The organism is Azospirillum picis (genome assembly GCF_017876115.1).
Classification (GTDB): Bacteria; Pseudomonadota; Alphaproteobacteria; order Azospirillales; family Azospirillaceae; genus Azospirillum; species Azospirillum picis.
In genome coordinates, this window is the sequence record NZ_JAGINO010000013.1 from 115,344 (window position 1) to 173,014 (window position 57,671).

37 protein-coding genes (2 of these 37 cut by a window edge) are annotated in these 57,671 nt (G+C 68.1%); 18 read left to right on the forward strand and 19 right to left on the reverse strand.

Features of this window, described 5'->3' with window-relative positions; genetic code table 11:
* Positions 1-13,006, reverse strand: partial view of a beta strand repeat-containing protein gene (locus J2850_RS17910; protein WP_209984079.1) — the 5' portion only. Its footprint begins 3,173 nt before the window's first position; only the first 13,006 of its 16,179 coding nucleotides appear in the window; the start codon lies at positions 13,004-13,006; the stop codon falls past the left edge of the window.
* A 276-nt stretch (positions 13,007-13,282) separates the two neighbouring features.
* On the opposite strand from J2850_RS17910, the gene J2850_RS17915 reads away from it, so the two are divergent.
* Together J2850_RS17915 and J2850_RS17920 are read left to right on the forward strand one after the other, a co-directional pair.
* Entirely contained in the window at positions 13,283-13,915 is a 633-nt protein-coding gene (locus tag J2850_RS17915; RefSeq protein WP_209984082.1) for a hypothetical protein, read from the forward strand.
* 168 nt (positions 13,916-14,083) lie between these two features.
* Positions 14,084-15,004, forward strand: coding sequence for a calcium-binding protein (locus J2850_RS17920; protein WP_209984084.1), 921 nt, complete (start codon positions 14,084-14,086; stop codon positions 15,002-15,004).
* Between the two features lie 376 nt (positions 15,005-15,380).
* On the opposite strand, the gene J2850_RS17925 is transcribed toward J2850_RS17920, so the two are convergent.
* The 11 genes from J2850_RS17925 to J2850_RS17975 form a co-directional block, all read right to left on the reverse strand.
* Complete coding sequence (locus J2850_RS17925) at positions 15,381-18,221, reverse strand: glycosyltransferase (RefSeq protein ID WP_209984086.1); 2,841 nt, start codon at positions 18,219-18,221, stop codon at positions 15,381-15,383.
* A gap of 221 nt (positions 18,222-18,442) precedes the next feature.
* A complete protein-coding gene (locus tag J2850_RS17930) occupies positions 18,443-21,124 on the reverse strand; it encodes a DUF6212 domain-containing protein (RefSeq protein WP_209984088.1) in 2,682 nt (893 codons plus the stop codon).
* Positions 21,125-21,279: 155 nt separating this feature from the next.
* The gene (locus J2850_RS17935) at positions 21,280-22,500 is read right to left on the reverse strand and encodes a hypothetical protein (RefSeq protein WP_209984090.1); all 1,221 of its coding nucleotides are present in this window, start codon (positions 22,498-22,500) and stop codon (positions 21,280-21,282) included.
* A gap of 373 nt (positions 22,501-22,873) precedes the next feature.
* Positions 22,874-23,659, reverse strand: a complete 786-nt coding sequence (locus J2850_RS17940) for a class I SAM-dependent methyltransferase (protein WP_209984092.1) — start codon at positions 23,657-23,659, stop codon at positions 22,874-22,876.
* Positions 23,656-25,053, reverse strand: a complete 1,398-nt coding sequence (locus J2850_RS17945) for a glycosyltransferase family 4 protein (RefSeq protein WP_209984094.1) — start codon at positions 25,051-25,053, stop codon at positions 23,656-23,658. The genes J2850_RS17940 and J2850_RS17945 overlap by 4 nt, the downstream gene beginning before the upstream one ends.
* Before the next feature lie 13 nt (positions 25,054-25,066).
* Complete coding sequence (locus tag J2850_RS17950) at positions 25,067-26,011, reverse strand: hypothetical protein (RefSeq protein ID WP_209984096.1); 945 nt, start codon at positions 26,009-26,011, stop codon at positions 25,067-25,069.
* Between the two features lie 2 nt (positions 26,012-26,013).
* Positions 26,014-27,369 carry an HlyD family type I secretion periplasmic adaptor subunit gene (locus J2850_RS17955; protein ID WP_209984099.1) on the reverse strand — a complete coding sequence of 452 codons (1,356 nt, stop codon included), beginning with the start codon at positions 27,367-27,369 and terminating at the stop codon, positions 26,014-26,016.
* Positions 27,366-29,183: a type I secretion system permease/ATPase gene (locus J2850_RS17960; protein ID WP_209984101.1), complete on the reverse strand. Its 1,818-nt coding sequence runs from the start codon at positions 29,181-29,183 to the stop codon at positions 27,366-27,368. The genes J2850_RS17955 and J2850_RS17960 overlap by 4 nt, the downstream gene beginning before the upstream one ends.
* Positions 29,180-31,069: a glycosyltransferase gene (locus J2850_RS17965; protein ID WP_209984103.1), complete on the reverse strand. Its 1,890-nt coding sequence runs from the start codon at positions 31,067-31,069 to the stop codon at positions 29,180-29,182. The genes J2850_RS17960 and J2850_RS17965 overlap by 4 nt, the downstream gene beginning before the upstream one ends.
* 79 nt (positions 31,070-31,148) lie before the next feature.
* Complete coding sequence (locus J2850_RS17970; RefSeq protein ID WP_209984106.1) at positions 31,149-32,210, reverse strand: calcium-binding protein; 1,062 nt, start codon at positions 32,208-32,210, stop codon at positions 31,149-31,151.
* Positions 32,211-32,253: 43 nt separating this feature from the next.
* Positions 32,254-32,679 (reverse strand): hypothetical protein, encoded by a 426-nt coding sequence (locus J2850_RS17975; protein ID WP_209984109.1) that lies wholly within the window; start codon positions 32,677-32,679, stop codon positions 32,254-32,256.
* A gap of 1,365 nt (positions 32,680-34,044) precedes the next feature.
* Here J2850_RS17975 and J2850_RS17980 point away from each other — a divergent pair.
* The 14 genes from J2850_RS17980 (at position 34,045) to J2850_RS18045 (ending at position 47,202) form a co-directional block, all read left to right on the forward strand.
* Positions 34,045-34,326 carry a TrbC/VirB2 family protein gene (locus tag J2850_RS17980; RefSeq protein ID WP_209984113.1) on the forward strand — a complete coding sequence of 94 codons (282 nt, stop codon included), beginning with the start codon at positions 34,045-34,047 and terminating at the stop codon, positions 34,324-34,326.
* Between the two features lie 18 nt (positions 34,327-34,344).
* Positions 34,345-34,668, forward strand: a complete 324-nt coding sequence (locus J2850_RS17985) for a VirB3 family type IV secretion system protein (RefSeq protein ID WP_209984116.1) — start codon at positions 34,345-34,347, stop codon at positions 34,666-34,668.
* Entirely contained in the window at positions 34,661-37,036 is a 2,376-nt protein-coding gene (locus tag J2850_RS17990) for a VirB4 family type IV secretion/conjugal transfer ATPase (protein WP_209984121.1), read from the forward strand. Before J2850_RS17985 ends, J2850_RS17990 begins: the two co-directional genes overlap by 8 nt.
* A gap of 17 nt (positions 37,037-37,053) precedes the next feature.
* The gene (locus tag J2850_RS17995) at positions 37,054-37,770 is read left to right on the forward strand and encodes a type IV secretion system protein (protein ID WP_209984122.1); all 717 of its coding nucleotides are present in this window, start codon (positions 37,054-37,056) and stop codon (positions 37,768-37,770) included.
* Between the two features lie 4 nt (positions 37,771-37,774).
* Entirely contained in the window at positions 37,775-38,170 is a 396-nt protein-coding gene (locus tag J2850_RS18000) for an EexN family lipoprotein (protein WP_209984125.1), read from the forward strand.
* Between the two features lie 6 nt (positions 38,171-38,176).
* Positions 38,177-39,226: a TrbL/VirB6 family protein gene (locus J2850_RS18005; protein WP_209984127.1), complete on the forward strand. Its 1,050-nt coding sequence runs from the start codon at positions 38,177-38,179 to the stop codon at positions 39,224-39,226.
* A gap of 43 nt (positions 39,227-39,269) precedes the next feature.
* Positions 39,270-39,431 carry a hypothetical protein gene (locus J2850_RS18010; protein WP_209984130.1) on the forward strand — a complete coding sequence of 54 codons (162 nt, stop codon included), beginning with the start codon at positions 39,270-39,272 and terminating at the stop codon, positions 39,429-39,431.
* On the forward strand, positions 39,428-40,150 hold the full coding sequence (locus J2850_RS18015; RefSeq protein ID WP_209984133.1) for a VirB8 family type IV secretion system protein: 723 nt from the start codon (positions 39,428-39,430) through the stop codon (positions 40,148-40,150). Before J2850_RS18010 ends, J2850_RS18015 begins: the two co-directional genes overlap by 4 nt.
* Positions 40,147-41,040, forward strand: coding sequence for a TrbG/VirB9 family P-type conjugative transfer protein (locus J2850_RS18020; protein ID WP_209984137.1), 894 nt, complete (start codon positions 40,147-40,149; stop codon positions 41,038-41,040). Before J2850_RS18015 ends, J2850_RS18020 begins: the two co-directional genes overlap by 4 nt.
* Positions 41,037-42,233, forward strand: coding sequence for a type IV secretion system protein VirB10 (virB10, locus tag J2850_RS18025; protein ID WP_209984139.1), 1,197 nt, complete (start codon positions 41,037-41,039; stop codon positions 42,231-42,233). Before J2850_RS18020 ends, virB10 begins: the two co-directional genes overlap by 4 nt.
* Positions 42,230-43,264 carry a P-type DNA transfer ATPase VirB11 gene (gene virB11 / locus J2850_RS18030; RefSeq protein WP_209984142.1) on the forward strand — a complete coding sequence of 345 codons (1,035 nt, stop codon included), beginning with the start codon at positions 42,230-42,232 and terminating at the stop codon, positions 43,262-43,264. The genes virB10 and virB11 overlap by 4 nt, the downstream gene beginning before the upstream one ends.
* The gene (locus J2850_RS18035; RefSeq protein ID WP_209984145.1) at positions 43,261-45,330 is read left to right on the forward strand and encodes a type IV secretory system conjugative DNA transfer family protein; all 2,070 of its coding nucleotides are present in this window, start codon (positions 43,261-43,263) and stop codon (positions 45,328-45,330) included. Before virB11 ends, J2850_RS18035 begins: the two co-directional genes overlap by 4 nt.
* Before the next feature lie 64 nt (positions 45,331-45,394).
* On the forward strand, positions 45,395-46,027 hold the full coding sequence (locus J2850_RS18040) for a hypothetical protein (protein WP_209984148.1): 633 nt from the start codon (positions 45,395-45,397) through the stop codon (positions 46,025-46,027).
* A 164-nt stretch (positions 46,028-46,191) separates the two neighbouring features.
* Positions 46,192-47,202, forward strand: coding sequence for a relaxase/mobilization nuclease domain-containing protein (locus tag J2850_RS18045; RefSeq protein WP_209984151.1), 1,011 nt, complete (start codon positions 46,192-46,194; stop codon positions 47,200-47,202).
* A gap of 28 nt (positions 47,203-47,230) precedes the next feature.
* Here J2850_RS18045 and J2850_RS18050 read toward each other — a convergent pair whose 3' ends face one another.
* Positions 47,231-47,812 (reverse strand): hypothetical protein, encoded by a 582-nt coding sequence (locus J2850_RS18050; RefSeq protein ID WP_209984155.1) that lies wholly within the window; start codon positions 47,810-47,812, stop codon positions 47,231-47,233.
* A gap of 698 nt (positions 47,813-48,510) precedes the next feature.
* Between J2850_RS18050 and J2850_RS18055 the strand changes: the two genes are divergently transcribed.
* Together J2850_RS18055 and J2850_RS18060 are read left to right on the forward strand one after the other, a co-directional pair.
* Complete coding sequence (locus tag J2850_RS18055; RefSeq protein WP_209984160.1) at positions 48,511-48,681, forward strand: hypothetical protein; 171 nt, start codon at positions 48,511-48,513, stop codon at positions 48,679-48,681.
* 364 nt (positions 48,682-49,045) lie between these two features.
* Positions 49,046-49,249, forward strand: coding sequence for a PIN domain-containing protein (locus J2850_RS18060; protein ID WP_209984162.1), 204 nt, complete (start codon positions 49,046-49,048; stop codon positions 49,247-49,249).
* A gap of 138 nt (positions 49,250-49,387) precedes the next feature.
* Here the strand turns inward: J2850_RS18060 and J2850_RS18065 are convergent, their stop codons facing one another.
* From J2850_RS18065 to J2850_RS18090, 6 genes are all read right to left on the reverse strand, one after another.
* Positions 49,388-51,190 (reverse strand): PQQ-dependent sugar dehydrogenase, encoded by a 1,803-nt coding sequence (locus J2850_RS18065; protein ID WP_209984164.1) that lies wholly within the window; start codon positions 51,188-51,190, stop codon positions 49,388-49,390.
* Positions 51,191-51,613: 423 nt separating this feature from the next.
* Positions 51,614-52,525 carry a ParB/RepB/Spo0J family partition protein gene (locus J2850_RS18070; RefSeq protein WP_209984167.1) on the reverse strand — a complete coding sequence of 304 codons (912 nt, stop codon included), beginning with the start codon at positions 52,523-52,525 and terminating at the stop codon, positions 51,614-51,616.
* Positions 52,522-53,265: a ParA family protein gene (locus J2850_RS18075; protein ID WP_209984172.1), complete on the reverse strand. Its 744-nt coding sequence runs from the start codon at positions 53,263-53,265 to the stop codon at positions 52,522-52,524. Before J2850_RS18075 ends, J2850_RS18070 begins: the two co-directional genes overlap by 4 nt.
* Positions 53,266-53,544: 279 nt before the next feature.
* Entirely contained in the window at positions 53,545-54,645 is a 1,101-nt protein-coding gene (locus tag J2850_RS18080; protein WP_209984175.1) for an SLOG family protein, read from the reverse strand.
* Positions 54,646-55,139: 494 nt separating this feature from the next.
* Positions 55,140-56,030 carry a DUF932 domain-containing protein gene (locus tag J2850_RS18085; RefSeq protein ID WP_209984179.1) on the reverse strand — a complete coding sequence of 297 codons (891 nt, stop codon included), beginning with the start codon at positions 56,028-56,030 and terminating at the stop codon, positions 55,140-55,142.
* Positions 56,031-56,102: 72 nt separating this feature from the next.
* On the reverse strand, positions 56,103-57,671 hold the 3' portion of the coding sequence (locus J2850_RS18090; protein ID WP_209984181.1) for a ParB/RepB/Spo0J family partition protein. 225 nt of this gene lie beyond the right edge of the window; 1,569 of the gene's 1,794 nt are visible here — the last part of the coding sequence; the start codon falls outside the window, past its right edge; the stop codon is at positions 56,103-56,105.

The window sequence follows — 57,671 nt, forward strand, 5'->3', positions numbered from 1 at the left end:
CCGCGGCGGTGACGGTGACCGCAAGGCCGACCGCATCGCTGGTGGCCGTGTTGCCGTTGCTGCGCTCGATCGAGGTGGCGCGCACGCTGAGCATCATGTCATGCGCGTCGTCGGGCGGCGGCAGCAGCTTCAGGCCGGCGATGTCGGCGGCGCTGACCCGCCAACTGTGCGTGTTGCTGGCGGGATCGGTGATCCCCAGATCGACGCCATGGTTCAGCAGGGCGCCGTCCGGCACCTTGTCGATGGTGATGTAGCCGATGCTCTCCGAGCCGTCGGCGTCGGTGACCGCCGGGGTGATCTTCAGCTCGATCCAGCCATCCTCCATACCGGAGGCCGCGGCGGCGCTCACCGTGGGCTTGTCGGCCACCGCATCGATGTTGACCGCGAAGCTGGTCGTCACCACCGGCGAATAGACCCGCTGGCCGCTGACCGGGTCCAGCTCGCTGCTGCGGGCCGCAACGGTGACGGTGAAGCTGGCGGCGCTGTCGTGCGGCGCGCTGACGGTGAGGTTGGCGAGCTGCGCGGGGGTCAGCGTCCAGGTGACGCCGTCGGCCGCGAGGGTGCCGGCGCTGAGCGTATAGGCGCTCGACGGCAAGGTGATGGTCCAGGCGTCGATCATGTCATTGCCGCGGCTCGGCACCATGCCGGAGATGTCGAGCGCGATCGGGCTGTCCTCGGTGCCCCGCGCCATGTGGACGAAGATCTGCGGCGCGTCGGCCGCCGCCGCCACCGCGATGGTGAGGGGGGCGGTGGTGGCGACCATGCCGCCGTCGACCGGGTCGCCCTTGCCGCGCTCCCACGTATAGGCGGTGACCGACAGGGTGAGCGTGCCGTTGTAGTCCTGCGGCGCCAGGAACTTCAGGTCGCCCACGTCGGCGGCCGAGAACTTCCAGCTATAGGTCGTCCCGGAGGCATCGAGGCCGTTGTTGGCGCCATGGTTGAACACCGCGCCGGCCGGCACGCCGGTGATGACCACCGACATCGCCTGCGAGCCGTCGGTATCGTCCAAGCTGGCCGTCAGATGCCGGATGGTGGCGTCGTTCAGCGTGATCCACTGATCCTCGCGGCCGCTCGCCTTGCTGGTGTCCAGCGTCACGGGATCGGTGACGCCGGCCACGCCGACCGTGATGGTTTTGTCGATGGTCACAGGGGCGGCCAGATGATCGCGGGCGGTGACCTCCACATGCAAGGTCAGGCTGCCACTGTAATCGCTCCAATTGGCGGGCGGCAGCAGCTTCAGCCCGGCGGCGGTTGCCACCGACATGGTGTAATGGCCGGTCACGGGGTCGGCGGCCAGCACCGCACCGTTTGCATCGATCAGTTTGGCTCCAGGGGGAACATCGCTGATGACGACGCTCTCCACGGTCTCCCCCGCTGCTCCCGCTGCGACGGCGAGGTTCAGCGCGATGGGGTGATCTTCCTTGCCCTGGCCACCGCCCGACAGCGTGGGGCTATCGGTGACCGCATCGACCAGAACCGTCATTGGCAGCGCGGCGATGCTTGTGCCACCCGTTGCCGGATCGGTCAGCACGACATGGCCAAGCAACGTGATGGAGCCGTTTTGCTCGCTGTTCCAATTGGCAGGCGGAGTGATGGAGAGATCAGCGATCTCGCTTTCACCCACGGTCCAGACATTGTGCACCGGGTCATAGATGCCGGCCGACAGTTTGGCACCGGCGGGCAGAGAGGCAGCGTCGATCACCAGCGTTGCCGTCTGGCCGCTGTGCCCTCCAATCTTGATGGACAGCGCAATCGTGCCATCCTCTGCGCCTTTCGCCCCGATCACGCCATTGGGCTGCAATTGGCCATAGCCAAGGGACGGCATTGTCGGGTCAATGGGGACGAGCTCCCCTGTGCCCGCCCCACCAGCATGCCCATGGTTGCCGTTGTTTTGGTTCCCATTGCCATTCCCGGTGCTGCCGGTGCTGTTCTCCGCGTTGTTGTTGGGACCGGAATTGCCGGGCGCGGTTTGATCTCCGTTGCCCCACCCGTTGTTCGCGTGGCTGCCACCGCCATGGCTGGCGCCGTTTTCAGCAAAGCTGATGGAGAAGTGGGTGGGTGAACCCTGGCCAACACTTCCCGTGTCACGCTCGACGCTCAGGGGTGTGATGGTGATGGTGGCGGAGGTGAGTGCCGTGCCGCTGCTGTCGCGCAGCCCCACAGGCACCCGAAGGTTCAGCCCGCCTCCACCGGTGGCAGTGTCCCACTGTGCGGGGGTCAACAGCCATCGGCCATGTCCTTCATTCAGCCCAACCAGATGGCCGGCGCCATCGACCAGAATGGCACCGTCGGGAAGACCGTCCACCGCCATCCACAGCCGTTCCGAGCTGTCCTTGTCTCCCAAATTCAGGCGATCAGCCACCGGCAGAGCCGCGAACAAGCCCGAGTTCATGGTCAGATCGCTGAAGCTGCCCGAGACGGTCGGCGCATCGGCCACGCCCGAGACCGCAAGCGTGAGGGTCTTGGTGGTGGTCAGGCTGGCGGCACCATGGTCGTGGCTGACCACGCTGACCCCGATGCTGATCGGATTGCCGTGGTTGGTGTAGTCGCTGTAGTTCTGCGGCGGCTTCACCGCGAACTTCGACAGGTCGAAGCCTGCCGGCACGGTGTAGAGACCGCCGGCCGGGATCGCCACCTCCCGGCCGTCATAGAGGAAGGTCGAACCGCTCGGCAGCTTGCCGAGGTCGAGGCTGATGCTGTCGACCGTCTCGCCGATGCCGCCGGCCGCCACCGACAGATGGAGGGCCATCACGGCGTCTTCATCGTAGGTGCCGCCGCCGGAGATCCTCGCCTGGTCGGTCACCGCGTCGATGGTGACCTCGACGCTGCGCTGGTCGATGCGAACGTCGCCGTCCACCTCGGTCACCACCACGTCGGCCCTCAGCGTCAGCACGCCGCGGGTATCGACGTTGGCGTTCTCCGGCACCACCAGCCGCAGGCTGGACAGATACTGCTGGTCGACCGACCATTTGCCGGGCGCGATCGGCACCAGGTTGTCGATCGACACGCCATTGGCGAACTGCAGGGAGCAGCCGGCCGGCAGGTCGCTGATCACCACCGACAGATGCTCCGACCCGTCGCCATCCTTCGGCGACAGCGCCCCGAAGCCGAGATCGACCAGGCTGCCGTGCGTGACGTTGCCGCTGGCGGCGTCGCCGTCCTCCTTGACATGGACCTGGAAATTGCCTGCGCCCAGGCCGTTGGGGGCGTCGGCGACGCCCTTGACATGCACGTCGAAGGTGATCTTGGTGCCGGCGCTGGTCTGGACGCCGGTGTCGACGTCGGTGTCGGTGGAGATCAGCGTGGCGGTCACCGCCATGCCGCCCTGGCCCGGGCTCCAGCCGCTCCAATCCTGTCCGGCAGCGCCCTTGCTGCTCCAGTCGCTCCAATCCTTGGGCGGCAGCAGGAACAGGCCGCCGGCCTTCATCTTATCCACCTCCGCGGCGGTGAAGCTGTAATGGCCGCCGAACGCCTCGCCGCTGTTGGCCACCCACTGGCCGACCGGTGTGGCGTCCGTCGGCGAGACGTAGAACTGCGCGTCCGGCGGGATGCCGCCCAGGGTCAGGCTCAGCGCCTCGTTGCGGTCGGTCAGGGCCTCGGTCAGGTGCAGGTCGATGCGGCTGTCCTCATACCCCGAGGCATGGGCGCTCTGGCTCAGCAGCGGCGCTTCCGGCGTACCGGTGACCGTGACGGTCAGGGTGACGGGAGTGGAGACGGCGACGTCGCCGTTCGACGCCTCGGTCGCAACCCCCGTCACCTTCAAGGTGAGATCCGCGTTCACATCCTTGGGCGGCAACAGCTTCAGGTCGGCGAGGTCGGCCTGGTACAGCGTCCAACTGCCGTCGGCGTTCCTGCTGCCGTGATTGAGCAGGGCGCCTGTCGGCAGCCCCTCGATGCGCAGGCTGAGGCTTTCCGATCCGTCATGGTCTGGCGTGGTGATGGCGATCTTGCCGCCGAGATCGATCCAGCTATCCTCGTTGCCGCTGGCGGCGGTCACGGTGACCTTTGGCGTGTCGGCAACCGCCTCCACCGTCACCCGCAGGTCGTACACCTTGGAGGTGGCGGACGAGGTGGCGATGTGGGCCGGATCACCGGTCTCCTTCGCCGTCGCGGTGATGTGCAGGGTGAAGTCGGCGTCGCTGTGGGCCGGCGGCGTGATGTGCAGGTTCTTGAGCTGCTCCGGGGTCAGGGTGGCCGCCCCGTCGACGACGGTGAGGATCCTGCCGTTGCCGTCGGTCAGCGTGGCCCCATCGGGAATGCCGGTGATGGTCAGGTGATCGATCACCTCCGACCCGTCGGCATCCGTCAGGTGCGGCGCGATCGACAGCTTGATCGGCGCGCCCTCCTTGCCTGCGGCGGCGGCGGCGGTCACGGTGGGGGCATCGGCGACGGCATCGACCTCCACCGCCAGGATGCGGGTCGTGGTCGCGGTCACAACCGCCTTGCTGTCGGGATCGACCTTCTGGGCCGACAGCTTGGTGGTCAGCGCCAACCCGGCGCTGTGATTGCCGCTGTTCCAGTCACTCCAGTCGCGCGGCGGCTGCACGAACAGGCCATGGCCGGCCGAGGCGATCTTGGTGAGGTCGGCGGCACTGAAGCTCCAGCTCTTGCTGGCGGCGTCGTAGCTGCCGACCATCGTGCCGTAGTCGGGGCTGGACGGGTCGTCGGTGGTGTAGAACACCGTGCCTTCCGGCTGGCCGCTGATGGTCATGCCGGTAAAGGTCTCGCCGGGATCGGACAGCCGCGTGTCCAGGTGGACATTGATGCGGGTGTCCTCGTCCCCCTTGGCTGGACCAGTCTGGCCGAGGATCGGGGCCTCCGCCGTCGCCTTCACGGTGACGAGGATGGTCTTCACCTCCGACAGGGCGTCGCGCACGGACACCTGCGCATCCTCCCCGCGCTCGCTGGCGGTCGCCTGCACGGTGATGCTGAAATCCTTGGCGTCGTGGGCCGGCGGCAGCAACTTCAGGCCGGCGATGTCGGCACTGTCGATCTTCCAGCTGTGCGTGCCGGTTGCCTTATCGGTGATCCCCAGATCCACGCCATGGTTGAGCGTGGCGCCGGCCGGCACTTTGCTGATGGTGATGGAGGCGATGTATTCCGAGCCGTCGGCGTCGGCGACGGTCGGGGTGATCTTCAGGTCGATCCACCGCCCCGCTGCGCCGCTCAGGTCGTTCTGGGAGCCCGTGGCGTTCGAAACACCCAGCTTGGGCGTGTCGGCGACCGCATCGACATGGACGGTGATGTCGGTGGCGGTGGAGGCGGTGGTGGCCTTGCCGCTGTCCGGGTCCACTTCCGTCGCTGTCAAGGTGACGTGCAGTGGCAGGCCGGCGGTGTGATCGGCGCTGCTCCAGTCGCTCCAGTCCGGCGGCGGCTTGAGGTAGAGCCCGTTGCCGGCCTGGTTCAGCTTGGCGATCTCGGCGTCGCTGAAGGTCCAGGTTCCCGCCGACTGGGTGCCGATCGAGTTCCCTTCGGCATCGAAGAACTGGCTTTTGTCCGGCACCCCGGTGATGGTCAGGGTCAGCGTTTCCGCCGTGGTGGTTGAGGAGAGGGTGAAGCCCAAAGCCTCGGTCAGGTTCAGGTTGATGCGCGTGTCCTCGTCACCGCCCGCAGGAAGGGTCTGGTGGAGCACGGGGGTGTCGGCCACACCCTCGACCTCGACCCGCACCGCCTGGGTGGTGGTGGCGGTCGACTTGGAAACATGGCTGCCGAGTTCGGTGGCGGTGGCGACGAAGGTCAAGGTGAAGTCGCGGGCGTCATGCGCACCGGGCAACACCTTCAGATTGGCGAGCGCCTCGCGCAGCACCGCCGGATTGTCGGGGTCGCCGGCGATGGTCCAGCTACCGTCGTTGTTCTGGATACCGGCATTCAGCCTGGCCCCTGCCGGCAGCCCGGTGATGGTGACGGAGCTGACATACTCGGAGCCGTCCTTGTCGGTCGGAGCGGCAAAGGTCTTGAGGGCGATCCAGTTCTCGGTCTTGCCGTCGAACTCGGCGCCTTTCACCGTGGTGGTGCCGTTCGCCGCGGTCGCCGCGAAGGTCAGGCTGGGCGCATCGGCGACCGAGTTGACCGTCACGGTGAAATCCAGCGCCGATGACGGGGCATGGGTGACGATGCCGCTGTCGGGATCGGTCTCGCTCGCGGTCAGCTTCGCCTGCAACTGCATGCCGGTGGCGTGGCCGGCGGTGTCGTAGTCGCTCCAGTCCGTCGGCGGCAGCATGTAGAGGCTGCCATTCCTGACCACGGCGATCTCGCCGTCGTTGAAGGTCCAGGTGCCGGGCGACGTCTCGGTGCCGACCGGCGTGTCGCCGGTGGCGGCGCTGAAGAACTTGGTTCCCGCCGGCACCCCGGTGATGGTCAGGGTCAGCGTTTCCGGCGTGGTGGCTGACGAGGCGCTGAAGCCCAGCGCCTCGGTCAGGTTCAAGTTGATGCGCGTGTCCTCGTCGCCGCCCGCAGGAAGGGTCTGGCGGAGCATGGGGGTGTCGGCCACCCCCTCCACCGTGACCTTCAGCGTCGTGCTGGTCGAGGCGGTCGCCACCGCCACGTGGCTCCCCTGCTCCGTCGCCGTCGCCGTGAAGGTCAAGGTGAAGTCGCGGGCGTCATGCGCCCCCGGCTGCACCTTCAGGTCGCCCAGGTCGCCGGCGGCCACCGTCCAGCTACCGTCGTCGTTCCGGCTGCCGTGGTTGAGCAGCGCCGCCGCTGGCAGCCCGGTGACGGTGACGGCCAGCGTCTCCGAACCGTCCTGGTCCCTCAGTTCGGGCGCGGTGATGCTCAGCGCGATCCAGTTGGGGGTCTTCCCGTCATACTCATGGCCGCTCGCATCCTGCGCCACCATGGCTTTCGGCTGATCGGCGACGGCATCGACCCGCACCGACAGCGTCTGCTCGGTGTGCGAGGTGCTCACCACCTTGCTGTCGGGGTCGGTGGCCTCCGCCGTCAGCGTCGCGCCGATCCGCATGCCGGTGTCGTGCCCGGCGGTGTCGTAGTCGCTCCAGTCCTTCGGCGGCTGGAGGTACAGCCCGCCGGAGCGGATCGTCGCCACCTCCTCCGCGCTGAAGCTCCATCTCCCGTCGCCGTTGTCATGCCCGATCGGATGCCCGTTGCTGCCCGCGAAGAAATGCGAATCAGACGGCACGCCGGTGAGCTCCAGCTTGGTCAGCCGCTCGTTCGGGTCGCTCACCGACAGGCTCAACTTCAGGTCGATCAGCGTGTCCTCGTTGCCGCGCGCCGCACCCGGAACCAGCAGCGGCGTCTCGGCGATGCCGGTGACCGTCACCGCGATCCGCACCGGGTCGGACACCGCCGTCCCCTGACCCGCCGCCACCTGGCTGCCGCTCTCCGTTGCGTTGGCGACGATGGTCAGCGTGAAGTCGTGAGCATTGTGGGCGCCCGGCAGCAGCTTCAGATCGCCCCACTGCCCGTCCGGCACCGTCCAGCTGCCGTTGTCGTTCCGGCTGCCATGGTTCAGCTTTGCGTCGGTCGGCACGCCGGTGATTGTCAGGCTGGCGACCTCCGAGCCGTCGCTGTCCTTCAGATGCGGGGTGATGTCGAGCGCCAGCCAATTGGCGTCCGCCCCGCTGTCGTCGTTCTGGGTGATGGTCAGCCGGTCATGGAGCACCGACACCGTCGGCTGATCGGCCACCGCGTTGACGTGCAGGGTGAAGGTCAGCGTCTTGTCGGCGGTGGTGGTGACGTGGCTGTCGGGATCGGTCTGGCTGGCGGTCAGCGTCGCGGTGATGCTGGCGCCGGCATTATGATCGGCGGTGTTCCAGTCGCTCCAGTCCTCGGGCGGCTGGATGTAGAGCCCGTTGCCGGCCTGCTTGAGCGTGGCGATCTCGTCGCTGCTGAAGCTCCAGCTCTTGGTCGTGGCGTCATAGTGGCCGATGGCGCTGTGGACGGGATCGCCGCTGGCCGAGCTGTAGAAGGTCGAGCCTTCCGGCACCCCGGTCAGCACCAGACCCAGCGTCTCGTTGCTCCCCTTTACCGCCATGTCGAGGTTCAGCGCGATGCGGCTGTCCTCGTTCCCCGCCGCCGCCGCGCTCTGCGTCAGCGCAGGCGTGTCCGCCACACCCGCCACCGTGACAAGGAGCTTGACCGGGTCGGACACCGCCTCGGCCACCGCCACCGCGCTGCCCTTTTCTTGGGTGGTGGTGGTGATGGTGAGGGTGAAGTCGGTGTCGCTGTTGGGCGGCGGCTTGATCGTCAGGTCGGCAAGATCGCCCGGCTCCAGCGTCCAGACGCCATGCCCCTGGTTTTGGCCGTGGCTCAGCGTGGCGCCCTCCGGCACATCGCTGATGGTGATGCGGACGATCTCCTCCGACCCATCGCGGTCGCTCACCGACGGATGGATGGCAAGGCGGATCGCCGTGTCCTCCAAACCGCCATCCGTGCTGGCGGTGACCTTCGGCTGATCGGCCACCGCATCGACATGCAGGGTGAAGGTCAGCGTCTTGTCGGCGGTGGTGGTGACGTGGCTGTCGGGATCGGTCTGGCTGGCGGTCAGCGTCGCGGTGATGCTGGCGCCGGCATTATGATCGGCGGTGTTCCAGTCGCTCCAGTCCTCGGGCGGCTGGATGTAGAGCCCGTTGCCGGCCTGCTTGAGCGTGGCGATCTCGTCGCTGCTGAAGCTCCAGCTCTTGGTCGTGGCGTCATAGTGGCCGATGGCGCTGTGGACGGGATCGCCGCTGGCCGAGCTGTAGAAGGTCGCCCCCTCCGGCACCCCGGTCAGCACCAGTCCCAGCGTCTCGTTGCTCCCCTTTACCGCCATGTCGAGGTTCAGCGCGATGCGGCCGTCCTCGTTCCCCGCCGCCGCCGCGCTCTGCGTCAGCGCAGGCGTGTCCGCCACACCCGCCACCGTGACAAGGAGCTTGACCGGATCGGACACCGCCTCGGCCACCGCCACCGCGCTGCCCTTTTCTTGGGTGGTGGTGGTGATGGTGAGGGTGAAGTCGGTGTCGCTGTTGGGCGGCGGCTTGATCGTCAGGTCGGCAAGATCGCCCGGCTCCAGCGTCCAGACGCCATGCCCCTGGTTTTGGCCGTGGCTCAGCGTGGCGCCCTCCGGCACATCGCTGATGGTGATGCGGACGATCTCCTCCGACCCATCGCGGTCGCTCACCGACGGATGGATGGCAAGGCGGATCGCCGTGTCCTCCAAACCGCCATCCGTGCTGGCGGTGACCTTCGGCTGATCGGCCACCGCATCGACATGCAGGGTGAAGGTCAGCGTCTTGTCGGCGGTGGTGGTGACGTGGCTGTCGGGATCGGTCTGGCTGGCGGTCAGCGTCGCGGTGATGCTGGCGCCGGCGTTATGGTTGGCGGTGTTCCAGTCGCTCCAGTCCTCGGGCGGCTGGATATAGAGCCCGTTGCCGTCCTGCTTGAGCGTGGCGATCTCGTCGCTGCTGAAGCTCCAGCTCTTGGTCGTGGCGTCATAGTGGCCGATGGCGCTGTGGACGGGATCGCCGCTGGCCGAGCTGTAGAAGGTCGCCCCCTCCGGCACCCCGGTCAGCACCAGTCCCAGCGTCTCGTTGCTCCCCTTCACCGCCATGTCGAGGTTCAGCGCGATGCGGCTGTCCTCGTTCCCCGCCGCCGCCGCGCTCTGCGTCAGCGCAGGCGTGTCCGCCACACCCGCCACCGTGACGCGGATGTCCTTGATGTCCGACAGGGCATGTTGCTGGGCGATGGCGCCGTCGCCGCCGGTCTCGGTGGTCTGCGCCTGCAGGTGGATGGTGAAGTCGCGGTCGCTGTTGGCCGGCGGCTTGATCGCCAGGCTGCCGAGGTCACCGGCGGCGACCGTCCAGCTGCCGTTGGCGTTCTGGGTGCCATGGTTCAGCACCGCCCCGTCGGGCAGGCCGGTCACGAGCACCGCCAGCGTCTCCGACCCGTCCGTGTCGAGGGTGGCGGAGCGGACGTCGAGCGGGATCCAGCCGTCCTCCGACCCGGAGGCTGCCGACACGTCAAGCGTCGGGGTGTCGGCCACGGCATCGACACGGACATCGATGGTCCGGGTGGTGGTGGCCGCGGGCACGGCGGCGGCGCCGTCGCGGCTGGTTTCCTGGGAAGAGGCAATGACGGTGAGCTGGAAGTCGCGGGCGTCGTTCGCGGGCGGGGTCAGCTTCAGGTCGTCGAGTTGGGCGCGCAGCACCGACGGATCGTCGGGGTTGCCGGTCAGGGTCCAGCTACCGTCGGCATTGTGGGTGCCGTGATTGAGCGTGGCGCCCGCGGGCAGCCCCTCGATCCGGATGGCGGAGAGATACTCCGAGCCGTCGGTGTCGGTCAGCGCCGGACGGATGTCGAGCGCGATCGCGCTGTCCTCGGCGCCGGACGCGGCCGATACGGCAAGGGCCGGCGCATCGGACACCGGCGTGACGGTCACCGACAGCGGCGTGGTGATGCTGACCGGGGCGGCCGAGCCGTCCCGGCTGGTGGCGGTGACCTGTACCGTGAAATCGACGTCGCTGTCGGCCGGCGGGGTGATGGTCAGGTTGGCCAACTGGTCGGGGGTCAGCGTCCAGGTGGTGGTGCCGTCCGCTTCGGTGACCGAGGTGCCGGCGCTGAGGCTGGCGCCATGGGGGACCCCGGAGATGGTGATGCCGAGCGTCTCCGAGCCGTCGGTGTCGGTCAGCGCCGCGCGGATGTCGAGCGCGATCGCGCTGTCCTCGGCGCCGGATGCCGGCTGGACGCTCAAGGTCGGCGCATCGGTCACCGGATCGACCACCACCCGCAGCGGGGCGCTCACGCTGGCCGGAACGGCCGCGCCGTCCTTGGCGGTGGCGGTGACCTGCAGGGTGAAGTCGACGTCGCTGTGCAGCGGCGGGGTGATGGTCAGGCCGGCGATCTGGTTCGGCGCCAGGATGATGGCGCCGTTGCTGATCGTCAGCGTGTCGCCGGCGCCGTTGGTCAGCTTGGCCCCGTCGGGGATGCCGCTGATGGTGATGCTCAGCGTCTCGGAGCCGTCGGTGTCGGTCAGCGCCGAGCTGATCGACAGCGGAATGCCGGTATCCTGGGCGCCATGGGCGTCCTGCACGCCCAGCGTCGGCAGGTCCGACACCGGATTGACGGTCACGGCGAGGGTGGAGGTGACGCTGGCCGGCACCGCCGAGCCGTCCCGTGCCGTGGCCGTCACGGTCAGCGTGAAGTCGACGTCGCTGTTGAGGGGCGGGGTGATGCGCAGCCCCGCCAGTTGTGCCGGTGCCAGGGTGATGGAACCGTTGCTGATCGTCAGCGTGTCGCCGGCCGCGTTGGTCAGCCTGGCCCCGTCGGGGATGCCGGCGATGGTGATGCCGAGCGTCTCGGAACCGTCGGTGTCGGTGAGCGCCGGGCTGATCGACAGCGGGATGCCGGTGTCCTCGTCGCCGCTGGCCGCCTGGACCGCCAGCGTCGGCGTGTCCGACACCGGGTTGACGGTGACGGCGAGGGGCGAGGTGACGCTGGCCGGCGCCGCCGAGCCGTCGCGGGACGTCGCGGTGACCTGCAGGGTGAAGTCGGCGTCGCTGTTGGCGGGCGGCGTGATCGCCAGCCCCGCCAGTTGCGCCGGGGTCAGGGTGATGGAACCGTTGCTGATCGTCAGCGTGTCGCCGGCCGCGTTGTGGAGCGTGGCGCCGCTGGGAATGCCGCTGATGGTGATGCTGAGCGTCTCGGAGCCGTCGGTGTCGGTCAGCGCCGGGGTGATCGACAGCGGGATGCCGGTGTCCTCGTCGCCGCTGGCCGCCTGGACCGCCAGCGTCGGCAGGTCCGACACCGGGTTGACCGTCACCAGCAGCGGGGCGGTCGTGGTCGCCGGCGCGGCCGAGCCGTCGCGGGACGTCGCGGTGACCTGCAGGGTGAAGTCGGCGTCGCTGTTGGACGGCGGCGTGATGGTCAGGCCCGCGAGCTGCGCCGGGGTCAGCGTCACCGTCCCATTGACGACGGTGAGGACGCCGCCGGCGTAGCTCAGCACCGCGCCCTGGGGAACGCCGGCGATGGTGACGCTCAGCACCTCCGAACCGTCGGTGTCGGTCAGGGCGGCAGTGATCGCCAGCGGAATGCCGGTATCCTCGTTGCCGGTCGCCGGCTGCACGGCCAGCGTGGGCGTATCGGACACCGGGTTGACCGTCACCGGCAACGTGGTGGTGCTGCTGAGCGCCCCGCCGGTGCCGCTGCTGGTCGCCACGACGGTGAGCGTGAAGTCGTCGCCGGCATTGGGCGGCGGCGTGATGGTCAGGCCGGCGAGCTGCTCCGCGGTCAGCGTGATGGTGCCGTTCACCACCACCAGCACGCCGCCGGCGTTGCTGAGCACCGAGCCGTCGGGGATGCCGGACAGGGTGATGGTCAGCAGTTGCCCGCCGGCAGTGCCGGTGACGGCGGCCGTGACGTCGAGGGCGATGGCGGTGTCTTCATCGCCGGTGGCCGGCCGGGTTGCCAGGCTGGGGGCGGTGGCCGCCGCCTGCGCGGTCAGCACGGCGGCGGTGGCGGCAACCGGATTGGCGTCCGCGACGACGGCCGTGGCCGGATCGGCGGCGGCGCCGGGTGCCGCGGCGGACTGGGGCTGGGACGCCGTGGCTTCCCCCTCCGCGCCGGACACGGCCGGCACCTCATACCGGGTGGTGGTGCGCGGGTTCCACAGCAATTGTGCGGCGGCATCGTCGGCCGCTGCCCTGTCCGCCGGATCGGCGCTGTCGACGCCCGATCCCTCCGGGCCGATGGGGCCGCCGCCCCGGATGCCGGCCGACCGCAGGGCGTCGCCTTCCAGCAGCGTGGCGACGGCCGGCAGGTCGGCCGCGATGGCGACGGTTTCGCCGAGGACGGCACCGGTCTGCACGTTGCCGCCGATCATCAGGTCGCTGGCGCCGCGGTAATCGGTCTGCACGTAGCCGAGCGTGTCGTCGGGGCGCTCCAGCGCCACCGTGCCGGCCTCGTGGATCACCCCCTCCAGCCGTTGGGAGTCGACCTGCTGAAGAAGCGTCAGGTCGTCGAGGATCTGCCGATCATCAACCGTCGGCGCTTGTCCCGGAACCGCCTCTTCAGCCATCGCACCCACTCCACACAAAGGGGCATCATCACCCCTTTCGATCCTGCAGGAGCATCCTTTCTATCTCATTGACTTGCTAGTGATAAGAAACGAGCTGTGATCAGTTGTATTGAACCCCTGCTCTGCGCCTTGCCCAACAGGGCACAGTGGCCCGGCATCGACGGGCTGGACACGGTGAGTGTCGGCGAATGTGCCCTTTCCGTTCCGGAGCGTCCCGGTGCCTGACCGCACGCCCTCTTCACGGACCGCATTGTCCGCATGCGGCGAGGCTTGCCGATGGCGATGGGCGCTCCTTCGCCGTGCCAAACCCGGTGCCGGGCCGGCAAGGCGCGCGACGGCAAGGCGCTCTGCCGGCCAACGGACGGGTTGAAGCGCCGCGATTGCTTCCAGCCAATGGGGGGCGGCAACCGGCAAGACTTCTGGTGGGGGGCCATGATCCCGGCGGCGGGCTCGCTGATCGAGGACATCGACGACACCGTGACCGTCCCGGAACGCTGGAAGGCCGTCCTCTGGCGGCTGTGCCGGTCGGTCGGGGCGACCAGCGGCCTCCTGTTCACCGCGTCGGGGCAGCCCAATGCCCAGGCGCTCTCGGCGCGCGGGCTGCCCAGCCGCAGCACCGTGCGGCGCGGCGAGGGCATCGCCGACGAAGTCGGGCTCAAGCGCCCGCCATTTCATCCGGCAAAGGGCCTGCGCCCAGAGGGCAGGAACGGCGCGGCGGCATGCCGGCTCCCCCTACCACCGAGCACCGGCGATCCTGCGGCGGTCATGCTGAGCCGCGACGCCCGCGCGTTCGGCCGCCCGCTCCCGCCCTGCAGGCGCTGGTTGCGCATCTCCGCTCCCGCCTGGCGTCGTACCACGGGAACCGGCAATGGTCCGGATAAGGCGGAGGGAGGAAAGACGCCGCCATAGGGGTACAGCCATCTGCCATTGCCGGTTGGATGCCGTGTCACCGCGCAATTCAACGGCCACATATGGATTGGGCTTAGATTAAACTTGATATAATTTCATTTTATCTTCTACTTTGAGTAGATGCACGTGTGATGCCCAGTCCATGTCCCCTTCGAAGGAATGGTAGAGATGCCCGCATTTACTGCATACCGGCCCATCGACATGTCGAATTGGTCGGATCTCTCGACATACGGGGCGCAACTGCGTTCATATGACAGCCAGCATGTCGTGGTGGGATACTATACTGGGACCTTCGACACCTGGACCGGCTCCAATTTGAGGTTTGACCTGAACGGCCGTGTGATCGGGGGAACGGCTCTTTCGTACGTTTCCGCTGACAGTGGCGGAAAGATCTTCGAGGTCAGCGGCTTCAGTGTCAGCGCGACAACGGTAAGCAGCTATTACGACCCGCCCTATGACGGCGGCGCCGCGATCGCGTCGGTGCTGGGAGGCGACGACATGATCTCCGGGAGCGGGGGCAATGACGTCTTCTATGGGCAGGGCGGGAATGACACCGTTTTTGCAAACTCAGGAAACGACTTCGTCAACGGCAATACCGGCGACGACCTGATCAACGGCAACCTCGGCGACGACATCGTCCGCGGCGGCCAAGGAAATGACAATGTTCGCGGCGGCCAAGGAAACGATCTGGTCTGCGGCGATCTCGGCAACGACGTCGTATTGGGGGATTTTGGCAACGACACGATTTATGGTGGCCAGAACAATGACACCCTGTATGGCGGCCAGAACAATGATTTTCTTTTCGGCGACCGGGGCGACGACATTCTGTGGGGCGACAAGGGCGATGACAGGTTGACCGGCGGGGACGGTGCGGATCTCTTTGCCTTCACCACCGGCTCCGGCGTGGATGTGATCGCCGACTTCAACGCCGCTGCCGGTGATCGCATCGGCCTTGCCGGCGGTCTTGCCTATACGATCGCTGCGAACACGGCTGGCGAGGCTGTCGTCACCTTCTCCACCAGCGACATGGTGACGCTGGCCGGGGTGCAGGCCGGCCAGGTCTCGGCCAATTGGTTCGTCAACATCTGATACGGCGTTCCCCGTCCCGGACGCCACGCAATGGCCCCGAACCATTGCGTGGCCGTCTACCGAGGAGATGAGGGCGGGCGGGTTCGCAGACTTATCGACCGGAGATGCTTGGTCGAGACGGGACGGACCAAGCCAGGCTCAGTGCGTCCCCAGACGTCGTTGACGGCCTCCACCCGGCTGGCGGGTCGATTGCTGAACCAAGGCCTGACGCACCTCGCCGGCGCCCTATCCGGCCGAGGAAGCAACCGCAGTGAAGCTACGGTCGTCAACGTCGGAACGGTCGTGGCCGTTCCGACGAGAGCTGTCAGGGCTTGTCCGCTTCCATGCATGATTTCAAACAACTTTTTCAAATGATCAAAGATCAATTAGTTTTTGATCATTGTGCCTCTGTAGGACGCGCAAATGCCTCCAATGCAAAACGTATTCTCTGCGCTGCCTCCGGCAAAAGCGTGATCGCAGGCCGCTCTCCACTTTGGATCGCTCGACAGAGCTGCTCAACTGCCTTGCGAAAGAGCGCAGCTTCAGGCCAAGGAGCGTTCTCAAGTCGGCCATGGTGCGCAAAGTGGTCCATACCACAAGCGAATTGCTGCTGCGCCACAGCCCGGCCGATATCAGGACGGAGGCGAAGGTATTCACGATCAGCCAGCACGAGGGCCTCGTCTAGGATCGGAAGGGCCTCCGCTATTGCCCCGTCGTTCAGCAGGTACTGCGAGAAAACCAACCGGCCTGAAATATCGTCGGGATCGAGTTCAAGCTGACGGCGGGCCATCGCAATGCCTACCGTGTGCGTCTCCGGGTTCTCAAAGAGTGTCGGAGTTGCTAACCCATATAACCGCGCCACTGATTGCTTCGATAGGCCAAGATCCAGCTGATCGTCGAGAATGCGTTGCAGCGCGTCGGTGTCGCCAGCCCGAGTGTGCAACATCATAAGCGCCTCAATAGCAGCAATCCTCTCCGCGGACTCCACAGCAAGGTTCTCGTCGTGGCAGATGTCGGCCAGAATACCCGCTGCGATCCTATCTTGATTAGACAGCATCAAGGCCTTGCATACAATTGCCACGGCGCTTGGCGCGTCAGGGTCGGTATGATCCAGCCGTCGCAACTCCTCTGCTGATAGGTGGGCTGCGTTGTCTAATGCCAGCACGGATGGCTCCGGCGGGAAGCAAGATGCGGCGGCCACGCCGTGGGCCAGCACCGCGAGTTCGGCCAGTGGGGCCGGCAGCCCTTCAAGGAACGGTCTAAGGCTGCGCAGACGGTTCGCCTCTGCGTGCGTGACACTGAGCATAGAAGCCGAGTTTCGCCGATACCAGAAAAGGGATTCCGGAACCACAGCCGTCTTCGCCCCGGCCAGGACCGCGCGCAGGAACAGCTCAAAATCCTCGTGCCCTAGGCCGTAGTCTTCCGAGAAGCCGCCAAGCCGCTCAAAGGTCGAGCGGCGCATCAGCGCATTCGCATCACCGACCGCGTTGCCGACAACAGAAAACGACAGAATACCGCCGACTGGCAGGTACCGCTCGACCGGCTTGGTCTGGCTGTCCGGCGGCTCTGTCCCGGTGAAAACATCGAAGACCGACGTCACGAGGTCCGCCTCCGACGACAGCGCCGCGCGGACGAAGCGGCTGATCATGAAAGGGCGGGCAACGTTGTCGTCGTCCATGAAGAGCAGGTACTCGCCGCGTGCGACGCGCGCAGCGGCATTGCGGGCGCGTCCAAGATAGCCATTGTCGAGGCGCACGATGCTCCAGTCCCGCCGTGCAAACTCGCCCTCCCAGGATTGCAGGAGGTCGGAGGTTTCTTCATCCGGGCTGCCGTCGTCCACCAGGATCACCTCGAACTTCGGGTAGTCCTGCTCCATCAACGAAACAACGGCCTGCCGGAGCAACTGAGGGCGTGCGTAATGAGTGAGGCAGACCGAAACGAGCGGGAGCGTTACCGCTGCTGCATCGGGTTGGCGCGCCTTCATCACCTGCTGATGAAGGTGGCTGAGACCTTCACGCCAAGCGCGGCGGTTTTCCTCAAGGTCGAAGGCCAAACGCGGTTTTGGTGCCCCCTCCTCCAAAATGCGGGCGAGGCTCCGTGCAAGCATATTTGGATTGTCATTGAACAGGCAGGCAGCGTGATCATCCGGGTGAATTAGCTCGGCGATCCCGCCAACGTTCCGCGATAAAAAGGGAACGCCCGCAACAAGGCATTCGTAGACCGTGTACGGGGAGTTGTCCGCCACAGAAGGGATTATGGCAACGCGACCGTTTCCAGCCAAATAGCGTAGTGCCTCAGCTTGCCCATAGCGCGCGAGAATGCGCACCTGGAATGGCCATGCGATCGCGCGACGACTAATGTAAAGTCCGGCATGCTCTGTGCCAACCTTCGAGAATTTGCCCAAAAAAGTGACCTGCCGCGGCGTAGCTCCCTGCGCCACCAAGCGATCAATAGCGTCGCAGAACTGCAGCAGCCCTTTGCGGTATTCAAGACGCCCGAAGAACACTATCTCATCGACCGCTGCCCGTGCGGCTACATCCGCATCTGTTTGTTCGGGAGCATTAATCAGGTTTGGCTGCACGAATGCAAAATTCGGGAGAGCAAAGCCATGCTGCTTCGCCCAATTTAACATATAAACGCTAGGGCTGATCACCGCATCGGCCATTTCAATCGACCGACGCTCGATGAAATACCCGATTGCTTGGACCGGGTGTGGCGGTATAGCTGCATTGTTCATTGTATGCCACAGACTCGGGCTGTGCGTCTGAACAATGAAGGTCGTGTTCTGAAAGCTCAACCCTGCCTGCTTAGCGCTGAGAGCATAAAAGCCGTGTCCCTGCCAATCCATCAGGATCACCAAGTCAAATTCCTGCGTCGAAAGCCAATCATAGACGTTCTTCGCTATGCGAAGTGAGGGGTGGTCCGGAAATGTATTGAATAAATACTTACAGCGCGCCCAAACTTCCGCAATGACTACGTCAATTCCCAGTTGGCGGTATGGCTCAGTCCAGCCCTGGTCGAAGGTTTCCGAACCGGCAACGCTCTGCAGTGTCAACAAAACCTTGAGCGAATGCCCGGCCTTGACGAGTTCGGAGGCTAAATAATAATTGGCAGTGCCAATACCTCCATTGCGTACCGCTCCTAGAAGATCCGCCGTAACGATGCACAGCCTGAGTCGGCCGTAGCAACTCTCTTTTTTTAGTAATGAGCCAAGAGACAACGGTAGCGGGCGATGCATTGTATATCCTAATAAGATAGATTAGGCCTCATTGCAGATTCGCTTGATACAGTAGCATCGATGCATCATACGTAAGGAGATAAAACCGCACCCTTAGCCCCATTTTCGCATATCACGACGATGTACAAAGTTAATGAGTGGCAGGTTGATTCATACTGACATTGCTTGGTCAACCTGCATACTCGTGTGATTTCCTGCAGATACCACTGCTTCAACCGTGCTTAACTCTTGAAGAAGTCAAAGTTTCGGCAGGTTGCCCAGGCAAATTCTGAGTTTCCGTTTATCGGGATGCGCGTAGCGACAAAGACATCAGCAGCTTCATCGAGAGGAGTGCCAAGGTTTACCTCAATTGTACAGTCCACCTCAGCGCCTACAGAGATCCACCCCGAGAATCTAGAATCTACACTGGATGATGATTCAAGGAATTCGGGAAATGACGTCCCTTTCGGCAATATTGCGACTCCATACTCAACTGGGCGTGCTCTGCTATGCTCTGTGCGAACAGTCACGCGGACCATCTGGAATCCAGGTGCACAAGCACCTGGGACACAGACCGTCGTTACATGATCCTCCAAGGGATGGACGAAAACGCGCGAGCCTTCGAGGAGCTTCACGAGATCGAAACCGACATCACCCCGATGAGGCGAGATCTCATAAGCGCGACTGAGATGTTCCAGGGAAAGTCGATATTCTCTGCCATAGCGCTCCGTTGACTCCAAAGCATCTCTTTCCTGATTCTCGAGGACAATCGTTTCATCCTCTTCGTCCCCATCGTTTTTTGTTTGCTGATGAACATCAGCCTCATCTCCAATCGGGAAAGTGCTCCAATCAAACCAATCTGTATTTACCTTAACCATTCCCTCAGGAGCGTAAAAGCTCCTGATGTGCATGAATTCAGAGAATATACGGCCATAATCTAGGTCGGATGGTATATCAAAAACGCCCACTACACTGGCCAACATGTGTTTTCCCGCTTTCTGGAAGCTGGCCATAGGATAAGTCACCATTTTTTGGCAATCTTCACCTAATCCGCCCTCGCGCAGAGCCAACGCAACTGCATAATCTTCATATAGAATCTTTTCGACTTCCGTCTTTTTATGGACTATCACTTCCATCGCCTTCCTTGAAAGGAAGTAAGAAAAGCCGCCTCCATACCAGTGCCCTACCTTGCTGACATCCACCGACTGGCGATGTAGCTGATCGTTCCGACACTTTCCGTTATGCCAGTCAAATGTAGAATTGCGACCACCGGACACACCACCGCCAACGTAGTCGTGCTCCCAGTACGGGAATTGCAATATCTGATAAGCATTTACCAAACAATCATCATCAATTTTAAGAGCATATCTAATAGAAGTATTCTCTATAATATACTTAAATGCAGAGCTTACTTTTTGAGAAAGCCCCTCATAGTAGTCGCTTGCCGTTACATAAAGTACATCTCCGTCAATATAACTAGTCTTGTTTGTTCCAACCACAAAATAAAACGGTACCCTTAGTTTATCAAACTCCTTTTTCATAGAAGATCTTATTACGTCCATGCGAGAAGAATTATTTCTGTGTGTGATACAGAGAACAGCGAGAGTGGCTTGCTCGACTTCTTCAAAATTATTCACTATGGTTTTATTCGATTTTATTTCATGAAGGTGCACTTGAGGCGCGGAATCGAAGCGCATGCCCATATAGCGCTTAAGTTCTTTTTCCCGTCTGTTAACAAGAGAATGCGTAAGTTGCGACTTAGCCGATAAGATCTCATTCAAGTCGCACTCTTCAAATGACTCCTTCGGCAATCCACCATTTTCTTTATAATAGCCGATTGCATCGGCACGATGAGCGTCACGCTCATCGTTCCGGACAACCCCTCTCCGCTCAAACTCATCGACATCTATATGAAATATTTCGGCGAATACAGGAACTGTATAAAAGAGCTTGTGCGCAGAAAACAAATATGTTTGATCCATTTCCTCCCAATCAGGCAAATCAACCCACTTTGCTCCATGAATCTTGGAGTGTGCACGGAATTCATTATATGTGTTCGTCCGGTCAACCCAGAAATTTTTCCCATCTGTCCATATCGAAATACCAGAGAACCAAACCGTAAAACAGTCAGTTCTCTGCCTCAGGTGCATGACACTTATCATGTCCTGCAGATTTTTTGTAATAGGAAGGAAATCAGCGTCCCACTTCATAAAATTTGTTGTACGGCATTTCGAAAGGCAAAAATTGTAATATCGTCCTAGAGTGTTTGGCGAAAACTGTTTAAGTGCCTGCCGATGATCTTTTCCAACCCTCGGCACCGGAATGGAGTACGAGTGTATCCTTATATTAAAATTTTCCCTTTGAGCTCTATGCATTTCGTTAAATGTATTGTCTGTGCTGTTATTGTCGATTGCAATAACTTCATCAACGAAAGGGGCAACTTTTGAAAGACAGTTGTAGACATTAAGTCCCTCGTTTCGCGCCCTAACAATAGCGGATAGGCCAGTCTCAAGCTGCGCGTTTTCCTGAGAAACTGGCGCGCTTGCCGTTGCTCCGGAGCTTTCGCAGTTGAACCTCCAGTAATTCCGGTTAGCGCTTGACGTTGACCAAAGAACTAAACCGTCAATGTTAGCGGTACATTTGCAATGCTTCCCTTCAAGTACCACATCAACAAGACATCCAATCCACTGTCCATTTAAAACAATGTGACTAGCGCCTTCACTATGTTCAATTTTGACTGTATTACGACTGGATTTCCGCAGCTTCGCGCCGAAGCTCCTCTCCGGGATACCCCATTTGCCGTTTATGTGTTTGTTTACGATAAGTTTTCCATCAATGGGAAAGAACTTTAGATGAAGTAAAGTGTTATCTCCGTTTAAAAAGTCAATTTGTATATGCCCATTTTCGACGCTCGGGAAGGTCATGATAATCTGACGTCCGAGCGGAGTCGGCAAATATGTGCAGGAACGATCAATGTTTAGGTACATGCTCTGCCTCGTCCTATTGTATCTTGTTTCACATTTTTCCATTTAATATTTGAGGCTAAATTCTCTGAGCCTCAAATATGCTATATTATTATCTACCTTGATATAAGATATACATTTCTCTGATCGTTTCTAACACTTGACAAGAACTGAATTTTTCTGAAGTTGCCTAGGTCCCTCACCAATTCTGCAAATGCATCAGGTGATAGGGGCTTGTATTTTCCGAAGCCGGAGTCCCCAGCATACATATTGTGAGGCTGCAGGACGAGCCACTTGCATTCTAATTTCCCCAAGAATGCGATGAGCTTATCATAGAGATCTTTGTCATTTGTAAAATGATGAAATATATTGAGCGCAAAAATTATATCGTATCCAACGGGGCTAACATCAAATATGCTCTTATTCACGACATTTACATTCAGATGAATGGCGTCAGCAATCTTTGAAATTACTTGCGAATACGGATAGTTATTTTCTACGGCAGTGCACAAATATCCGCGTTTTGCCAAGAGAATGCTTAGGTTCCCCATATTCGCGCCAATATCAAGAACCTTTGTTGAGGCTGGTGGCGCTTGGATAATACTGAGAGCTCGATCTATGATGTCTAAGCGTTCGTCACCGTGTGCATAAGGCAGATACGTCAAATCAGGATGAGACAACTTATGATACAAGCGACTGTTAGAGAGCCCCTTTGCCAAAGCAAAGAGGTGGTGGTGGAAATCAGCCCAGTTTTTGTGCCGAAATACAACATTAACCGGTATCTCCTGAATACCAAGGAGCTTTGCGATCGCAAGGCGATGGCGACCATCGACAAATATCACTTCACCCTGCTCGTTAAAGCCAATCTTTATTTCATGATTTTGATGAACACTCTCTTGATATCCGATAAATCTTTCTGTAATTGCTTGCAAATTGTTTTGCTGTTTTAACGAATATATATTGGATTGAGAAAGATACCCGCTGCTAAGTATGGAATAATAAAGATCTCTCACGGTTGTATTTAGCCTCTTTAGAAAATCGTTCTTTGAACGACATCCCCAAAGAATTTGACCATTATCAATTTTCTGAATATTTTCTGCAAAGAACTCTGTGGTCGACCAATCTCTACCGTCAACAAACACTTCCTTAAAGGATCGATAAATAGTTGTATCCTCAAAGCGCGTTTGTCCCGGGCCAATGGGCTTATCGATGACAACCCCGAGTTTGCTCTGATTGGCCAAGGCATCTGCCCACTCAAGATCCGCAACGAAAATAGGAGTATCATGCGCAAGAGAGATCCTGGCAGGGAGGACAAGTTCCAAATCGGCTTCGATCATTTCTCTCAAGCTTCCTTCACAGGGTAGAGTTTCTGATTAGAGGATTCTAAAATACTGAATAATTATGCGCGTGTCGCGTCAGCCAACAGGAAACCTGGACGTGTCGCTCCCAACGAACCTCACTCCTCTCGGTAACCGGCACGGTTAGTACCGTCATTCTCTTGCCTCCACAGGCCTATTACGGCATCAAGCTGCGTAGGCAGCGTCGCGCGCACGCGGCGCCAGCACGGACGCTTCCGGTTGTGGCAGAGCGTCGTATGACCGCTCGAAAGATGCCATTTGTCGCGTCGGCCGAAGCCTTTGCTCTCTAAACCGCTCTCACCACTCCTCAAGCCCCCGCCCCGCTCCTGGAAAGCCTGCGAGCCTTCGGGCCTCATGACGGCGCCCCACCATCCGGCGCGGCGGCTGCACGCAGCAGCGCCACATCCTGGAAAGTCAGCCCGGTGGCATCGCCGGACCAGCGCCCGCGGTGGAACTGGACCACGGCAAGCCCCGCCGCCGCCGCCTCGGCGAACAGCCAGTCCCGGCCATAGGCGACCGCGGCGGTCGGCACGCCGGTCAGCGTGTCGTAGAACGCCCCGTCCGCCCCCCTGGCGAAGCGCAGCCGCGGATCGGCCTCCGTCGGCGTCTCCTCGCCGTCCAGCAGGAACCAGGTGCTGAAGCAACGCCCGCCCGGCGCCAGCACGCGCGCGATCTCGCGCAGGTACCAGCGGGTCTCTGCCGCGCTCAGGTGGGTGAACACCGAGGTCAGCACCACCAGGTCCGCCGCCCCGTCGGCCAGCGGCCAGCGCAGCCCCGCCGCCGCCTGCCGCCCGGCCGGGTGGTAGAGCGGGTGGTGGGCGTCCAGATGGGCAAAGGCGAAGCCGTCATGCAGCGGCGCGACGTGATGCTGGCACCAGGCGATGCCGGCAGCGCTGACATCGATGCCGAGATAGCGTCCGCGGGGGCCGAGATGGCCGGCCAGCGGCACGGCGATGCGGCCGACCCCGCAGCCGACGTCCAGCACCCGGTCGTCGGCGGTGAGGCCGCCGACCGCGATCAGATGGTCGAGGAACTCGGCGCCGATGGCGCGGAAGTCGCCGTCACCGACACAGTGCAGCTCGGGCGGCGGCAGCGGGGCCTCCGGGGTGCCGAGGTTGCGGGCGATGACCGCCGTCATGCCCCGATCTCCGCCGCCACCGGCCTCTCCGCCACCTTTACCTCTGCCACCTTCACCTCTTCTGCCGTCGCCTTGGCCGTGCCCTTCGTCTTTGCCGCCGCCGCTGCGCGGGCCGGGCTCGAGGACCGGCGCAGGGAGCGGTAAAGCTCCAGATGCGCGTCGGCCGAGGCGGCGATGTCCCAGGGCTCCGGTGCGGCGGCGCTGAGACGCTCCCACAGCCCCGGCTCGTCCAGGCAGGCCAGCATCCGCTCGGCCAGCGCCGCGGCATCGCCGGCGGCGAACTGCAGGCCATCGACCCCGTCTCTGACCGCCTCGGCCATGCCGCCGATGGCGCTGCACAGCACCGGGCGGCGGTGGCGGAACGCCTCGTCGATCACCAGCGGCGCGTTCTCCCACCACACCGAGGGCACGATCACCCAGTCGACCGCCGCCATCAGCGCCGGCACCTCTGTCGGGACATAGGCGCCGGCCTGCCGCACCCGGACGGTGCCGGTGGCGCGCAGGGCGGCGACGGCCGCCTGCAGCTCGCCGACGAAGGCGTCGGCCTGGAACAGCGGCGCGCCGTGCAGGGTGAGGGAGAAGGGCCGGCGGGTGCGCTGGGCGACCAGCCGTGCCGCCTCCAGCGCCACCAGGGTCCCCTTCATCGGGCTGATGTTGCCGAACACCGCGAAGGCCGGCTCGGCGGCCCGCGCCTCGGCGGGGCGCGCCGGGACCGGGGCCGCCGCCGGCCGGCCGTTGCGGATCACGCCGAGGCGCGCCGGGTCGATCCCCCAGGCGCGGTGGCGCTCGGCGGCGAAGCGGCTGGGCGCGACGAAGCGGTCGACGAGGCCGAGATGGCGCTGGATGTAGAGCTCGCGCAGCCGGAACTCCATGCGCGCGATGTCCGGGAAACAGCGGTGGCAGGCGTCGGGCGAGGCCTGCCGGCACAGTGCCGGCGGCCGGCCGGCGGCGGCCGGCGCCACCATCAGCCCGTCATTGTGGCAGATCGCATGATAGTCGTGCAGGGTCAGGACCAGCCGCGCCTTGGGCACGGCGCGGCGGACGACGGCGAAGGCCTCCACCCCCAGCAGCAGGGTGTGGTGGGCATGCACCACGTCCGGCTTGACCTCGCGCAGCAGCCGCTCCAGCTCGGGCAGCACGCCGTGGATGTCGACCTGCGAGAGGTTGAAGCGGTCGAAGCCGCCCGTCCACACCAGCATCTCGCGCGCGCTGCGCCCGACGGTCTGGAACGGGGTGCCCGGGCTGGGCAGGCGCTGCAGCGCGCTGGTCCCGGCGAGAAACAGCGCCTCGACCCCCGGCCGGCGGTTCATCTCCTGGAACAGGTCGTGGGCGAAGATCTCGGTGCCGCCGGGGTGGAACTGCGGATGATTGTGGGCGAGGTAGAGGATTTTCATTGTCCGTGTTCTCTCATCCCAGCATCAGCCGGCCGAACAGCCAGACGCCGGCCGCCGCCCCCAGGAAACCGGCGGCGAGCGCCACCACGGCCAGCCGCGCCAGCTCGCGGCGCAGCCGGCCCTGCAGCAGGGCCAGGTCGTCGCGCCGCACCGTGTGCTTCAGCGCCTCGTCGGTACGCAGCAGGAAGCCCTCCATCTGGGCAATGGCGCCCGCGGTGGCCTCGGCCGTCTCGGCCAGCCGGGCGTGCAGGCCGTCGGTGCGCTCGGCCAGCCGGCCGTCGAGATGGCCGGTGATCTTGCCGGCCCACAGCCGGAAGCCCTTGCCGAGATGCGGCAGCAGGGGATCGGGGGCGCGGCCCTGCTGCAGCTCCTGCTGCAGCAGCAGGCCGAGCTGGACCGACTGGGTGACCGAGGCCTCGACCCCGGCGATGCGCTGGGCCAGCGCCAGGACGACGGCGGTCAGCGCCTGGTGGGGATCGGAGGCCACCGCCTCGGCCTGGGCGACGCGCAGCGAGCGCGGCAACGCCACGCTGGTCCCGTGGAAGCACAGGTGGAAGCCGGCGGGATGGGCGCTGCGCAGCTCGACCGGCAGGTCCCAGGCGAAGGCGTGGCGGCCGTCGCCGTCGGCCTCGATCCCGGCCAGCCGGTTGAGCCCGACCAGATCGTCGCGGAAACGGTCGGCGGTGACCGTCTCGATCAGCTGGCCGGCATGGTAGATGTCGATCAGCACCCGGCGCCCGGGCTCGCTGCGGTCCCAGGCCCAGCCATAGATGCGCCCGGCCTCGATGGCGTCGATCACCCCGTCGAGCGTCGCCGCCCGCCAGGCCGCCGCATCGAGCGCCTCCACGTCGAGGGCGACATCGAGCACCGCGGCATCGGGCGCCGCGGCGCCGGGCGCGGCCCCGGACGTCCCGGCCCGCGGCAGCGTCGAGGAGGGGGGGGAGGTGCCCTCGGGCATGGTCATTTCTCCCGCATGGCGTGGGCGAAGCCGTCGGTGATCGGCGACAGCAGGTAATCGAGCGCGCTGCGCTCGCCGCGGATGATCAGCGCGTCGACCGGCATGCCGGGGGTCAGGTGGACCTCGGGCAGTTGCTCCAGCTCCGCCGGGTCGAGCCGCAGCCGCGCCACGTAGTAGGGGGTGCCGGACGGGTCGACCAGGTGGTCGGCCGAGACGTCGATCACCGTGGCGGCGATGGTCGGCGTCGTGCGCCGCTTGAACGCCACCAGCCGGACCTGGGCCGGCAGGCCCTGGTGCACGCTGTCGATGTCGAGCGGGTTGAGGCGGGCGTCCACCACCAGCGGGTCCTTTTCCGGCACCACGTCGAGCAGCGGCTCGCCGGCGCGGATCACCCCGCCGACGGTGAAGACCTGGAGGTTGACGACGATCCCGTCCTGCGGGGCGGTGACGGCGAGGCGGCGCAGCACGTCCTCCAGCCCGACCAGCCGCTGCGCCAGGTCGGCCAGATCCTTGTCGACCGCCTCCAGATCCTGGGCGATCTCCTTCTGCCGCACCGCCTTCATGTCGGCGATCTGGGCGGCGACGGTGTCGGCCGCCTCGCCGTTGCGGGCCAGACGGCCGCGCAGCTCGGCGAGCCGGCCCTGCAGCTCGGCCTCGGCGCGCTCCAGCGCCAGCACGCGCGGCTTGGGCACCAGCCCCTTGGCCAGCAGCGTCCGGGTGTCGGCGATCTCCTCGCGGATCTTCTCGAGCTGGTGCTGCAGGGAGGTCTCCTGCTGCTTCAGCGCCGCGCTGTCCACCTCGAGGTCGGCCAGGGCCTGGCGCTTGACGGTGAGGGCGCTGGCATGCGCGCCCTGGCGGGCCTGGAAGGTCCAGCGCTGGGTGGCGAGCAGCCGGGCGACGTCGGGGTCGTGCTCGAGCGCCAGCAGGGTGGCGGGAAAGCGCAGGGCGGCCTGGTCCGTGGTCTCGGCGGCGGCTTCGGCGCGCAGCCGGGCCTGGCGGGCCAGGGCGGCGCGCTGCTGGCCCAGCGTCAGGTCGTAGCTGGCCCGCGCCTGGGTGTCGTCGAGCTCGATCAGCACGTCGCCGGTGCGCACGCGGTCGCCGTTGGCCACCCGCACCCGCTTGACGATGCCGCCTTCCAGATGCTGCACCGTCTTGCGGTGGCTTTCCACCGACACCACCCCCGGAGCGACCGCAGCGCTGTCGAGCTGCGCCCAGGCCGCCCAGCCGATGAAGCCGCCGAAGCCGAAGACGATGGTGGCCATGGCGATCGCCATGCTGCGGCCGAGCGCCGGGGCGGGCGGCAGCGACGGCACGCCCCGCAGGGAGGCCGGCGCGGAGGGGATGGCGGGCAGGCTCATGGCGTGCTCCCGGCGGCGCGCGCCACCAGCTTGGGCTCGCCGGCGGCCTTCTCCGCGGCAGGCAGGGCGACCACCGCCCCGGCCCCGTCCTTGGCCGCCTCCCTGGCCCCGTCCCGAGCCGTCTCCGGCGGCCGGCCGGAGAGGCGGGCGGCGGCCTGGGTCGGGGTGACCACCCCCTCGATGATGCCGTCGCGCATCACCGCGACCTTGTCGAGGACGGTGAGCAGGCGGGGGTGATGGGTGATCGCCACGATGGTGCAGCCGCGCTGCTTGGCCTCGCTGACCGCCCGCACCAGCGCCTCTTCGCCGGCGGCGTCGAGGTTGGCGTCGGGCTCGTCCAGCACCAGCAGGCTCGGCTCGCCGAACAGGGCGCGGGCGAGCGCCAGGCGCTGGCGCTGGCCGCCCGACAGCGTGTAGCCGGCACTGCCGATTTCGGAATCGTAGCCGTGCGGCAGGTGCCCGATCATCTCGTGGATGTGGGCGCGCTTGGCGGCGGTCACCACCGCCAGCGGGTCGGCCTCGCCCATGCGGGCGATGTTGTCGCGCACCGTGCCGTCGAGCAGGCTGACCGACTGGGGCAGGTAGCCGACATGGGCGCCGAAATTCTCGCGGTTCCACAGATAGACGTCGTGGCCGTCGAGCCGCACCGCCCCGCCGGTCGGCTGCCAGACGCCGACCAGCAGGCGGGCGAGCGTCGACTTGCCCGAGGCCGAGGGGCCGACGATGCCCACCGCCTCGCCGGGGGCGACGAACAGCGACACCCCCTTCAGCACCGCCCGGTTGGCGCCGGGCGGCACATAGACGAGCCGGTCGATCTCCAGGATGCCCTCGGGCCGCGGCAGCTCCATGGTCGAGCGGCCGGCGCCGCGGTCGGCCAGCAGGGCGCGCAGCCGGCGCTGCGCGCCGAGCGCCGCGGCCCAGCGCCGCCAGTCGCTGATGATGTGCTCGAACGGGGCGAGCGCCCGCGCCACGATGATGCTGGCGGCGAACAGGCTGCCCGGCGAGGCGGCATTGTCGACCACCAGCGAGACGCCCACCGCCATGGCGCCGATCTGGATGGCCATCCGCACCAGCCGCGACAGGGCGCCGAGCGCGGTGGCGCGGCGCAGGCTGGCGTCGGCCAGCCGGTTGGCCTCGTCGGTGGCGGCCAGCCAGCGCCGGGTCAGCGGCTGGGCCATGCCCATGGCGTCGATCACCTCGACATGGCGCAGCGCGCCCAGCAGCTCCTCGTTGGCGGCCAGCGTCGCCGCCTCGGTGTCGCGGCGCGAGCGGCGGGTGGCGAGTTCGGTGGCCAGCGCCAGGACGACCAGCACGGCGGCGCTGGCGACGGCGACCACGCCGTAGGCGGGATGGAAGGCGAACAGCACGGCGAAGAACAGCGGCGACCACAGCAGCTCGAGCGCCGAGGTCGCCGCATTGCCGCCGATGAACAGCTTGAGCTCCTGGATGTCACGCAGGCCCTGGGTGCCGGCCTTGCCGCGCAGGGTCTGCGCGATGATCGCCTCGATGGCGTCCAGCCCCAGCCGCTGGCCCAGCCAGGTCGCCAGCTTCTGGTAGATGCGGATGCGGCAGTAGTCGAGGACGGCGTAGAGCGTCAGCCCGCCGAGCGCCACCACGGTCAGCGCCATCAGCGTGCTGAGGCTGTGGCTGGACAGCACACGGTCGTAGATCTGCATCATGTAGAGCGGGACGATCAGCAGGCCGATGCTGGTGAACAGGCTGATCACGACGGCCAGCGCCATGCCGGGGGCGCAGCGCCGCAGCGCCTCGTCCAGGGGGCTGGCGGCCGGCACTGCGCTGGTGGGCTGGCTCATCGCGCCGGGCTCCTGGCAAAGGCCGCTTCGATCCCGGCGATCGCCGACGCCCAGCGGCCATGGTGCAGGCGTCGGTTGTAGTGGCAGGCCGCCGTGCGGTGATAGGCCGCATGCTCGCGGATCGACTGGCGCTCCATGTGGTAGAGCTCGACGTCGGCGGCATAGCGGCAGTCGCCGCCGGCGGCGCGGATCTTCAGGCAGAAGTCGCTGTCTTCATAATCGCCGATGACATAGTCCTCGCAGATGCCGCCGACCTGGTCGAAGCTGGCGCGGCGGACCGCCAGGCAGGCGCCGGTGACCGCCGGGACCGACCGGCTGCGGCAGGCCGGCGCATGGTCGCGCGGATAGCCCTTGTGGTAGTGCCGGTTGTACCATTCGCCCTGCTCGTCCAGCGCCCAATGCAGCCCGGCATGCTGGAGCGAATCGTCGTCGAACAGCAGCTTGGCCCCGACGACGCCGTTGTCGGTGCGGTCCAGGTGGCGCTGCAGCCGGGGCAGCCAGGCGGTCGGCTCGGCGAGCGGGATGACGTCGGAGTTGAGCAGCAGCAGCCGGGAGCCGGTGGAGGCGGCGACGCCGCTGTTGATCGCCGAGGCGAAGCCGAAGTTGCGGGTGTGGACGACCAGCTGCGCGGCGATGCCGAAGGCGCGGTGCAGGCCGAGCAGCATGTGCTCGAGCTGCTCGGCCTGCTCGGGCGAGTCGAGGACATAGACCAGCTCGGCCGCGGCCAGGCTGCGGTCGAGCGCGAAGGCGGCGGCCTGGTGGCGCAGGAAGCGCAGGTTGCGATAGAGCGGCACGATCACCGACCAGGCCGGACGGGTTGGCGGATCGCCGATCCGGCGGACCGCCGCCACCCGCGGGCCCTGGCGATGGGCGGCCTGCAGCGCCGCCAGGGCCGGGGCCAGCCCGCCGTCGAGCAGGGCCGCCCCGCCGGGGCCCGACAGCGCCTCCACCGGGATCGAACGCAGCAGGAGATCGCGCTGGTCGCTGGCCGACAGCGGCGGCTGGGGGGGAACCAGCTCGACGCGGTGGCCCCCCGCCAGGCGGGCGGCGAGCGTCAGGTGGGTGCCGGTGCCGGGATCGCGCGTCGGCTGGGAGCGGCCGAACAGCAGGCGCTGGCCCGGACGGGCGGGATCGGGATGGGTGTGGCAGGCCACCTCGACGCTGGTGCCGAAGGCGGTGGTGGCGGTGAGGCCGGCCAGCATGGCCAGCGGGTCGCGCAGCCAGCCCTTGACGACGACGCTGCCGTCGGGGAGCGGCAGCGCGTAGTCGATGCCGATGCCGAAGGGCTGGTCGGGAGCCGCGCCGCGCGGGTCGCCGCCGGCCGCCGCTGCCGGGCGGCGATGGAGACGCTCGGCCTCGAGCAGCGCCCGTGCGGCATCCGGAGCGCCGGGCAGGAAGGGCTTGAGCGCGCGCAGCCAGTCGCCGACGGCGCGCGCCGCCCCGGCTTCGCCGCCGGTGCGCGCCAGCAGCGCGCCGAGACCGGAGACGGGCGCCGGTGCGCCCAGGCGGATCAGCCGCAGCTGCTGCCGCTCGGTGAGCACCGCGATGCTCAGCCGGCGGGATGGAGCCGGCGTGTCGAGCAGGCATTCCAGGTGCGGCTGACCGCCGATGACACGCAGGCGCGGCTGCCAGGTCAGCCGCCGCACCCGTCCGGGCTCGATCAACCATCCCATAGAGGGTGGAACCGGCACCGGCCAGGACGCGTGCCACAGGCTGTAGCCGGCGCCGAGCACCACCCCGCGTGCCGACGACCGGCTGGCCGCCGGCAGCTGCGCCAGCAGGTCGCGGCAGGAGCTGTCGCCGCCGCCGCGCGCCGCGGCCTCCAAAGCGGCCAGCACACGGCGATCGAGAGACAAAGGCACGTCGAGGACGGCGGCGTCGGGCATGGCAGAGCGCTTTGATCAGGAACACGCAAAAGCCGGTGCGGGTGGCCGGCGGGACGCCGGCCACCCGCACCGCAACCGGTCAGACGATGCGGACGAAGGTGTCGATGTTGGCGCGCAGCGTCTCCTCGGACACGCCCTGCAGCGTGACGGACGCGCCCTGGCCGAGCGCGATCACCGCGCTGCCCCCTGCATCGTGCGAGATCAGCGGCAGCAGGTCGGCCGGGCTGGTGATGGTCAGGTTGTTGACGTGGGGTGCGATCTGCAGGACGTCGCCCGACTGGAAGTCGGTGATGATGTCGGTGCCGCCGTCGCTCTTGATGACGAAGACGTCGTTGCCCGAGCCGCCGGTGAGCACGTCGTTGCCGCGGTCGCCCGACAGCGTGTCGTTGCCGAGATCGCCGGACAGCCGGTCGTCGCCCTGCCCGCCATAGAGCAGGTCTTCGTTCTGGCCGCCGTGCAGCGTGTCGCTGCCGGCGTTGCCGGCCAGCACGTCGTTGCCGGCGTTGCCGTACAGGGCGTCGTCGCCGAGGTCGCCGTTGAGAGAATCGTTCCCGGCTTCGCCGAACAGGTGGTCGCTGTCCTTGCCGCCGAAGGCGATGTCGTTGCCGTCGCCGCCGGTGATGGTGTCGGCGCCCATGTTGCCGTAGAAGACGTCGTCGCCTTCGGTCGACCAGATGGAATCGTTGCCGGCGCCGCCGGCGATGGTGTCGTCGCCCAGGCCGCCGCCAACCACGTCGTCGCCCGTCCCGCCATCGACGAAGTCGTTGCCGGCGCCGCCGGTGAGCACGTCGTCGCCGCTGCCGCCGTCCAGCATGTCGGCGCCGGGGCCGCCCAGGACGTGATCGGAGCCGACGCCGCCCAGCACGGTGTCGGACCCGCCGCCGCCGGTGATGGTGCTGTTGGCGCCGGTGACCACCACGGCGACGCCGCTGGTGTTCGACAGGTCGATGGTGGTGTCGTTGGCGCTGGTCTTGAGGATGTGGTCCGTCGCCGAGGCCGTGTAGCTGGGCTGGCTTACGATCGAGACGTTGCTTTCGCTCAATCCCAGCCGGTCCAGGATCGACGAGATGATGTCCGCCTGGACGGCGGTGACGCCGGAGTTGGCGGTCGTGTCGAACAACCCACCAGGAATAGTTGCCATTGTTGATGCTCCCCCAAACCAATTCCTGAAAAGAGATTACTGATCACCATTGGAACCGATCATCGGCGGAAGTCCCCTTTTCCTTCCGCTCCGCTGACCCCATTTCCGCGGCAAACTGCTTGACCGCCCACTCCAGCTGCTCGGATGGCTGGAACTGTGTTGTTCTCTTGTCCATCCCCGCCAGCAGCGTGATCCACCCCTCCCCGGCCAGCTTCTGCACGCGCGCCTTGAGGGTCTGGTAGGAGATCTTCTCGATGGCGCGGATCGACTTGTAGCCAAGCGCCTGGCCGCCGTGCCATGCCCGATGGACTTTGAAGAGAAAGACGACCTCATCCAAACTCAGGCGAGCGAACACGCGACCGACGACGACGCTCATCCGGAGGTAATGCTCCACCAGCTGAGCGCTTCCGATCACACCATCGAGCGGGTCTTGGCTCGAATGGGCGAAGTTTTCTGTCGGCCGGGTCATCCACCACCATCCTCAGCTCACCTGCCAGTGCGCCTCCGCCCCGCTATCTAAGGATGTTGGTTGGGTCACTCTGACTGACTTTCTTTCGATTTAGGTAGTATAGGTTACCGCCTCTGCGCAACAAAAGAATGATAGAGAAAAATTGCTAAAATTTTATATTTCAGAGCTGAAACCCAGAATCCGCAGGACTCCCATGGCACCTCCTCACTCCGCTGCGTCAAGTTTCACATACTATGTTATGCATGCGGCAAATGATCACGTGTTCCTTCCTGAGCCAACTTTGGCAGTTGACTTCAAGGTTCCTCTACTTCTGTTCCTTAGCAACCTTAAAATTGTCGATTTTTCGTCTGACTATCCTCCAATGGAAAGCAAAATCTTAAGAATGTTGTACACGCAATGGCGACATCGCCTCTTCATCCATGTCTTTGTATCAAGAGCCAAATGCAACTTTTGAAAGAAAATGATCAACACCGATTTGGCTGCCCGGCTTGCCCTTGACCGCCTCTGATCAATCGAACGGGAGCCTGCGCTTGGCGCCGCACACGCTCTTGCATTCGGCCAAGGAGCCGAAGCCGCCGCTGCCTCGGGCGAACCTCTCCTGAGCACTCGCCACCACCACTCCACCGCCCCTCGCAAACACGCAAAGGTTGAGAATCAGCTCTGCTCGCTGCTTCGGTTTATTGCCCTCATGACAGTCTGGGTTGTTGCGGAAGCCCCGTCCGTTTGCCTCCAGGCCGTCATCCCGGGGAAAGTCATGAATCTGTTTTAAAATAGTTCATAATTGAAAATATTATGCCTCCATTCCCTGAATTGATATCAACGTGATTATCTGGAAGAGCTACAACGCGACGATCCTCATCACCCAAAAAGATGAAATTTTCCACTTAATACACTTTGATGAATCGCACTTCATGGTTGCGAGTCGCCAGGTTTTTTGACAGGCTTGACCATAAGGACGCTCTGTTTTTCCCGTTGAAGATCGTCTTCGCAACCTTGCGTGACCGCACCTTACGCCATGGCGATGGTGCACCCGGCTCCCACCGTCTGGGGCTCAAAATCATGATCGATCTTTCGCCGGCACCGTCGGTGTGCGGCTGTCCGCACCCTTCTGCCCGACCATCGGCCGAACGCCGCCGGTGGGGCGATGGGTCTTGCGACACCGGCGCCACCCCGCGCCGGACCTGTGCTGCTGCCCCGCCCTCTTCCGCGCCCCGACAGCAAGAGGTTTCCGCCATGCCCATCCCTCTGCCGCCCTCAGCGCCCGCTCCTGTCCCCGCTCTCCGGCCGAGGCTGCGGTCCGCTGCGGCAGCGCGGCACAAGGCGGCCCGATGCTGCCCCGACAAGGACCGGTCCACCGGCCGCCCGTTGGCGTCGGCCACCGTGGCGACGGCCTTTCTCCTGCTGAGCGCCGCCCCGGCCCTGGCCCAGGCGACCGGTGGCGGCGGCGACATCACCACCTTCCTGCAGAATCTGGTCAACATCATCACCGGCGCCACCGGCCGCCTGCTGGCGGTGCTGGCGATCTGCGTCGTCGGGGTGGGAGCGTTGCTGGGGGCGCTCAGCATGCGCACCGTCGGTGGCGTGCTGCTCGGCGTCCTGCTGATCTTCTCCTCGGCCTGGCTCGTCGACCAGATCATCGGGGCCTGAGCGATGGAGCCGGAACGCTTGAGCGAGGATCCGCTGTTCCTCGCCTGCACCCGCCCGGCCATGTGGCACGGCGTGCCGTTGGAGGCGGTCGCCGTCAACGGGATGGCGACCACCATCGTCTTCGTGATGATGGGCACCCCGCTCTACCTGCTGGTCGGCGTCGCCCTGCACAGCGCCATCCGCCTGGTGATCGCCTTCGACTACAACATGTTCGGCCTGCTGCGGCTGTGGGCCGACACCAAGGCGCGGGCACGCAATCGCGAGCTGTGGGGCGGCTCCTCGGTCAGTCCGCTGCCCCTCGGCCGCGCCCGCCATGCCCGGGAGGTCCGCCTCCATGTTTAACGCCAGCGCGCGCGAGCGGACGCCGGACACCTATGTGCCCTATCTCGGTCATGCCGCCGCCGGCACCCTGCTGCTCGACGACGGCGCGCTGCTGGCGATGATCCGGCTGGATGGCGTCCCCTTCGAGACCGCCGACCCGGCGGAGGTCAACGCCCGCCATGCCCAGCGCAACATCCTGTTGCGCAACATCGCCTCGGACCGGCTGGTGCTGGCCAGCCACGTCGTGCGCCTGGCCGCCGACGGCGCCGACTATCCGCGAGCCCCCTGCGCCAGCGCCTTCGCCCGCAGCCTCGACGCCGCCTACCGCGAGCGGCTGCGGGCCGGCCGGCTCTTCTGCAACGCGCTCTTCCTGTCGGTGCTGCTGCGCCCGGCCCTGTCCGGCGAACGCCGCCTCGCCGCCTTCGCCCGGCGCCGGCGCGGCGACCGCAGCCGCGCCGCGCCCCCTGACGGGCTGGAGCGGCTCGACGCCGTCGTCGCCGCCCTCCTGCAGGATCTCGAGGCCTATCGGCCGCGCCGGCTGGCGCTGCGCGAGGCCGGCGGCCTCCTGTTCTCAGAGCCGGCCGAGGCGCTGCGCTTGGTGCTGAACGCCGAACCGATGCCGGTGCCGCTGGTCAACGGCCATCTCGGCGGGGCGATCTACACCGACCGCGTCATCGTCGGCCGGGAGGCGATCGAAATCCGCGGGGCCGGCGGCTCGACCTATGCCGCCGCCTTCGGCCTGCGCGAATATCCCGCCACCACCTGGCCCGGCATGTTCGACGGCGTGCTGGCCGCCCCCTACCGCTGCGTGCTGACCCAGAGCTTCGGCTTCCTGAACAAGCAGGCGGCGCAAGCCGTGCTGACCCGCAAGCAGAACCAGATGCTCACCGCCCAGGACAAGGCGGCCAGCCAGACCGCGGCGCTCAGCGAGGCGGCCGACCTGCTGGCGTCCAACGCCTTCGTCATGGGCGACCACCATCTGAGCCTCGTCACCTTCGCCGACAGCCTGGAGGCGCTGGGCGAGGTGGCGGCCCGCGCCCGGCGCGACCTGGCCGACAGCGGCGCGGTGGTGGCGCGCGAGGACCTGGCGCTGGAGGCCGCCTACTGGGCGCAACTGCCCGGCAACATGCGGCTGCGCCCCCGCCCGGGGGCGGTGAGTTCGCGCAACCTGGCGGCGATGGCAAGCCTGCACAACTACCCCACCGGGGCGGCGGGCGGCCATTGGGGGGAACCGCTGACCCTGTTCCGCACCACCGGCGGCACCGCCTACCGCTTCCACCTGCACGCCCCCACCGAGACGGTCACCGACCTCGGCAACGTCTTCGTCGCCGGTCCCGCCGGCTCGGGCAAGACGACGCTGATGCTGTTTCTGGCGGCGATGGCCGAGCGCCAGGGGGCGCAGGTGGTGTTCGTCGACAAGGACCGCGGCGGCGAAATCCTCGCCCGCGCCGTCGGCGGCGTCTATCTGGTGCTGCCGGCCGGCGCCCCGTCGGGCTTGGCGCCGCTGAAGGCCTTGTCCGACAGCCCGGCCGACCTCGCCTTCCTCAAGCACCTGCTCACCGGGCTGATGGCGCAGCCGGGAACCACCCTGCCGCCGGACGAGGAGCGCCGGCTCGACCTCGGCCTGCGCTGCGTCATGGCCCTGCCGCGCGAGGCCCGCTCGCTGGGCGAGCTGCGCGCCTTCCTCGGCCAGGCCGATCCCGCCGGTCCCGGTGCCCGGCTGGAGCGCTGGTGCGCCGGCGGGGCGCTCGGCTGGGTGCTCGACAACGACGGCGATGCGGTGGCGCTCGACACCCCCTTCCTCGGCTTCGACGTGACCGCCCTGCTCGACGACCCGCTCGCCCGCGGTCCGGTGCTGGCCTATCTCTTCCACCGCATCGAGCGCCTGCTGGATGGCCGGCGGCTCATGCTGGTGATCGACGAGTTCTGGAAGGCGCTGCTCGATCCCGGCTTCCGCGATCTGGTGAACGACAAGCTGAAGACCATCCGCAAACTCAACGGGTTGGTGGTTCTGGGCACCCAGTCGCCGGCCGACGCGCTCACCAGCCCGATCGCCCATTCCATCATCGAGCAGTGCCCGACCCAGATCCTGCTGCCCAACGCCCGGGCGGACGCCGGCGATTACCGCGAGGGGCTGAAGCTGACCGCGGCCGAGTTCCAGGCAGTGCGTGAGGATCTGACCGTCGGCGGGCGGCGCTTCCTGCTCAAGCAGGGCACGGCGTCCGTCGCGTGCGAACTCGACCTGACCGGGCTTGAGGATTTCGTTGCCGTGCTGTCGGCCCGCGCCAGCACCGTGCGGCTGATGGAGCGGCTGATCGGCGAGCGGGGAGCGCAGCCGGAGGCGTGGCTGCCCGCCTTCCACCGGCTCTGGCGCACCGCCGCGGTCTGAATGAGGAGGTTTTCCCGATGCCAAGACCCGTGCTGCCCGTTTTGCTGGCGCTTGCCGGCACTGTCACCCCCGGGACCGTCCGGGCGCAAATGACGGTCATCGACCCCGCCAACCTGGCGCGGTCGGTCGAGCAGGTGCAGCAGCTGACCCAGCAGTTGCAGATGATGCAGCAGCAGTATCAGCAGCTCCAGCAAACCTACCAGGCGATCGCGCACACGCCGGCGGCGGCGCTGAACGAGCTCGGCCGCAGCTTCAACATCGATGCGTTGCGCAACGCCCTGCCGGCGCAAAGCAGCGAGCTGGGCGCGGTGATGGACGGCAGCGCCCTGGGACCGGGGGCCTTCGGCAGTGCCGCCCGCGGGCAGTTGGAACGCAACCGCGTCTACAGCCCCGACGGTGCCGACTTCCAGGCACAGGAGATGCAGCGCACCGCCACCAGTGTCGCCGGCGCCCAGGCGATGGCGGGGCGGCTCTACCAGTCGGCCGCCGACCGGGTGACGGCGCTGCAGGGGCTGGAAGGGGCGCTGGCGTCCGCCGCCGACGCCAAGGCGGTCGCCGACCTCGGCGCGCGGATCGGGGCGGAGCAGGCCTACATCCAGGCCCAACAGGTCCAGGCCCAGGCGCTGCTGCTGTGGCAGCAGGCGCAGACGCGCAACCAGGACCAGCGCGTCCAGGAGCGGCGGCGCCAGTCAATCGACGCGCTGATCGCCGAAACCAAGGCCCGGGGGGGCTGACGCGATGACGCGCCCGCCCCTCATCCTCCTGCCGTGCAGCCTGGCCCTGGCGCTTGCCCTTCCGGCGGCGCGCGGCAGCGCCGATCCGCCGCGCAGCGTGAGCTGGTACGCCGACCACCCGCAAGCCCGGGCCGAGGTCCAGCTCGCCTGCGTCGACGACCCCGGCCGGCTCGGGCGCGATCCCGACTGCCGCAACGCCCAGCAGGCCAGCGTCGAGGTCGCCCTGCGCCAGGCCCGCGCCCGCACCGGCACCATGGATCCCCGCGACCCAGCCTATTGGTCTAACGATCCCGAAGCCCGGCGGGGGCAACTTATCATGTGCCGGCGGACTCCCACGCTCGACCATTGCGAGGCCGCCCGGCGCTCGCTGCTGATCGAGGCCGGCAAGGCGGCGAGGTGAGCGGCCATGGACGACATCCAATGGCGGATTTTCGCCTACATCGTCGCCCAGGTGGAAACGCCGCTGGTCGGTGCGGTCACCGACGTGCTGGCCGCCTTCCTCGCCTATGTCGCGACGCCGCTGCGGGTGGCGCTGGTGCTCCACATCGCGCTGACCGGCCTTGCCATCCTGTCGGGCCGGGTCACCGACACCGCCGCCACCCTGGCCGGCCGGATGCTGGCGATGATCCTGGTGGTGTGGATCGTCACCGGCTCGGGCGCCTACCAGGCCTACGTCCACGACCTGTTCTTCACGCTGCTGCCCGGCGGCCTCGCCCGGGCCCTGACCTCCTCGGGCACCGTCAACACGGTCAGTGCCGACAGCTTCGACCAGGTCTGGCTGAAGGCATGGCGCGCCGGGTTGGAGGTGTGGCGCACGCTGGGCTGGAGCGATATCGCGGAAAAGGCGGTGGTCGTGCTGTTCTGGGCGGCCTCGATCCTGTCGACCGCCTTCTGCTTCGCCATCTGGCTGATCTCGCGGGTGACGCTGGCGCTCTACATCGCGCTCGGCCCCCTGCTCGTGCCGCTCGCCCTGTTCGCCGCCACCCGCGCGGTGTTCGAGCGCTGGATCGGCTCGATGATCGGCTGCATCCTCCTGCAGGTCGCCACCATCGTCCTGCTCTACATCGTCCTTATCGTTGAGGGGCGAGTGGTCGGGACGGTGGCGGCGATGGGGTCGGTCGACCCGATGGTGATGCTGCAGGTCCTGCTGGTCGGCGTGATCTTCTTCGCGGTCGCCACCTATGTGGCGCTCCAGCTGCCGGCGCTCGCCGCGGCCTTGTCGGGCGGGCTGGCCAACCACACCGGCGCCCTGATGCGCAGCACGCAAGGCATCCTCGGCTCCACCGGCCGCACCCAGGTCGACATCCATGGCCATTCCCACCGCGTCGGCCGCTCGGGCGCGCTGGGCGCGCTGCACGCCGTCGGCTCGGCGGTGCGGCACGGCGGCACCCCGGCGGCGCGGCGCCGGCCTGCCCCGCCCGGCCGCTCGCTGTCCGGCCATCGGGCGGCGTCGTGAGCATGAAGCCGCCCCCCTTTTCCCACCACATGGGAGCCCCGCCATGATCCGTACCCTGGCCCTCCTGCTGCTGTGTGCCCTGCCGGCCTGTGCCGGCCATCCGCCGCTGGCCGAGGCCTCCGGTCCGCTGCGCCCGCTCAACCCCGGCCACTGGACCCCAAGCGAGGCGGACCTGCGCGCGACCGCCGCGGAGGCGGGGCGATGAGCCCGGCCGAGGCGTGTCCCGAGGCCTTCCGCGCCCGACCGGTTGTCGCCGATCCGGCACTGGCCGCGGCCTACTTCGCCCAGGTCGCCAGCTACGAGGCCGACCGGCTGCGCGCCAGCCGCCGCCTTGCCCGCGCCGGCTTTGCCGTCGGCGCGGTCGGGGCGGCGGTGGGGTTGGCCGGGGCGCTGGCGGTGGCCGCGCTGGTCCCGCTCAAGACCGTGGTGCCGCTGGTGTTCCGGGTCGACATGGCGACCGGGGTGGTCGAGCGCGTCTACGATGTCCGTGGCGGACCGCTGGCGGCGGGCGAGGCTCAGCAGCGTTATTTCCTGTGGCAGTATGTGCGGTTGCGCCAGGGCTACAGTGCGGTGGAGGCGCACGCCAACTTCGATGCGGTGGCGCTGATGTCGGCCCCCCGGGTGCAGGCCGACTACGCCGCGGCCTTCCGCGGCTCCAACCCGGCAAGCCCGCAGGTGATGCTCGGCCGCGACGGCACCGCCTCGGTGCGCTGGCTGTCGACCAGCTTTCTCGGACCCAAGCTTGCCCAGCTGCGCTTTGTCCAGAGCGAGCGCAAGGGCGACGGGGCGATGGCGGTCCGGCGCATGCTGGCGACCATCGGCTTCGACTTCGCCCCCGGCTCGCTCAGCGCCACGGCGATCAACGTCAACCCGTTGGGCTTCGTCGTCACCAGCTACCGGGTGGATGAGGAGGCCACGCCATGACCGCCCAAGCCAGGCTCCGGACGCTCACCGGGCTCGCGCTGGCCGCCGCCCTGCTGGCCGGCCCAGTCCGGGCCGAGCAGGCCCCGCGCCCCGGCCAAGACGATCCGCGGGTCGGCAGCGTCGCCTACAACCCGCTCAACGTCGTGCGCATCGTCGGCAGCCCGACCAGCTCGACGCAAATCCTGTTCGCCGCCGACGAGGAGATCACCCAGGTCGCCATCGGCGACGCCGACGGCTGGCTGGCGCAGCCGGCCGGCACCATGCTGTTCGTCAAGCCGACCGGGCTGCGCCCGCCGACCAATGCGCAGGTGGTGACCCGGCGTCCCGACGGCAGCAGCCGGTCCTATCAGCTGCAGCTGGTGGCGGCCGGGGGACCCGCGGCCGGGATCCAGGAGACCGGAGGCCAGGGCGGGACCGCCGCCATGTTCGCCGTGCGCTTCCGCTACCCCGAGGACGAGCGCCAGGCCCGGGCGGCGCGTCTGGCCGAGACGGCGGCCGAGGCGCGCGAGCGCGCCGCCCAGGCCGGTTTGGCCCAGGCCTGGGCCGATGGCCCGCGCAACTGGCGCTACGTCGCGCAGGGCTCGCGCGCCATCGAGCCGGCCGAGGTCAGCGACAACGGCCGCCAGACCGCCTTCCGCTTTCCCGGCAACCGCCGCCTTCCCGCCATCTACGCCGTCGCCCCCGACGGCAGCGAGACCATCGTTCCCTTCACCATGTCCGGCGACCAGCTGGTGGTGCCGACCACCGCCCGCCGCTTCGTCCTGCGCGACGGGCAGGAGGTCTTGCGCATCCTCAACCGCGGCTTCGACCCGGCCGGCCGCGATCCCGGCACCGGCACCGGCACCGGCACGCCCGGCCTCAGCCGCAGCATCCGCAAGGACGGCTCATGAGCAACCCGGACGATGATTCCGCCGCAGCGCCCGGCGACGGCATGCCCGGCCCCCCCGGGCCGCCCCCGTCCAGACCAGCCCCGCCCGGGCCGGAGGCGGGCCGTGTGCCGGGCGAACGGCACGTCTCCGAGGTGGCCGGGCGCCGCCGCGGCGTCGGCAAGGCCACCGGCGTCGGCGTCCTCATCACCGGCAGCGTGCTGGCCTGCGGCGTCATCCTGCTCACCGCCGAACGGCCCGATCCGGCCGCCGAGGACGGCGTGCTGCCGCCGCCGCGCCCGGCGGTGCGCTACGAACCGCCACCCCTGCCGCCGCCGATCGCACAGGCCGCCCTGCCACTGGCCCCGGCCGTGCCGCCACCAGAGCCCCGGCCGGCGGCCATGCCGGTCGAGACCGGCGCGGCAGCACGCCAGCCGCGCCTGCTGGTCTACACCGCCGGGGTCCGGGCCGGCCCCCCGGCCGCCGCCGCGCCGGCGGATGGCCCCAGGGATGGTTCGTCGGATCCCGGAACCGCCGGCGGGATGGCCGGAGCCCCGGGTGACGACCTGGCCGCCCGCCTGCGGCCGACGCCGCTCGCCGGGGTGGCGGCGCGCGTCCTGCGCCACCAGCCCTATCTGTTGACCACCGGAACGATCATCCCGTGCATCCTGCAGACCGCGATGGACTCCAGCCTGCCGGGCCTGGTCAGCTGCCTGATCCCGCAGGACGTGCTCGGCAAGACCGGCCTGACGCTGCTCGACCGCGGCACCCGGGTGGTCGGCCAGTTCCACGGCGGCGTCCAGCAGGGCGTCGAGCGGATGTTCGTGGTGTGGACGCGGGCGGAGACGCCGCAAGGGGTGATCGTCGCGCTGGACAGCCCGGCGACCGATCCGCTCGGGCGCCCGGGCCTGGAGGGGGCGGTCGACCGCCATTTCTGGCAACGCTTCGGCGGGGCACTGCTGCTGTCGACCGTCGACGGCGCCATCCAGGCCGGGGTGGCGGCGGCGGCGAAGGAGGGCACCACCACCATCAACACCGGCCAGACCCAGGCGGTGATCGCCGAAAGCCTGCGCGGCAGCATCGCCATCCCGCCGACGGTGCGCAAGAACCAGGGCGAGCTGGTCAGCATCCTCGTCGCCCGCGACCTCGATTTCTCCGGCGTCTACGCCATTGGGCCGGCCGCCGGCCGGCCGTCACCCCTGGAGCCGGGGCGATGAGGCGGCCGGGTGAGGCGACCTTGCGCCGGCTGCTGGAGCCGATCGCCGGCCCGCTCACCGACGACGGCGTCACCGACATCGTCGTCAACCGGCCGGGCGAGGTCGGCATCGAGCGCCGGGGACGCTGGCACTGGCGCCCGGTGCCGGCGTTCGACGCCGAGCGGCTCGAGGCGATCGCCACCTTGTGCGCGGCCCTGACCCAGCAGGATGTCGGGCCGGAGCGCCCCTTGTGCGCCTCGGTGCTGCCGGACGGCCAGCGCGTGCAGATCTGCCGCCCGCCGGCGGTGGCGGCGGGCACGCTCAGCCTGACCATCCGCCGGCCCTCGGCCTTCGCCCCGACGATCCCGGATCTCGCCGCCGGCGGCCTGTTCGCCGGCACCGAGCGCGCCGGCGAACAGGCCGCCGGCGTCGATGCCGAGCTGCTGGCACTGCACCGGCGGGGCGACTGGCAGCGCTTCTTCCCGCTGGCGGTCAGGGCGAAGAAGACGCTGATCGCCAGCGGCGACACCGGCTCGGGCAAGACGACCTTTGCCAAGGCGCTCATCGCCGCCATCCCGCTGGCCGAGCGGCTGGTCACCATCGAGGACACGCCGGAATTCATCGCCCTGCCGCAGCGCAACCGCGTGGCGCTGTTCTACAGCAAGGGCGGGCAAGGGGCCGCGCGGGTCGATGCGGAGGACCTGATCGAAGCGGCGCTGCGCATGCGCCCCGACCGGGTGCTGATGCAGGAGCTGCGCGACGGCGCCGCCTTCACCTTCCTGCGCGCGATCGCCGCCGGCCATCCGGGCGCCGTCACCACCTGCCATGCCGCCAGCGCCCTGGAGGCCTTCGACGCCTTGCGCCTGATGGTCAAGCAGCACGAGGCCGGCCGCCATCTGGCCGACGCCGACATCCAGGCCCTGCTGCGCCAGCGGGTCGACATCGTCGCCCACTGCCGGCGCGGGTCCGGCGGCTTCGGCATCGCCGAGGTGTATTTCGACCCGCCGGCCGGGCGGGCCGCCGGCGCCCCCTGCGGGGAGAGGGGGCGGTGAGCGGCTGGGCCGACTGGCCGCTGCCCGCCAAGGCGCTGGCGGCGCTGGGCATCCTTGCCCTGCTGGCCCTGGGCTGGTCGGTGCTGGCCTCGCTGGTCTTCCTGGCCGGCACCCGGCTGCTCACCCCCGACACGCTGCCTGTCTTCCAGTTCTGGCAGTATCTGCTCTCTTACGGCCTGGCGCATCCGGTGGCGGGACCATGGCTGAAGATCGCCGCCGGCACGGCGAGCGCGCTGCCGGCGCTGCTGCTGGCGGGCCGGCTGGCGCGCCAGGGCTGGCCGCGGCGGGCGCGCCCGCTCCATGGCGAGACGCGCTGGGCCCGGCGGCGCGAGCTGGTCGCGGCGGGGCTCTATGCCGGCTTCGGCGGGCTCTACGTCGCCCGCGACCGCCGCGGCCGGGCCTTGCGCTTCGGCGGGCCCGAGCATGTCGCCTGCTATGCGCCGACGCGCTCGGGCAAGGGGGTCGGGCTGGTGATCCCCAACTGCCTGCTCTACGAGGCCTCGCTGGTCTGCCTGGATGTGAAGAAGGAGAACTGGGCGGCGTCGGCCGGGGTGCGGGCTGCCGCCGGGCAGCGGGTGGTCCTCTTCGACCCCCTGGCGCCGGACGGGCGCACCGCCCGCTACAACCCCTTCTCCTATGTCCGGCGCGGCACCATCGACGCCTTCGAGGACGTTCAGCGCATCGCCCAGATGGTCTTCCCCCACGTCTCGGGCGACCAGCAGTTCTGGACCGACGCGGCGCGCTCGGCCTTCACCGGGGCGGCCGGCTTCCTGGCGGAGACGCCGGAGCTGCCGCTGACCTTCGGCGAGGTGCTGCGGCTGCTGTCCAGCGTCGACGGGGCGCATTCGATGATCGCGCGCATCGAGGCGCGCCGCCACGCCGGCCGGCCCTACACCGAGGCCACGGTCAAGGCGCTGGAGGATTACCTGAAGGGCTCGCACGACCTGGTGCACTCGATCCGCAAGACCGTCACCGCGCGGCTGTCCTTGTGGTTCAACCCGCGCATCGACGCCGCCACCGCCGAGAGCGATTTCGACCTGCGGGCCCTGCGCACCGCGCTGCACGCGGTCTATATCGGCGTCACCCCCGACAACATCGCCCGGCTGCGCCCGCTGCTCGCCCTGCTCTTCCAGCAGCTGATCGACCTCACCGTGCGCACCCTGCCCCAGCACGACCCGGCCGCCCGCCACCAGGTGCTGGTGCTGCTCGACGAATTCCCGCTGCTGGGGCCGATGCCGGTGCTGGCCGACGCCTTCGCCTACATCGCCGGCTACAACATGCGGCTGATGCTGATCATGCAGAGCAAGGCGCAGCTGCGCGACCGCGCGCTCTACGGCCCCGACAAGGCCAACGCGATCCTGGAGAATTGCGGGCTGGAGGTGGTGTTCGGCACCAAGGACCTGGCGCTCAGCGAGGAGCTGAGCGCCCGGCTCGGCTACGACACGGTCGAAGGCACGGCGCGCAGCGGGCCGCGCTTCTGGCGCGTGCTGCGCCGCGACCGGCTGAGCCAGACCGAGACCGACCAGCGCCGGGCTCTGCTGCTGCCGCAGGAGATCGCCCGGCTCAAACCCGACGAGGCGATCTTGATGCGCCCCGGGCTCTATCCGGTCTTGGCCCGGCGCATCCGCTACCACAGCGATCCCGCCTTCGCGCCGCTGCTGCGCCCGCCGCCGCTGGTGGCGCCGATCGACATTCCGGTGCGGCTCGACCAGGGCAAGGGCTTCGAGCCGATCGCCGGCCCGGCCTCGCCCACCCCGCCGCCGTCCCCTCCCGCCGCCGCGGGTCGACCGCGCCGCCGGACGGGCAAAGCGGCGCCGGCCACGGCAGAGGAGGCCGCGGCGGACGGCGCGGGCGGTGCGCCGTCGCCGCCCGCCGTCCAGCCCGTCCCCCCTTCGGTGGAGGCGCCGAACGGACTGCAGCCCCAACCGGCCGACGGGCTGATCGCCGCCATCATGGGAACCGAGGTGGATTTGAGCGGCTATGGGGTGGCCGACGCCAAGGCGGCGGTGGCCGCCATCCTGGACAAGCTGCCGACCGTCGAACGCCCCGGACGCGGCGGCGGCTGAGGCTCCGGACGGCGGTAAACCATCGGTCCTTCATGGCCCGTCGCACAGCAGGAGGAGGCACGCGATGAAGGAGACGGGAAGATCGTCCGCTGTCCGGCACGGGGTTGGCAGCGTGGCGGCCGGGCCGGAGCGGCAAGCAGGCCTGCGGGCGAGCGCCGCCGCCGCCCTGCTCGCGGCCCCCACCCGCTCGGCGACCGGCCGGCCGCGCAAGGACCGCTTTGCCGTCGCCACCATGCTGGCCTTGGCGGAGGTCCGTGGCCTGGCGCCGGTCGACGCCACTGTCCAGCGCCGGCCGGCGGTGCCGGAACCGGCAGCGCATCGTCGGCCGGCCTCTGCGATCCCCTCCCCGGTTCCGGTGGCCGGACTGCAGGCCGCCGGGGAGCCGTCGCCGGTCGAGGCCGCCCGGACAGCCATCCGTGCCGCGCACAGGCAGTTGTCGCCCGATGGCCAGCTGGTGCTGGCCGCCCTGGCGGACAAGATCGAAAGGCAGATGGCGACGGCCGGGAACCAGGTCAAAACCGAGCTGACGCTGTTCGCCGCGTCAACGCTCTTGAAAAAGGAGAGGGCGGAGGGACCGGTGGTGCTGTCCGCCGCCCAGCACCGGGCCATGCGGCCGTCCCAGCCGGCGACGACGGCGCCGCCAGGCCTTGCTCCTGCGCGGCGCCTCCAGCCCGGCGGTCCCCGGCTCAGCTGGTAACCCCCGCCCCCCTGTCCCCCCGCACCGGCCTGCCGCCGGAGCCGCGGGCGCATCCGCCCCCCCTACCGCGACGCTCTCACCGCATGGCACAGGACGAGAAGGTTTGGCGGTTACCCCCGGCGATCCGCGGGCAGGATGCCCGGCTCGAGCCGGGGCCGACAGCGATGGCGCCGCTGTCGGCTTCGGCCAAGGCCCGGCTGGAGCGCATCGCCGCCGGGGTGCCGGAAGCCATGGTCAAGCTCACCGGCCGCTCGCGCGGCGGCGCTGCCGCCCTGCGCGCCCATCTCGCCTACATCACCCGCCAGGGGCGCCTGCCGGCGGAAACCCAGGACGGCGAGCGCCTCGCCGGCCAAGACCGGCTCGAGGCCCTGCTCGAGGACTGGCTGCTGGCCAACGCCGCCCAGGCGCGGGGAGCCGATGGTCCCGCCGCAACCCAAAGCGTGGCTTTCATCTTGTCGATGCCGCCCGGCACGCCCCCTGAACCGGTCGAGGCTGCCGCCCGGGCCTGGGCCCGGGCGGTCTTTGCCGGCCGGCATGATTGGCTGATGGTCCGCCACGACGACACCGGCCATCCCCATGTCCACCTCACCGTGCGGGCGGTGGGCCGTGACGGCCGGCGGCTGGGCCCGGGTCCGGGAGATCTCCAACAATGGCGCGAGCGCTTTGCCGCCGAGCTGCGCCGGTACGGGATCGCGGCGGAAGCCACGCCGCGCCTGGCCCGCGGCCAGATCCGCAAGCCAAGCCCCCTGCCCGCCCGCAAAGCCGAACAGCGCGGGATCACGCCGCATGCGGCCGAGGCCATCCGGCAGGCGGCCGAAGCCGAGGCGGCCGGCCCGGAGGCGCCGGAACCGCCGGCCTGGAGCCGGGCGCTGCAGGAGCGGCACCAGGCCATCCGGCAAGCCTATCTGAGCCACGCCGAAGCCCTGGAGCGCGGTGATGCCGCCGACCGCCGGCTTGCTTGCGACCTCCGCCGCTTCGTCGCCGATCTGCCAATTCCCCTCACCCGCCACCAGGTCCTGGCGGTGGAGCTGCGCATGGTTCGGGCGCGGCTTTCACCGCCCCACCCCGCCATGCCAGCCCCGCCGCCCGGCGGACCGGCGGATGTCAGGCTGCGGGACAGCCCAGCGGTTCCGCTTCCCGACCCGCGGCTGCCCCGGCCGCGCGGGCGCGGCTGAGACCCGGCCCTCCCGTCCGGTCGGGACGTCAGTTGTCGACGCGCGTCCGCCGGCGTCGGGAGCCGGCCTTGCGCGCAAGGGGGCGCGCCTGCGCTCCGGGCGCCGCCGTCGGCCGCTCGGCGTCCGGCAGCCCCCAATAGTCGAAGTTTCCCGTCAGAACGGCGACCACCCGCCGCATCTCGCCCCGCACCTGCGCGGCCGCCCGCTGTGCCGCATCGCCGCAGCTGTCGGTGCCGCCAGGCTGGGCGGCGAGGCGGGTGAGGCCGGCATTGATGGCGCGCAGCTCTGCGAACACCGCGCGCAAGGCCTCGAGCTCGGCCGGGCTCCACTGCGGACGACGGGCCAGATGCACCAGCGCCAGCGAGCGCAGCCAGTTGGCCGGGCTGGTGCCGCGCGCCGTGGCCGCCGCGGCAAGCGCGGCGCGCTCGTCCGCCTTGAAGCGCACCCCGACCTGGGGTCCCGTCCCGGCGCCACGCGGGGCGGCAGGCTCCCGGCCCTCCACCGCCTGGATGATGAGCCGCCGCAGCGCCGCCGAAACGCTGCCGTCGGTTTGCCGGGCCCAGGCGTTGAAGCGCTTGGCGAGAGCGGCGTCCACATACCCGCCGACCATCGTTTGTCCTGGCTTTGCCGGCACCACAGCCCCCCGGTTTGCCTGCTGGAGATGCCCATGATGCGCCCTGCGGCGCGCCTTGCCCAGCCCAGCCCCATGTCCAGCCATGCCCGCAGGAGGTCGCCCGCAACGCCGTGACGGTCCCCGGCATCTGGAATGGCTGCGCCAAGCCGTTGGCCAGGGACAGACGAACCGACCGGCCCGGAGCAAGGCTTGGGTGAGGCCACGCAGCAGCCCCTCGGTCCCTCGCCCGCGGCGACACGCAGTGCCGCGAGCCGGGACAAAACGTCAGTGTTGGACTGATACCCCGGCGCCGGCCTGGGGTGGAGTTCAGCGGCAGACGCTCAAGACCTCCCGCCTGCCCGGCTGACCAAGCGGGCAGGCGGGAACCAGTCCAAGTGGGTGCTTGGCTGAACCGTGCCGGTGTCTCGCGTCCAGCCCCGATGCCCGGCCTGAGCGCGGAGCGGCTTGTTGTTTTCACGTAAGGCAGCGCCGCAATCTGGATGAGGACGTGCGGGACATGGGCGGACCCGCCGGCACGCGAAACGGCTCCGGGACAGCCCGGTGACGAGGCCGTCCCTGGGAGAGGGTTAGCCGGTGACCACCCAGTCGGCCTGGCGCTGGTCCTGGGTGATGCCGCCCAGCACCAGCTCGCCCTCGGCCGAGAAGACGATCACCGCCTTGCCGGCGCCGTCGCTGTGCAGGTCGGAGCCCCGACCGTCGGCCGGCCGCAGCCGGTTGTCCGGCTCGTCCCGGTCGCCCAGGGGGCATTCAAGATCGGCCTGCTCAGGGGCAAGCTCGGCACCGGCCCCGACTTCTTCGAGCCGATGGAAGAAAGCGTGCTCGGGTTGTGGAAGGGGGAGCGGTAACGGCCATCCTGCTCGACACCCACGCCTGGGCCTGGAGCCTGGCTGGGGACGAGCGGCTGTCGGCGGCAGCCGTGACCGTCATCGAAGCGGCGGACACTCCTGCCGGCCTACAATCCTGACCTCGATCCCGTCGAGATGATGTTCGCAAAGCTCAAAACCTTGGTCCGGAAAGCCGAGGAAAGAACGATCGAAGCCGTATGGCGGCGCATCGGAAACCTACGGGAGCACTTCCTACTGGAGCACTTCCTGCCACACGAGTGCGCCGCATACATCAGACATGCAGGGTATGCTTCCACTTAAATCAGACAGACTCTAAAGCGGCAGTCCCCTTCGGCGTCCATGATGGCCGGAGATGGAGCCTTTCGTGGGTCGGTTGGCCGCCCTGCTGGGGGAGCAGGGCGGTTCGGTCGCCGGGTTCGATCCGGGGGTCTGCATCGCGGCCGGTATGATGGCTTGGACGCACCACGATCCGTTCGAGCCGCTGCTGGCGGCCACGGCGATGCATCACAACCTCCCGCTCGTGTCGGCCGATACGGTTTTCGACGGCATCATCACACGAGTGTGGTGATGGCCCTGCCAGCCGGCTCACCGCCGGCGCCGTGACCGTCTTCCCCCCACCGGTGAGGGCCTGGAGCCCTGTTTTCAGCCGTGGATCGCCGCACTGGCGGCGGCTTTCTTACCAAGGCCGCCCCGAAGCCGGTTGACCTTATGTGGTGGTGATCCAACCGGCCTGCACCTGGCTCAGGAGAATCCCACCCAAGGTGACGGCATCCTGGTCGCTGAAGGCGATCACCGCCTCGCCGGCCCCATTGCTGGTCAGCGTGTAGCCGAGCCCGCCCTGCAGGCGCAGGCGGTCGCCCTCGGCGGCGTTGAAGTCGGTGATGAGGTCCTGGCCACTGCCGGCGGCAAAGGCGAACAGGTCGGCCCCGGCCCCGCCGCTCAGCGTGTCGTTGCCGGCGTCGCCCGACAGCCAGTCATCCCCCAGATCACCCGCCAGCCGGTCATCCCCCTGGCCGCCATAGAGCGTATCGGCGTCCTGCCCGCCCTGCAGCGTGTCCGCCCCGGCATTGCCGAACAGCGCATCCCGGCCGGCATTGCCCAACAGGAGATCGTTGCCAAGCTCGCCGAACAGTCGATCATCGCCGCGGTCGCCGGACAGGCGATCGCCGCCGCGCCCGCCATACAGCACGTCGCCGTCGGCACCGCCGTACAGGCTGTCGGCGCCGGCATTGCCGTACAGGCTGTCGGCACCGGCATTGCCGGTCAGGACGTCATCGCCGCCCAAGCCCATGAGACGGTCGGCCGCCGCGCTGCCGTCAAGCCGGTTGCCGGTGTCGTCCGCCGAAGCGCCGCGCCCCCCAGCGTAGCGGACCGAATAGATCGTGCCGCCGATGTCGTCGCCGACCAACAGCGCTCCATCGCCACCGACCGCAACGGTGGTCGGGCGGCCGAACACCGACACCGAGGGCTGCTCACTCAGCACGAAGCCGGTCATGAACGCATCATAACGGTTCGCCGGGACGCCGTTTTCCACATCGACATGGGCGACCATGAAGCCACGCGTCTGCGAGGCGTTCCAGGAGCCGCGCAGGGCCACGAACATGTCCCCCTGGTAGGCGGAGGGAAACTGGCTGCCGGTGTAGAAGGTGAAGCCGACGGGGGTGGAGTGGGCCTCGATCAGCGTGTCGGGCACCCGGGTCTGGGCCACCAGGTCAGGCCGTGGCGGCATGCCTGGCTGGGCGTTCGGCCCGATGTAGGCGTAGGGCCAGCCGTAGAAGCCGCCGGGCTGCACGCGCGTCAGGTAGTCGGGGACGAGGTCGTCCCCCATGCCGTCGCGCTCGACCACGCTGGCATAAAGGGTGGCATTGGCCGGGTTGATCTCCAGCCCCGCCGGATTGCGCAGGCCGCTGGCGAAGGTGCGGGGATTGGCGCCATTGCTGTCGAGTTGCAGGATGGTGGCGCGCGGCGGCGCCTCTTCGGCCAGATTGGCTTCGGAGCCGATGCCCACGTACAGCGACTGCCCGTCCGGGCTGAGGGCCAGCGAATGCAGGCTGTGGCCAGAACTGCCGCCCAACAGGCCGGGCGATGTGAGCGCCGTCGCCGCGCCGCGTGCGGCGGTGTCGCCCAGGGTGTAGGGAAGGCGCCAGACCGCGTTGACGTCGACGACATAAAGGCTGCCGTTGCCGATCGCCATGCCGTGGGGTTGCGTGAAGCCGCCGGCAAAGCTGGTGACGGAGTCGGCCCGGCCGTCACCGTTGACATCGCGCAGGACAAGGATGTCACCCCGGTCCGGGCGCGACAGCAGCACATCGCCGTTGGGCGCCGTTTCGATCCACCGCGCGCGTCCCAGTCCCTCGGCGAAGACCGACACCGCAAACCCCTCCGGCACCTGGGGCAGCGTTCCTGCCGGCCGTGCCGCCCCGCTCGATCCATTGTTGGTCCACACCCCGGATTGCGGCGCGGACAGGCCGGTGGCGCTGACACTGAATTGGTCTCCGGGCTGGGTCACAAAACCTCCCCTTTTCAGCTTATGCGTTGGAAGTTCCAAAAGATATCTGCGAAGTCCTCCGCGGGCTTCTGGACAAGGGTGTTAGGGATTCAGCGGGGGCTTGGCGCATTTACCCTAGCCCTTCCGGAGTTGCTTCCAGACTGTTATCGAAACACCCCCAGTCTCCTCTGAAATGCTGAAGAGCATTCCCGTGCCAAAGCTCCGGGGTGTCAGCCCGGCGGCATGGCGGGGTGGGGGCAACGGACGCTGTTGAGCGCGATCCGGGCATGGCGCTGGCGAGGCCCGGGTCCCTGCCGCCACGCATTTAAAACCTGCTACCGGCGGACATATCCTGCTCCCCCTCCCTTCAGCGCGACGCCCCTTGCACCGTGCAAGACCAGGAAAGGCGCGCATCCTTGACAGGGGGCCGGTGATCCTGACCGCTCACGCCACGGCGATGATCCGCAGCGTGGCGGCCTCCACCTCGCGGGTTTCCGTCTCATAGGCGACCAACGCGGCGCCGGGCTGCCTGGCGCGGCGGTCGACCACCAGGCGGCCGGGCCGGCCATCCGCTGCCGCAACCAGGAAAACTGGGGCCGCCGCCCTCGGCCGTGCACCGTGCGAGCCCGCCGCGCCGCCCTGCCCGTCTGCCGGTGGCGGCTCGAGCACCAGGCTGCCGGAGGGGCGGCCGGTGAGACGGGCGATGATGCGCCGGGCCTCAGTGACGCCGAGATGGGTGTCGTCGGCCGGCAGGGCGGCGACCAGCGCTTCGGGCGTGTGGCACCATTGGCGGTAGAGGTCGTAGAGGGCGCGGATGTCGGCACGGTCGAGGTGGCGGCGCAACGCCGGCGGGAAGCGCTCGACCTGGCGGAAGGCGGCGACCTGATAGTCCTTGAGGGCGCACAGGACGGCGATCTGCGCCACGGTGTGGCCGGCTGCCGTCAGCCGGGCGATGGCGGCGGCGAGCTCGCTGTTGCACAGGCCGACGCGCTGCTGGTTCTCGACCAGTTGGGCGGCGAAGCCGGCGCCATCGCCCGGGCGCAGCAGCGCCGGGATGTCGGTCAGCCCGGCCAGCTTGGCGGCGCGCAGCCGCCGCGCCCCGACCACCAGGCGGTAGCGGCCGGCGACCGGCGGGCGCACGATGACCGGCTGCACCACGCCATGCGCCGTGATCGAGGCGGCGAGCGCGGCGAGGTCGTCGGCATCGAAGGTGCTGCGGGGCTGCCCGGGGTCCTCGTCGATGGCGGCGATGGGCAGGTGCAAGGGCTCGCCCTCGCCGGCGGCCGCCCGCAGGTTGGCAAACGCGGCCGCGGCGATGGCGGCGCCGGTGGTGGCGGGTTTGGCCGGCCCGCTCATGCGGCGAGCTCCATGCGGGCGGCGATGTGATCGAAGACGCCGCGGATTTCCCGGCCGGCCTCGCGGGCGGCACTGCCGGCCAGCGCCCACACCGGCCGGCCTTCGCTGACCGCGCGGGCGTAGAGGTCGCGCTTGGCCAGGATGCCCGGGAACAGCAGCTTGCCGGCCTCGGCGGCGAGGCTTTCGAACAGGAGGCGCTCGCGCCGGCTCTTGCGGTCGAACAGCGAGGGCAGCAGCCCGAGAAAGCAGGGCTCGGGGCGGCGGTAGTGCCGTGCCACCCCCTTGATGGCGCGCAGCAGTTCGGCGACCCCCTGGATGGAATAGTCGTTGATGCCGATGGGCGCCAGCACGGCGTCGGCGGCGAGCAGGGCGCCGAAGCTGCGGTTGCTCAGGGCCGGCGGGGTGTCGATCACGCACACGGCGTAATCGCCGGCCATGGCGGCGAGGCTGTCGCGGAAGGTCTCGATGCAGCCGCGGTCGACGCTCTCGACCCCGAGCAGGGCGCGGGTGGAGCCGGCGACGGTGAGCCGGCCGGTTGCCGGCACGCGGGTGGGTTCGGCGAAGAGGGCGACGCTGTCGACCGCCGCAAGATGGGCGGCCAGCGTGGCCGAGAGGTTGGCCTGCTGGTCGAGGTCGATGACGAGGGTGGGCAGGCGTTCGGCGAAGTACCAGCCGGCATGGACGGCAATGGTCGTCTTGCCGACCCCGCCCTTTTCGTTCATCACGACGAGCGTCTTCATGCGCGCATCCTTGTCCAGGCCGCGGCGAGGGACCGGCCGGGGGGAGCGGTCGACGCCACCAGCGGTGGGCATGCTGCTCCGCAACCCGACCGGGGCACTGTGACGGCGGATGGCGGGCAGCGTCAACAGTTCAAAACAACCGCCAATTTCACTCCATCTTGCAGCCTTTGCACGGTGCAAGGCTTAGCCGGAGGCCCTGCACCGCACAGGGACCCACAACACCTGCCCTTTGGCCATCCGCCCGCTGCCGGGGGAACGGGCGGATGGCGGGGCCGGGGCTTACGGCTGCGGGGCGGGAGCGGGACAGAAGGCGACGTCCTGAGCATCGAGCAGGCGGTGTTCGGCGATGCACCAGACGCGCAGGCCGTGGCGCAGCCCGCAGGCGGCGAGATGGCGCGAGCCGGCATCCTCGCGGTCGGCGATGAGGATCATCCGGCCGCAGCCGGTGCCGGCCACCTGGACCATGGCGTCGTTGCGCTCGAAGCCGGCGGCACGGCCGCGGGCCTGCCAGCGCGGGCTGTGGATGATGCAGGGCACGCCATGCTCCAGTGCCCAGCGGGCGGCCAGCGCCTGCACGCCGCGGCGGTTGCCGGTGCGCAGCACCAGCCGGTCGGGATGCTGGGCCAGCGCGCGCTCCAGCGCCGTGGTCAGGGCGGCCTCGTCGACGTTTTCGCCGCCGAGGACCAGCAGCTGGTAGCCGTCGCGGCGGCGGCTCTCCTCGGCGGCCTGGCGGGCGGCCTGGGCCTCCTGCCAGTGGCAGGCGACGACGCGCGCGGCGGTGACCTGGGGCACCGGCTGGTTGAAGGAGGAGCGGTGGGCATAGACGTCGCCGGTGATGCGGCTGTAGGCGGTGGCGGCGCCGATGGCGGCGGCGCGGGCGAGCTCGCGCACCGCTTCGGTCTGGGAGATCTGGTGCTGGACCCGCTCCAGGCGGCGGCTGGCGACCTCGGAGACCGGCTGACTGCCCTCCTCGTCGAGCAGGTCGCGCAAGGAGCGCGCCAGCCGGTCGATGCGTTGGTCGGTGAACTCGAGCTGGCGGTAAAGGGCGTGGCACAGCGCGCCGAGGATGCCGGCGGCGGGCAGGAGGGCGCGCTCGGGGTCGAAGGCGCCGTCGGCGTCCTGGCCGAAGGCGGCGCCCTGGTCGAGGAAGGGCTGGGCCAGCGCCTGCACCGCCTCTTCGGCCTGGGCGCGCACGTCGTCCTCGCTCCAGGCCTCGTCGCTCGGGGCCAGGGTGGGGCGCAGGGCGGCGGCGATGGCGGCGTTGCTGGCGCGCTGGGCGGCATGGGCCTGGGCGCGGGCGGCGCGGTAGGCGGCGACCGGGTCGCGGGCCGGCTGACCCGGATGCGCGGTGGTGGCGGCGGGCGTGGGGGTGGTATGCATGGGGGGCGCCCCTTTGTGACTTTACGGCTTGAAGGGATGGCCGGGCGCGGGAAGTTGGCGCTTCCCGCGCCCAACCTTTTTCTGGAGTGACGAAGCGTGCTGTGTTGTCTTCGTCGTCCTCACAAGACCTATTCTTCCACAAATATTTGCAAACACAACGGTGCAGAAGATCTAGTGCATAGCCAATATTCTCAGAGAACTGCATTTTCTAAACAGCAGACTCACGCAAGTCACTTGGCAACACCCCCTTTATTTATCTTTCTTCTATTTCTTTTCTTGGCCAAACGCCTCCATTCCCTCGGCCCTCCAATCGCGGCCGACCCCGCAATTCCTCCCACCCGATACTGCACGTCGGCGGGGACCAGCCACCCCGGCCCCTTCATGTCGATGGTGGAACGCGGGTGGGCTTGGCCGGCGCGGTCAAGCCCGCAGCCGCCGGAGGCGGAGGCCCGCAGGGCCTGGCTTGAGGGCGCCGGTCAAGTCCGCCACCATCGTCAGCGAGATGAAGGGACTGGCCCTGCCACACCACAGGGGACCTGCGACCCCGCCTCATCTTCCAGCCGCCGCCAGGTCCGGCCATCGATCAGCCGCGCCACCCGCTCCTGGCGGGCCTGCACCCTGGCCATGCGGTTGGCGCCGCGCACCGGCTCGTGGGTGGCCCAGTGGGTGAGGATGTTGAACAGCGCCCACAGCGTGTCGTCCTCGCGCCCGCCGACCCAGGCGGCGGTGAGCTGGCCGAGCAGGGCATCACCCGCCCCGGGCAGCGCCCGCAGCAGCCGCACCGCCTGGTCGGTGGCGAGCCGCACCCGCGCCCATGCCGCCCAGCGGCCGGTCTCGGCCAGATAGAGCTCGCAGGCCGCCACCATGCCGTGGGCCAGCGCCGCCATGTCGAGGCCGGCGGAATGGCGAGCCCGGGCACAGGCGATGTCGCGGCCGATCACCGCGGTGTTGGCGCACACGAAGCGGTAGCCGCCGCCGCGCCACGACACCGCCAAGCTGCCGTCGTAGCTGTTGAAGCCGACCAGCCGCAGCGCGGTGGCGTCGCCGGGGCGGATCTCCACCTGGTGCGCCGGCAGGATGTACTGGCGGAACAGCCGGCGGCCGTCATGGGTGAGGTCGGTGGCCACCCGCAGGCCGCGGGTGTCGAGCCGGCTCGCCGCCAGCGCGGTGTCAAAGGCGGCACAGGCGGCCTCGTGCGGCACCAGCCGGTAACCGTCGGGCCAGCAATGCAGCAGCTGGCCGGTGTCGGTGCGCACCAGGGCGCGCCAGCCGGGGGCGGCGTTGCCGGCGGCGGTGAGCGGCACCAGGTCGACGGGGAAGAAGCGGGGAGCGTGGTGGTCGGCCGGTACGAAGCCGTGGCGGTCCATCAGGTCGGTGATGTCCATGGAGGCCTCCTTTGCGGGGTGGAATGCCCGGGTCGTCCAGGCATCCCGGTCCCGTATGGTCCTGACTGCCGCTCAGTCGGCGGCCAGCGCCGGAGCATCGGCGGCCGCAGGCGCGCCGGCGTCGGCCCCGGCAACGGCGGTGCCGGGCGGCAGCCAGCGGGCGGCGGCAAGGCGGGCGGCCTGCAGGGTACCGCGGGCGGCCGACACGGTGCCGCCGGTCAGCGCCGGCCAGTCGGCGGTGCCGTCGGCCTGCAGGCAGCGCGCGAGGCGTTCGGCCATCTCGGCCTTGGGGCGGCCGGCCAGGCTTGCCGCGAAGGCCAGGGCGATGGCCTGGGCCACCTCGGCCAGCATCGCCATGGGCAGCCGCTCCAGCAGGACGGCGTCGGGGCGCCAGTCGCCCGCCACCGACACGCCGAGCGCCTGGGCCACCAGCATGGCGAGGCCGGCCTCGCCGTGGCCGAGGCGGCAGTGCCGTGCCACCAGCCAGGCGAACAGCGCGGGCAGAGTGACGGCGGGATCGCCGAGCCGCCGCCACAGCGCCAGCGGATCGGGCACGCCGCCGTCGGGAGGCAGGCCGAGCCGCTGCATCCAAGCGGTTTGGCTCCGCTCCAGCGCCGCCCAGGCCCAGCTGGCCTGGAGGGTGCTACGGCCGGCCGGCAGCCGCGGGTCGCCGCCATAGAGCCGGCAGGGCCCCTGGCCGGGAGCGAACAAGGCGAAGCAGGCCAGCCGCAGGGCCAGGGCCGGGGAGGCAAGCACGGCGGCCTGCAGGCTCGCGGCGCGCACCGCCGCCGACAGGCTGAGCGCGTCCGCCGACCGCTCCGCTGCCGGCAGCTCCTCCCAGGGCGGGATGTCGTCCAGGCAGGGCGCCCCGCCGGCCGGCTTGGCTGGCGGTGGTGCCGCCGGCCGACGGCGCTCCACCCCCTCGATCCAGGTGACGGCCCCGTCGGCGCCGAGCACCGCCAGCACGCCGCAGCGGCGGCGGTCGAGATCGGGGCTTGCGCCGTCGCCCGGGGCGAGCGAGCGGTAGGCGCGCCGCCAGTTCCAGGCGTCGGGACCGTCGCGCAGCTCGACGAAGCCCCAGTCGGCGCGACGGCGCTCCACCTCGGCCTGCAGGGCGGCGCGTTGGCAGGAGAGGAAGAGGGCGGGATCGTCGACCAGCCCGCCGTCGGCCTCGTCGAACAGGTCGCGGGTCAGCGTGCCGCCGGCGGCGAGATAGGCCTCACGGACGCCGGGCAGGGCGTTGGCGGTCGGCAGCCGCGTCCGGCGCAGGATGGCGCGGATGTAGCGGGCGGCATCGGGTGGGGTCTGGTCGAGCACGCGAGCGAGCAGCTCGTCCTGCTGGGCGTGGGACCGGCTGAGGGTCAGCGCCTCGGCCACCGCGGGCGTGATCTCGTCACTGCGCCGGGCGGCCAGCACGCGGGGGCTGAGGGCGGCCAGCGCCAGGCGCTGTCGGATGGTGCGCAGGGGGCGGCCGAAGCGGGTGGCGAGCGCCGCCGGGTCGGCACCCTGCTCGACCAGGCGGGCGACGGCGACGGCCTCGTCGGCGACACAAGGGGCAACGCGCTGGAGGTTCTCGGCGAGGCTGATCTCGCAGGGATCGAGGCTGCCGGCGCGGCGGCACACCGCCGACAGCCGGGCGGT

Excerpts from the sequence above, each read along its gene's own strand:
- J2850_RS17915 (WP_209984082.1), top strand. The coding sequence starts at position 13,283 with ATGGCGATGGGCGCTCCTTCGCCGTGCCAAACCCGGTGCCGGGCCGGC.
- J2850_RS17920 (WP_209984084.1), top strand. The coding sequence starts at position 14,084 with ATGCCCGCATTTACTGCATACCGGCCCATCGACATGTCGAATTGGTCG.
- J2850_RS17925 (WP_209984086.1), bottom strand. The coding sequence starts at position 18,221 with ATGCATCGCCCGCTACCGTTGTCTCTTGGCTCATTACTAAAAAAAGAG.
- J2850_RS17930 (WP_209984088.1), bottom strand. The coding sequence starts at position 21,124 with ATGACCTTCCCGAGCGTCGAAAATGGGCATATACAAATTGACTTTTTA.
- J2850_RS17935 (WP_209984090.1), bottom strand. The coding sequence starts at position 22,500 with ATGATCGAAGCCGATTTGGAACTTGTCCTCCCTGCCAGGATCTCTCTT.
- J2850_RS17940 (WP_209984092.1), bottom strand. The coding sequence starts at position 23,659 with ATGACGGCGGTCATCGCCCGCAACCTCGGCACCCCGGAGGCCCCGCTG.
- J2850_RS17945 (WP_209984094.1), bottom strand. The coding sequence starts at position 25,053 with ATGAAAATCCTCTACCTCGCCCACAATCATCCGCAGTTCCACCCCGGC.
- J2850_RS17950 (WP_209984096.1), bottom strand. The coding sequence starts at position 26,011 with ATGCCCGAGGGCACCTCCCCCCCCTCCTCGACGCTGCCGCGGGCCGGG.
- J2850_RS17955 (WP_209984099.1), bottom strand. The coding sequence starts at position 27,369 with ATGAGCCTGCCCGCCATCCCCTCCGCGCCGGCCTCCCTGCGGGGCGTG.
- J2850_RS17960 (WP_209984101.1), bottom strand. The coding sequence starts at position 29,183 with ATGAGCCAGCCCACCAGCGCAGTGCCGGCCGCCAGCCCCCTGGACGAG.
- J2850_RS17965 (WP_209984103.1), bottom strand. The coding sequence starts at position 31,069 with ATGCCCGACGCCGCCGTCCTCGACGTGCCTTTGTCTCTCGATCGCCGT.
- J2850_RS17970 (WP_209984106.1), bottom strand. The coding sequence starts at position 32,210 with ATGGCAACTATTCCTGGTGGGTTGTTCGACACGACCGCCAACTCCGGC.
- J2850_RS17975 (WP_209984109.1), bottom strand. The coding sequence starts at position 32,679 with ATGACCCGGCCGACAGAAAACTTCGCCCATTCGAGCCAAGACCCGCTC.
- J2850_RS17990 (WP_209984121.1), top strand. The coding sequence starts at position 34,661 with ATGTTTAACGCCAGCGCGCGCGAGCGGACGCCGGACACCTATGTGCCC.
- J2850_RS17995 (WP_209984122.1), top strand. The coding sequence starts at position 37,054 with ATGCCAAGACCCGTGCTGCCCGTTTTGCTGGCGCTTGCCGGCACTGTC.
- J2850_RS18000 (WP_209984125.1), top strand. The coding sequence starts at position 37,775 with ATGACGCGCCCGCCCCTCATCCTCCTGCCGTGCAGCCTGGCCCTGGCG.
- J2850_RS18005 (WP_209984127.1), top strand. The coding sequence starts at position 38,177 with ATGGACGACATCCAATGGCGGATTTTCGCCTACATCGTCGCCCAGGTG.
- J2850_RS18010 (WP_209984130.1), top strand. The coding sequence starts at position 39,270 with ATGATCCGTACCCTGGCCCTCCTGCTGCTGTGTGCCCTGCCGGCCTGT.
- J2850_RS18015 (WP_209984133.1), top strand. The coding sequence starts at position 39,428 with ATGAGCCCGGCCGAGGCGTGTCCCGAGGCCTTCCGCGCCCGACCGGTT.
- J2850_RS18020 (WP_209984137.1), top strand. The coding sequence starts at position 40,147 with ATGACCGCCCAAGCCAGGCTCCGGACGCTCACCGGGCTCGCGCTGGCC.
- virB10 (WP_209984139.1), top strand. The coding sequence starts at position 41,037 with ATGAGCAACCCGGACGATGATTCCGCCGCAGCGCCCGGCGACGGCATG.
- virB11 (WP_209984142.1), top strand. The coding sequence starts at position 42,230 with ATGAGGCGGCCGGGTGAGGCGACCTTGCGCCGGCTGCTGGAGCCGATC.
- J2850_RS18040 (WP_209984148.1), top strand. The coding sequence starts at position 45,395 with ATGAAGGAGACGGGAAGATCGTCCGCTGTCCGGCACGGGGTTGGCAGC.
- J2850_RS18045 (WP_209984151.1), top strand. The coding sequence starts at position 46,192 with ATGGCGCCGCTGTCGGCTTCGGCCAAGGCCCGGCTGGAGCGCATCGCC.
- J2850_RS18050 (WP_209984155.1), bottom strand. The coding sequence starts at position 47,812 with ATGGTCGGCGGGTATGTGGACGCCGCTCTCGCCAAGCGCTTCAACGCC.
- J2850_RS18070 (WP_209984167.1), bottom strand. The coding sequence starts at position 52,525 with ATGAGCGGGCCGGCCAAACCCGCCACCACCGGCGCCGCCATCGCCGCG.
- J2850_RS18075 (WP_209984172.1), bottom strand. The coding sequence starts at position 53,265 with ATGAAGACGCTCGTCGTGATGAACGAAAAGGGCGGGGTCGGCAAGACG.
- J2850_RS18080 (WP_209984175.1), bottom strand. The coding sequence starts at position 54,645 with ATGCATACCACCCCCACGCCCGCCGCCACCACCGCGCATCCGGGTCAG.
- J2850_RS18085 (WP_209984179.1), bottom strand. The coding sequence starts at position 56,030 with ATGGACATCACCGACCTGATGGACCGCCACGGCTTCGTACCGGCCGAC.